Origin of the sequence: Blautia glucerasea (assembly GCF_013304385.1) — a bacterium.
GTDB classification, from domain to species: Bacteria; Bacillota; Clostridia; order Lachnospirales; family Lachnospiraceae; genus Blautia_A; species Blautia_A ammoniilytica.
Window position 1 is genome coordinate 1 of the sequence record NZ_JAAITU010000022.1, and the last position, 57,671, is coordinate 57,671.

60 protein-coding genes (1 of these 60 running past the window's edge) are annotated in these 57,671 nt (G+C 43.0%); 56 read left to right on the forward strand and 4 right to left on the reverse strand.

Translation table 11 applies throughout. The annotated features are described in order from the left end of the window. Positions 1-264: 264 nt before the first annotated feature. From G5B11_RS09825 to G5B11_RS09850, 6 genes are all read left to right on the forward strand, one after another. The gene (locus tag G5B11_RS09825) at positions 265-774 is read left to right on the forward strand and encodes a hypothetical protein (RefSeq protein ID WP_049889967.1); all 510 of its coding nucleotides are present in this window, start codon (positions 265-267) and stop codon (positions 772-774) included. A gap of 562 nt (positions 775-1,336) precedes the next feature. Continuing rightward, the gene (locus tag G5B11_RS09830) at positions 1,337-3,460 is read left to right on the forward strand and encodes a penicillin-binding transpeptidase domain-containing protein (protein ID WP_173727925.1); all 2,124 of its coding nucleotides are present in this window, start codon (positions 1,337-1,339) and stop codon (positions 3,458-3,460) included. Then, positions 3,408-4,649: a DUF6070 family protein gene (locus G5B11_RS09835; protein ID WP_009320924.1), complete on the forward strand. Its 1,242-nt coding sequence runs from the start codon at positions 3,408-3,410 to the stop codon at positions 4,647-4,649. The genes G5B11_RS09830 and G5B11_RS09835 overlap by 53 nt, the downstream gene beginning before the upstream one ends. Next, positions 4,649-5,923, forward strand: a complete 1,275-nt coding sequence (locus tag G5B11_RS09840; RefSeq protein WP_117514077.1) for a DUF6070 family protein — start codon at positions 4,649-4,651, stop codon at positions 5,921-5,923. The genes G5B11_RS09835 and G5B11_RS09840 overlap by 1 nt, the downstream gene beginning before the upstream one ends. A gap of 4 nt (positions 5,924-5,927) precedes the next feature. Continuing rightward, on the forward strand, positions 5,928-7,193 hold the full coding sequence (locus tag G5B11_RS09845; RefSeq protein WP_117762062.1) for a DUF6070 family protein: 1,266 nt from the start codon (positions 5,928-5,930) through the stop codon (positions 7,191-7,193). 56 nt (positions 7,194-7,249) lie between these two features. Beyond that, the gene (locus G5B11_RS09850) at positions 7,250-8,761 is read left to right on the forward strand and encodes a WD40/YVTN/BNR-like repeat-containing protein (protein ID WP_117514080.1); all 1,512 of its coding nucleotides are present in this window, start codon (positions 7,250-7,252) and stop codon (positions 8,759-8,761) included. Positions 8,762-8,804: 43 nt separating this feature from the next. On the opposite strand, the gene G5B11_RS09855 is transcribed toward G5B11_RS09850, so the two are convergent. The 3 genes from G5B11_RS09855 to G5B11_RS09865 form a co-directional block, all read right to left on the reverse strand. Next, positions 8,805-10,601, reverse strand: coding sequence for a BlaR1 family beta-lactam sensor/signal transducer (locus G5B11_RS09855; RefSeq protein WP_158420907.1), 1,797 nt, complete (start codon positions 10,599-10,601; stop codon positions 8,805-8,807). Between the two features lies 1 nt (position 10,602). Beyond that, a complete protein-coding gene (locus G5B11_RS09860) occupies positions 10,603-10,989 on the reverse strand; it encodes a BlaI/MecI/CopY family transcriptional regulator (protein WP_173727927.1) in 387 nt (128 codons plus the stop codon). 191 nt (positions 10,990-11,180) lie between these two features. Beyond that, entirely contained in the window at positions 11,181-11,528 is a 348-nt protein-coding gene (locus G5B11_RS09865) for a helix-turn-helix transcriptional regulator (RefSeq protein WP_004059104.1), read from the reverse strand. Positions 11,529-11,789: 261 nt separating this feature from the next. Here G5B11_RS09865 and G5B11_RS09870 point away from each other — a divergent pair, with 261 nt between their 5' ends. From G5B11_RS09870 to G5B11_RS09930, 13 genes are all read left to right on the forward strand, one after another. After that, on the forward strand, positions 11,790-12,671 hold the full coding sequence (locus tag G5B11_RS09870) for a DUF3825 domain-containing protein (protein WP_244092970.1): 882 nt from the start codon (positions 11,790-11,792) through the stop codon (positions 12,669-12,671). A 212-nt stretch (positions 12,672-12,883) separates the two neighbouring features. Next, positions 12,884-13,222, forward strand: coding sequence for an HTH domain-containing protein (locus G5B11_RS09875; RefSeq protein WP_330603115.1), 339 nt, complete (start codon positions 12,884-12,886; stop codon positions 13,220-13,222). 39 nt (positions 13,223-13,261) lie between these two features. Continuing rightward, positions 13,262-13,591, forward strand: a complete 330-nt coding sequence (locus G5B11_RS09880; protein ID WP_262582695.1) for a DUF7768 domain-containing protein — start codon at positions 13,262-13,264, stop codon at positions 13,589-13,591. Further along, positions 13,588-13,920 (forward strand): hypothetical protein, encoded by a 333-nt coding sequence (locus tag G5B11_RS09885; protein ID WP_021869633.1) that lies wholly within the window; start codon positions 13,588-13,590, stop codon positions 13,918-13,920. The genes G5B11_RS09880 and G5B11_RS09885 overlap by 4 nt, the downstream gene beginning before the upstream one ends. After that, entirely contained in the window at positions 13,920-15,050 is a 1,131-nt protein-coding gene (locus G5B11_RS09890; RefSeq protein ID WP_021869632.1) for a DUF2800 domain-containing protein, read from the forward strand. Before G5B11_RS09885 ends, G5B11_RS09890 begins: the two co-directional genes overlap by 1 nt. Next, positions 15,051-15,593, forward strand: coding sequence for a DUF2815 family protein (locus G5B11_RS09895; RefSeq protein WP_021869631.1), 543 nt, complete (start codon positions 15,051-15,053; stop codon positions 15,591-15,593). A 45-nt stretch (positions 15,594-15,638) separates the two neighbouring features. Further along, positions 15,639-15,902: an NUMOD4 domain-containing protein gene (locus G5B11_RS09900; protein ID WP_155176882.1), complete on the forward strand. Its 264-nt coding sequence runs from the start codon at positions 15,639-15,641 to the stop codon at positions 15,900-15,902. Next, positions 15,890-17,842: a DNA polymerase gene (locus tag G5B11_RS09905; protein ID WP_173727929.1), complete on the forward strand. Its 1,953-nt coding sequence runs from the start codon at positions 15,890-15,892 to the stop codon at positions 17,840-17,842. Before G5B11_RS09900 ends, G5B11_RS09905 begins: the two co-directional genes overlap by 13 nt. A 13-nt stretch (positions 17,843-17,855) precedes the next feature. After that, the gene (locus G5B11_RS09910) at positions 17,856-20,249 is read left to right on the forward strand and encodes a virulence-associated E family protein (RefSeq protein WP_021869628.1); all 2,394 of its coding nucleotides are present in this window, start codon (positions 17,856-17,858) and stop codon (positions 20,247-20,249) included. Positions 20,250-20,426: 177 nt separating this feature from the next. Then, positions 20,427-20,753 (forward strand): VRR-NUC domain-containing protein, encoded by a 327-nt coding sequence (locus G5B11_RS09915; RefSeq protein ID WP_021869627.1) that lies wholly within the window; start codon positions 20,427-20,429, stop codon positions 20,751-20,753. Then, positions 20,734-22,095, forward strand: coding sequence for an SNF2-related protein (locus G5B11_RS09920; RefSeq protein WP_021869626.1), 1,362 nt, complete (start codon positions 20,734-20,736; stop codon positions 22,093-22,095). Before G5B11_RS09915 ends, G5B11_RS09920 begins: the two co-directional genes overlap by 20 nt. After that, entirely contained in the window at positions 22,073-22,558 is a 486-nt protein-coding gene (locus tag G5B11_RS09925) for a hypothetical protein (protein WP_009320888.1), read from the forward strand. Before G5B11_RS09920 ends, G5B11_RS09925 begins: the two co-directional genes overlap by 23 nt. 4 nt (positions 22,559-22,562) lie before the next feature. Then, positions 22,563-22,925 carry a type II toxin-antitoxin system PemK/MazF family toxin gene (locus G5B11_RS09930; RefSeq protein WP_021869624.1) on the forward strand — a complete coding sequence of 121 codons (363 nt, stop codon included), beginning with the start codon at positions 22,563-22,565 and terminating at the stop codon, positions 22,923-22,925. A 52-nt stretch (positions 22,926-22,977) separates the two neighbouring features. Here the strand turns inward: G5B11_RS09930 and G5B11_RS09935 are convergent, their stop codons facing one another. Next, positions 22,978-23,277, reverse strand: a complete 300-nt coding sequence (locus G5B11_RS09935; protein ID WP_021869623.1) for a hypothetical protein — start codon at positions 23,275-23,277, stop codon at positions 22,978-22,980. Positions 23,278-23,585: 308 nt separating this feature from the next. Here G5B11_RS09935 and G5B11_RS09940 point away from each other — a divergent pair, with 308 nt between their 5' ends. The 37 genes from G5B11_RS09940 to qatD form a co-directional block, all read left to right on the forward strand. Then, positions 23,586-23,939, forward strand: a complete 354-nt coding sequence (locus tag G5B11_RS09940; protein ID WP_021869622.1) for an HNH endonuclease — start codon at positions 23,586-23,588, stop codon at positions 23,937-23,939. Positions 23,940-24,218: 279 nt separating this feature from the next. Continuing rightward, positions 24,219-24,680 (forward strand): hypothetical protein, encoded by a 462-nt coding sequence (locus G5B11_RS09945; RefSeq protein WP_021869621.1) that lies wholly within the window; start codon positions 24,219-24,221, stop codon positions 24,678-24,680. Further along, positions 24,646-25,911, forward strand: coding sequence for a site-specific DNA-methyltransferase (locus G5B11_RS09950; protein ID WP_173727931.1), 1,266 nt, complete (start codon positions 24,646-24,648; stop codon positions 25,909-25,911). Before G5B11_RS09945 ends, G5B11_RS09950 begins: the two co-directional genes overlap by 35 nt. Next, complete coding sequence (dcm, locus tag G5B11_RS09955) at positions 25,889-27,283, forward strand: DNA (cytosine-5-)-methyltransferase (protein ID WP_021869619.1); 1,395 nt, start codon at positions 25,889-25,891, stop codon at positions 27,281-27,283. The genes G5B11_RS09950 and dcm overlap by 23 nt, the downstream gene beginning before the upstream one ends. Positions 27,284-27,355: 72 nt before the next feature. Continuing rightward, positions 27,356-28,114 (forward strand): phage terminase small subunit P27 family, encoded by a 759-nt coding sequence (locus G5B11_RS09960; protein ID WP_173727933.1) that lies wholly within the window; start codon positions 27,356-27,358, stop codon positions 28,112-28,114. Between the two features lie 162 nt (positions 28,115-28,276). Beyond that, positions 28,277-29,218 carry an amidoligase family protein gene (locus G5B11_RS09965; RefSeq protein ID WP_009320868.1) on the forward strand — a complete coding sequence of 314 codons (942 nt, stop codon included), beginning with the start codon at positions 28,277-28,279 and terminating at the stop codon, positions 29,216-29,218. A gap of 83 nt (positions 29,219-29,301) precedes the next feature. Continuing rightward, on the forward strand, positions 29,302-29,805 hold the full coding sequence (locus G5B11_RS09970; RefSeq protein ID WP_173727935.1) for a gamma-glutamylcyclotransferase family protein: 504 nt from the start codon (positions 29,302-29,304) through the stop codon (positions 29,803-29,805). Further along, positions 29,798-29,992 carry a DUF4314 domain-containing protein gene (locus G5B11_RS09975; RefSeq protein WP_330603116.1) on the forward strand — a complete coding sequence of 65 codons (195 nt, stop codon included), beginning with the start codon at positions 29,798-29,800 and terminating at the stop codon, positions 29,990-29,992. Before G5B11_RS09970 ends, G5B11_RS09975 begins: the two co-directional genes overlap by 8 nt. A gap of 41 nt (positions 29,993-30,033) precedes the next feature. Beyond that, positions 30,034-30,213, forward strand: coding sequence for a hypothetical protein (locus G5B11_RS09980; RefSeq protein WP_021869616.1), 180 nt, complete (start codon positions 30,034-30,036; stop codon positions 30,211-30,213). After that, on the forward strand, positions 30,213-30,389 hold the full coding sequence (locus G5B11_RS09985; protein WP_021869615.1) for a DUF5049 domain-containing protein: 177 nt from the start codon (positions 30,213-30,215) through the stop codon (positions 30,387-30,389). The genes G5B11_RS09980 and G5B11_RS09985 overlap by 1 nt, the downstream gene beginning before the upstream one ends. Before the next feature lie 73 nt (positions 30,390-30,462). Next, a complete protein-coding gene (locus G5B11_RS09990; RefSeq protein ID WP_021869614.1) occupies positions 30,463-30,942 on the forward strand; it encodes a phage terminase small subunit P27 family in 480 nt (159 codons plus the stop codon). Continuing rightward, positions 30,942-32,489, forward strand: coding sequence for a terminase large subunit (locus G5B11_RS09995; RefSeq protein ID WP_021869613.1), 1,548 nt, complete (start codon positions 30,942-30,944; stop codon positions 32,487-32,489). The genes G5B11_RS09990 and G5B11_RS09995 overlap by 1 nt, the downstream gene beginning before the upstream one ends. A gap of 81 nt (positions 32,490-32,570) precedes the next feature. Then, positions 32,571-33,881 (forward strand): phage portal protein, encoded by a 1,311-nt coding sequence (locus G5B11_RS10000; RefSeq protein ID WP_173727937.1) that lies wholly within the window; start codon positions 32,571-32,573, stop codon positions 33,879-33,881. Next, a complete protein-coding gene (locus G5B11_RS10005; RefSeq protein ID WP_155176890.1) occupies positions 33,878-34,594 on the forward strand; it encodes a head maturation protease, ClpP-related in 717 nt (238 codons plus the stop codon). The genes G5B11_RS10000 and G5B11_RS10005 overlap by 4 nt, the downstream gene beginning before the upstream one ends. Positions 34,595-34,608: 14 nt before the next feature. Beyond that, on the forward strand, positions 34,609-35,805 hold the full coding sequence (locus G5B11_RS10010) for a phage major capsid protein (protein ID WP_021869610.1): 1,197 nt from the start codon (positions 34,609-34,611) through the stop codon (positions 35,803-35,805). A gap of 17 nt (positions 35,806-35,822) precedes the next feature. After that, positions 35,823-36,098 (forward strand): head-tail connector protein, encoded by a 276-nt coding sequence (locus G5B11_RS10015; RefSeq protein WP_021869609.1) that lies wholly within the window; start codon positions 35,823-35,825, stop codon positions 36,096-36,098. Beyond that, positions 36,098-36,424, forward strand: a complete 327-nt coding sequence (locus G5B11_RS10020; RefSeq protein WP_021869608.1) for a phage head closure protein — start codon at positions 36,098-36,100, stop codon at positions 36,422-36,424. Before G5B11_RS10015 ends, G5B11_RS10020 begins: the two co-directional genes overlap by 1 nt. After that, on the forward strand, positions 36,412-36,843 hold the full coding sequence (locus tag G5B11_RS10025) for a hK97 gp10 family phage protein (RefSeq protein WP_021869607.1): 432 nt from the start codon (positions 36,412-36,414) through the stop codon (positions 36,841-36,843). The genes G5B11_RS10020 and G5B11_RS10025 overlap by 13 nt, the downstream gene beginning before the upstream one ends. Beyond that, positions 36,840-37,193, forward strand: a complete 354-nt coding sequence (locus tag G5B11_RS10030; protein ID WP_021869606.1) for a hypothetical protein — start codon at positions 36,840-36,842, stop codon at positions 37,191-37,193. Before G5B11_RS10025 ends, G5B11_RS10030 begins: the two co-directional genes overlap by 4 nt. 16 nt (positions 37,194-37,209) lie before the next feature. Next, complete coding sequence (locus G5B11_RS10035) at positions 37,210-37,824, forward strand: major tail protein (protein ID WP_173727939.1); 615 nt, start codon at positions 37,210-37,212, stop codon at positions 37,822-37,824. A gap of 35 nt (positions 37,825-37,859) precedes the next feature. Beyond that, positions 37,860-38,273, forward strand: a complete 414-nt coding sequence (locus tag G5B11_RS10040; protein WP_021869604.1) for a hypothetical protein — start codon at positions 37,860-37,862, stop codon at positions 38,271-38,273. A gap of 14 nt (positions 38,274-38,287) precedes the next feature. Next, the gene (locus G5B11_RS10045; RefSeq protein ID WP_155208334.1) at positions 38,288-38,449 is read left to right on the forward strand and encodes a hypothetical protein; all 162 of its coding nucleotides are present in this window, start codon (positions 38,288-38,290) and stop codon (positions 38,447-38,449) included. 12 nt (positions 38,450-38,461) lie between these two features. Beyond that, positions 38,462-41,089: a phage tail tape measure protein gene (locus tag G5B11_RS10050; RefSeq protein WP_173727941.1), complete on the forward strand. Its 2,628-nt coding sequence runs from the start codon at positions 38,462-38,464 to the stop codon at positions 41,087-41,089. Positions 41,090-41,103: 14 nt separating this feature from the next. After that, positions 41,104-41,877, forward strand: coding sequence for a distal tail protein Dit (locus G5B11_RS10055; RefSeq protein ID WP_173727943.1), 774 nt, complete (start codon positions 41,104-41,106; stop codon positions 41,875-41,877). Beyond that, a complete protein-coding gene (locus G5B11_RS10060) occupies positions 41,877-44,420 on the forward strand; it encodes a phage tail spike protein (protein WP_158420909.1) in 2,544 nt (847 codons plus the stop codon). The genes G5B11_RS10055 and G5B11_RS10060 overlap by 1 nt, the downstream gene beginning before the upstream one ends. Positions 44,421-44,432: 12 nt before the next feature. After that, positions 44,433-44,633, forward strand: coding sequence for a hypothetical protein (locus tag G5B11_RS10065; protein ID WP_135990351.1), 201 nt, complete (start codon positions 44,433-44,435; stop codon positions 44,631-44,633). A 2-nt stretch (positions 44,634-44,635) separates the two neighbouring features. Further along, a complete protein-coding gene (locus G5B11_RS10070; protein ID WP_155176896.1) occupies positions 44,636-45,217 on the forward strand; it encodes a hypothetical protein in 582 nt (193 codons plus the stop codon). Further along, positions 45,214-47,682 carry a glycosyl hydrolase family 18 protein gene (locus G5B11_RS10075; protein ID WP_330382884.1) on the forward strand — a complete coding sequence of 823 codons (2,469 nt, stop codon included), beginning with the start codon at positions 45,214-45,216 and terminating at the stop codon, positions 47,680-47,682. The genes G5B11_RS10070 and G5B11_RS10075 overlap by 4 nt, the downstream gene beginning before the upstream one ends. 71 nt (positions 47,683-47,753) lie before the next feature. Continuing rightward, positions 47,754-48,173: a phage holin family protein gene (locus G5B11_RS10080; protein WP_155176898.1), complete on the forward strand. Its 420-nt coding sequence runs from the start codon at positions 47,754-47,756 to the stop codon at positions 48,171-48,173. Between the two features lies 1 nt (position 48,174). After that, on the forward strand, positions 48,175-49,662 hold the full coding sequence (locus G5B11_RS19100) for an N-acetylmuramoyl-L-alanine amidase (protein WP_244092971.1): 1,488 nt from the start codon (positions 48,175-48,177) through the stop codon (positions 49,660-49,662). A gap of 167 nt (positions 49,663-49,829) precedes the next feature. After that, positions 49,830-50,246, forward strand: coding sequence for a recombinase family protein (locus G5B11_RS10095; RefSeq protein WP_173727945.1), 417 nt, complete (start codon positions 49,830-49,832; stop codon positions 50,244-50,246). Further along, positions 50,237-51,517, forward strand: a complete 1,281-nt coding sequence (locus G5B11_RS10100; protein ID WP_158420910.1) for a recombinase family protein — start codon at positions 50,237-50,239, stop codon at positions 51,515-51,517. The genes G5B11_RS10095 and G5B11_RS10100 overlap by 10 nt, the downstream gene beginning before the upstream one ends. Continuing rightward, the gene (locus G5B11_RS10105) at positions 51,462-52,796 is read left to right on the forward strand and encodes a recombinase family protein (protein WP_087308392.1); all 1,335 of its coding nucleotides are present in this window, start codon (positions 51,462-51,464) and stop codon (positions 52,794-52,796) included. Before G5B11_RS10100 ends, G5B11_RS10105 begins: the two co-directional genes overlap by 56 nt. Before the next feature lie 201 nt (positions 52,797-52,997). Beyond that, a complete protein-coding gene (gene qatA, locus G5B11_RS10110) occupies positions 52,998-54,875 on the forward strand; it encodes a Qat anti-phage system ATPase QatA (RefSeq protein ID WP_087308393.1) in 1,878 nt (625 codons plus the stop codon). A 12-nt stretch (positions 54,876-54,887) separates the two neighbouring features. Then, positions 54,888-55,706, forward strand: a complete 819-nt coding sequence (qatB, locus tag G5B11_RS10115) for a Qat anti-phage system associated protein QatB (protein ID WP_140393162.1) — start codon at positions 54,888-54,890, stop codon at positions 55,704-55,706. Then, positions 55,703-57,064, forward strand: a complete 1,362-nt coding sequence (gene qatC / locus G5B11_RS10120; RefSeq protein WP_087308395.1) for a Qat anti-phage system QueC-like protein QatC — start codon at positions 55,703-55,705, stop codon at positions 57,062-57,064. Before qatB ends, qatC begins: the two co-directional genes overlap by 4 nt. Next, positions 57,054-57,671: the 5' portion of a Qat anti-phage system TatD family nuclease QatD gene (gene qatD / locus G5B11_RS10125; protein ID WP_173021885.1), read on the forward strand. 114 nt of this gene lie beyond the right edge of the window; 618 of the gene's 732 nt are visible here — the first part of the coding sequence; the start codon lies at positions 57,054-57,056; its stop codon lies off the right edge, out of view. The genes qatC and qatD overlap by 11 nt, the downstream gene beginning before the upstream one ends.

Below are 57,671 nucleotides of genomic sequence, written 5' to 3' on the forward strand. Positions count from 1 at the left end.
AAATGTAAAACGAATAGTAAGATTAGAAGAGCTGGCTATGGAGTAAGCCATAGCTTTTTTGTGCTTTTTCTAAAAAAAAATTGAAAAAATATAAAAGAAAAACTTCCACTTAAGAAAAAATGGAAGTTTTTCAGTGCCCTTATAAATCAAAGGATTTCGCCATTTTGGAAATAAAATAGATGTGTGCTTCTGTTTCCGTAGAGTGATGATATAATCGGAGATTTACCCCAGGGGATAGGCTTTGGAGAACGGGAAATATACATTTTGGCGAAAGAATACTTTTTCGCAAAAGCGGTTTTGTTAAAGGAGCGTATGATGAAGGAAATTGAACAGTTCGCAACCCAATTTCGAAGAGCGATTGACTTGGCTTTGGAAGCAGGGGAGTTTGATAACGACAGCATATATCGCAGATTTCCACGTGCTTGCTGCGGAGATACGAGTGATTTGTTAGCTCAGTATTTATTGGATAAAGGTATCAAAACAGATTATGTCTGTGGAACATATTGGGGTAAACCGGATGGAAACGGACAATCTCATGCATGGCTGATGGTAGACAAATATATTATTATAGATATCACAGGTGACCAATTTAGTGGCAAGTCTACTTTTCTTAATTATGACAAATCAGTTTATGTAGGTGAGGGAGATGATTTCCATAGGCTCTTTGAGGTTGAAGATAGAGATGTTCATGAGCATCGTGGGTTGAGTGCTTTGGGTGGTTTTTGTGGACCGAGGCTGTGGGATTTATATAGAAAAATTCTAAAATACATTTAGTCAACCACTTTTTATGGGGATAAAACCATTACCCCACTTTGAAAACCTATTGCATACTTTCGCTATGCAGCATAAAATAAATGTTCAGGGGATTATTGAAACCGTATGTCTGCTTTCAAAGAAACCTTGATTTTCTGCGGTTTGTGGGATATTAAGGAACGAAAATGGATATGTGTTTTGTAGCCTTATGAATGAACCATTTGAATATCGCAGCAGTGGGGTGTTTTGAAACTCTGCTGAATAATAGGCTTTTGCTAAAAGGTATCACTTTTGTGAAAATGTATGATACTTCCTGGCAGAAGCCTTTTTATATAAAGATAACTTGACTTCTAAATCTTACTGATGTAATATTTACACAAGTGCAGTAGGATTGCGGACGAAATTTTTTTGTTGCGAAATCTTACGCATGTAATAAAAGGAAGGAGGAATGCATAGTACGATATACCCAGCAAAGAGAAATTTTTTTACTTCAAAATCTTACGAGTGTAATATTTTGAAGATATAGCGTACATTGAAAATAGAATATGACCATATCAGCAAAGCAAAATGAATGGAGGTCAATATGAAGAAAGGAAAAAGCAGAAACAAGCGAAAGAAAACAAGAAGCAGGCTCCTATGGATTGCGATTGCTGTTATAGGAATAGCTGCGGTAATTTCTGCAGTATGTGTGGCAGGAATGTTGGCAACAAAGGAAAATGCCTGGAAGACACCGGAAGAACTTCTGGTGGAGTACATGGATCATATTCCAAAACAGGAGTATGAAGAAATGTATGCAATGCTACATATTGAGGCATCGGGAAATGTCAGTCAGGAGGATTTTGTAACTCGAAATTCAGCTATTTATGAAGGTATAGAAGTCCAGAATATAGCTGTCCAGATTATTGCATATGACGAGGAGCAAATGACGGTAACCTACCAGACTTCTTTCGATACAGTTGCAGGAACTATCAGCTTTGAGAATAAAGCACTTTTCCTAAAGGACGAAGAAGGATATCAGTTAGTTTGGGATGATTCCCTGATTTTTCCGAATCTGGCATCTACAGATAAAGTAAGAGTTTCCACTACACAGGCAGAACGAGGAGAAATTCTGGATAGGAACGGACGTGTCCTTGCAGGAAAAGGTACAGCATCTTCGGTTGGAATCGTTCCGGGCAAGTTGGAAAACAGAGAGGAAGCAATCGCACAGATTGCAGAACTAGTGGAAATCACACCGGAAGCGATAGAAAAGAAACTGTCTGCAAAGTGGGTAAAGGATGATTCTTTTGTTCCCATTAAAACAATTCCAAGAGTGGAAGAAATTGAGTTAATGTCTATCAGTCCAGATGAAGAAGTCCTAAAGGAGAAAGAAAGGCATGAAAAGTTGCTGGAGATTCCCGGAGTGATGATATCTGATGTTGAAGTGCGTGAATACCCATTAGGAGAAGTAGCGGCACATTTGGTCGGATATGTTCAAAGTGTTACTGCGGAAGATTTAGAGGAGCATGCAGGAGAAGGCTATACAGCCAATAGTGTAATCGGCAGAAGCGGAATGGAGAGCTTGTTCGAGAGTGAACTGAAAGGCCAGAACGGTTGCAGGATTTACATTGAAAACTCGGAAGGCAAAGAGAAGGAGGAACTTGCTTGTATCCTGGTACAGCATGGGCAGGACATCCAGCTTACGATAGATACTGATTTACAGGTTTCCTTGCATGAGCAGTTTAAGGAAGATAAAAGCTGCTCGGTAGCCATGAATCCTTATATCGGAGAAGTATTGGCTTTGGTCAGCACACCGGCCTATGACAATAACGATTTTATTATGGGATTGTCGAGTGAGCAGTGGACTGTACTTAACGAGGATGAGAATAAGCCAATGTATAATCGCTTCCGGCAAGTGTGGTGTCCGGGGTCTACATTCAAGCCAATTACCGCAGCGGTCGGCTTGGAATCAGGAGCAATCGATCCAATGGAAGATTACGGCAACGTAGGCTTAAGTTGGCAAAAGGATGCATCGTGGGGTTCCTATCATGTAACAACACTCCATGCATATGAACCAGTCATTTTAGAGAATGCCCTAATATATTCCGACAATATTTATTTCGCAAAGGCAGCATTAAAGATTGGCTCAGAAGAGATGGAGAGTTCTTTGACTGGACTTGGTTTTAATGAGGAACTGCCATTTGAGATTAAGATGGCAGAGTCGCAGTATTCTAATTCAGAGGGAATTGAAACAGAAATACAGTTAGCAGACAGCGGTTACGGTCAAGGGCAGGTTTTGGTGAATCCATTACATATGGCATGTATCTATTCTGCTTTCTGTAACGAGGGAAATGTTATAAAGCCGTATTTAGTATATCAGAAAGACGCAGTAGCTGAGTATTGGATTCCGGGAGCCTTTTCTAATGAGACAGCAAGCCGTGTATTGGAAGGAACAAAAAAGGTTGTGAATGATTCTAATGGAACTGGATATGCAGCCCATCGGGATGACATTCTTTTAGCAGGAAAAACAGGTACGGCAGAAATCAAGGCATCGAAGGATGATACTTCGGGTACGGAATTAGGATGGTTTGCAATTTTTACAGCAGAAGATACGGTAGAACGTCCTATATTGATTATTAGCATGGTAGAAGATGTGAAAGGAAGAGGAGGAAGCGGATATGTTGTTAAGAAAGACAACCTGGTTCTGGAAGAGTGGTTTGGCAGCAATTAGCTTTGTATTAATACTTAGTATTTCGGGGTGCAGTGATGCACCCCCGGAAGAAAATACAGTTTCGGAAACGGTAATAGATGTTCAGGCTATTCAGGAAGAATCAGAGGAGGATGCAGATGAAATTATAAGCGTCTGCATTGATCTTTATGAGAAAGCAGAAGAAGAAAATAAATTAGCGGATTTGGAAACAATCCGTAGTATTGTAAATCGTCTTGGAGAAAATGGTTATTCGGCAGTTGACAGCAGAAATCAAATTAACATGACGGAACCAGAGAAGGTAGTGGAATTCTGCGAAAAGGTGGATGCACAGGAGGAAGCAGAAATAACGATTCTTGAAATCAGTTATTTGGGCGGATTTGTAAAATACGATTTGCACACAAAAGGCGGAAATGTGGATGTGGTCAGAAGCTATTACAAGTATGAAAATGGAAATATGAAAAGAGAGGTTATAGGAAACTATCAAGCGGAGTATTGGAATTATACAGAAGAAGGTTACCTGATGTTTTCCGGTGTTTGGTTTTCAGAAGAATTATATGTTCTTACATTGAGTGGAGCAGAGGAACATACCGCATTACGGGTACAGCCATTGGATGAAACATATAGGGAGTTGAGTCGGAAATATCTCAACCCAATCAGCTTTGAACGGAATAATATGTTCATTGTGGATTGGAGTGAGGAGGATTTCGGGGATTTGAATTTCTATGATATGTATGACATTCTTTATCCAAAAGTGAATGGTCAATATGCTCCCTATGTTGCTGATGACAACTTATCAGTCAGTGCAGTTTATCAGATTCCAAAAGAAGAATTTGAAAGTGTTATTATGAAATATTTCAACATTGATAGTGAAACGCTACAATCAAAAACCATCTATGATTCGGAGAATTTGACTTATGAATATAAGCCGAGAGGCTTTGAAGAAGTAGAGTACCCCGAATATCCATATTCAGAGGTAGTAGGTTTTACAGAAAACAATGATGGGACAATTACACTTACAGCCAATGTAGTATTCCCTTATGCGGGTGATTCCAAGGTATATGCTCACGAGGTTGTGGTTCGCCCTTTAGAGAATGGACGGGTACAATATGTATCTAATCGAATTATACCATCCGAAGACAACTACAGAGAAACTTGGCATACGCCACGGTTGACGTTAGAAGAATGGGAAGAATTGTACGGAGGAGAATAATGGAGGATGTGAAATGGCTGCTTAGAAAATGTGGACTTCTAATTTTACTGCTGTTGATTTTCGTGATAGTTGGGGTAATCTGTTGGGGGAAAATGCATGAAGAAGAACAAAAGGTGGCAGAAGAAGTATGGGAGCCACCTGTAGAAATCGAAAATAGCGAAGCAGAAACAGAAGAAGCCGAGAATGCGGAAACTTCCACAGAGTCAGCATATTGGTTTATTCCGCAAGCCAGTGATTGTCTTATCTCAGATGAGGAAAAGGAACAATTGCAGAGTATGGTTTTGTCAGCGGCAGATTCGGTAGCAGAAATCTATAAGGATATTGTAATTGCAGATGCACCAAGTTATTCTTCCGGCATTAGCGAATTTACCAACGAGCAGAGGAAAACTGTGGTGGAGCAATTGGGCAGAAGCGGTCTGGTAAGTGTTGAAGAAGATACTGCCATGCAAAACCATGAAGCAGTCGAAACATTTTATGCAGATTACTTGGATGGACGGGACTCAATGGTTACGGTATTCGAAGTACATAGAGATGGACTGATTGGAGCAGTTACTTTTATTTACCGGAAAGGTGAGTTGCAGACTTATTATATAGGTGTTCGTTGGAAGGAAGGTGGAGTGCCTGAAATACAGGGAACTTCGGTAAGTAATGTGGCTGAAATCAAACTTACGGAAAAAGGGTATTTTATCTACGCATATGAATATGTGATTGCACATGCAAGTTTGAGACAGTATTGGAGAATAGAACCGCTTCCGGAAGACTGCCAGGAACTGACGGAGAAATACATATCAGGACTAAGTTATGTGAATTACAATGTGCTTGTCACAAACTGGAACAGTAGCAATGTAAAGGATATTTTGATGCCTTGCATGTATGAAGATATTTACCGAATTTCCACGGGTGAAAATCTGAAAACTGAGGATTGGAAGATTCCGGCAGAGGAATATGAAAGGATAATGACCACCTATTTTCCAGTATCGATAGAACAGTTAAGAGAGTATTGTGGGTATGATGAAGGGAGTAACAGCTATGAATATGAGATGATTTATGCCAGCCCATACCCACCTTTTGGAGAAGTAGTTGACTATACAAAAAATGCGGATGGAACGATTACACTTATCGTGGATGGAGTATGGCCGGATTATAATTCTGATCTCGCTTTTCGGAATACGGTTGTGGTCCAGCCATTTGAAGACGGAACTTTCAGGTATCTTTCCAATTCTATAGAACAAATTGAATTGGAACTGCCGCCAATAGCAAGAACGAAAGGATGATTTTATGGTATTAAGGAAAAAGAGCATTCTACTGATCATGGTATTTCTGATTGGGGGTTTCGTGTGTGCCTGTGGAAAAGAAGATAGTGTTGCGGGAGAATCTCTTGTGGAAGATACGGAAGAAGTATCTTCCACGGAGGAAACAAAAAATACTGAGGAAGAGGCTGCAGTACAATGGGAAAAGGGCTACGATCTTCCGGTAGATGAACAGGAAAGGGAAGAAGCTGAGACTGACTGTAAAAAGCTGATGGAACTTTATCTTGACATTTATGAAACAGCAGATAAAGGGATAGCATCTAATGTTGTTTTGGATGATCAAACGGTTCTTGAAATTCAGAAGAAGGTAAAGGACGCAGGATATCCAATTGCTACGATGGTAACGTATTCTAACATGGAGAATTATGAAAGTGTTGACAGTTTTCTGAAAGAATGTATGGAAGGGAAAAGAGGCTCTGTGGTGATTTATGAAATCCACAATGATGGTGGACTGGGCAGAATGAAATTCATTTTTGATGGAACGGATATGTATGTTGTGAGTACAAGAGGAATCTGGAATGCTGACAACAAGCCGGGAATTTCGTACATTTCTTATACGAGACTCAAAGAATGGAAATACACGGAAAAAGGATGGTTCTGCTATGAGCTGTGTGTGCCAGAGCCGCCAGAGGTTAGTGAAATTATGGATGGAAGCTGCCTGATCAGAATAAAACCTATGACAGAGGAACAGTGTGAAATGTCTGAACGTTGTGTTCGGGGGCTTGGATATCAGGGACAGAACCTTTTGTGTTCCAACTGGAATGTAGAAAATATGAGTGAGTTGGATTATAACGGAATGTTTGAATATCTGTATGGAATGAAATATGGAGAAAAGTTCAATTCTGAAGATTATCCAAATGGCATTCCTAAAGAAGAGTTCGAAAGTCTGATTATGGAGTATCTTCCCATAACAGCGGAGCAGATACGAGAGTACGCAGTATTTGATGAGGAAAACCAGACCTATCTTTGGGCGAGACTTGGGTGCTTCAATTATGCGCCTACCTTCTTTGGAACTTCTCTGCCGGAGGTTGTCGACATCAAAGAAAATCAAGATGGAACAGTCACATTAACAGTTGAGGCGGTCTGTGACATGGTCATTTGCGATGATGCAGTCATAACCCATGAACTTACGGTAAGGTTTGCAGAGGATGGCAGTTTTCAGTATTTGGGGAATGAAATCCTAAATGACGGAATTATGCATATACCAGATTACCAATACCGTATTAAAGAATGATTTGATAATACTGGTGTTTTATGGTATTTTTACAGATATGAAGAAAGGAGACTTACATGAAATATATTTATAAAATCACGGGAAAAGTAAGTTTAATACTATATATATTTATGTTGTATCAATTCTGGCATCTATGTCAATATGGTGGCTTGAGAAGGCATATACCGATGTTGGCGTTAGGTATAATAGGATTGGTTGGCACAGTGGTTCTCTGGCTGATTTCGAAAAGGCATAATCAAGAAGTTAATTCAGGAGATAATGGAAATAAGAAACTTTTCTATACGGAAATGATACTCCTTATAGCAGCAACTTTATTCTTTGGTGGACGTATCGTTTATTCTGCAGTTCCGTATCACGGGGCACTGTCTTGGAAACTTGATGAGTGGATGCGTAAAAAAGAAGTAGAACTGGAGCATAATAATCTTTTTGAGGATGGTGTAGAAGGGATTCTGATGGATTTGGATGAAGCATTGCAACTGCCGGAAGAACTCTATATTGCAAATAAATATCAGGTGTCATTTGATGAAAACGGAACGATTCAAAGGATTTATGCATTCATATATGGAAAAAATGAGGCTGGAGAGAAAAAAACGTATCTTATTGATTATGACGCAGACAGCAGTAATGATATGACTGTTTGGATAGATGGTAATGTGAATGGAGAATATAGTGACGATATGCGTTTGTCTCCAATGATTGAAATTTTGAACAATTCAGACTGGACGAGTCAGGTAGAGGCGTGGGCTGAAACATTTGAAGAGCAGCAGATTTATGAAATACTCTATATGGGGCGAAGATCTTTTAGTTCAGAGGAAGGCTTACAATATATTTCGGGAGATGCAGATGGTGATGGAACTGAAACAGGAACCGGCAATTTTACTCAGCTTAGAAGCGGTGGAGAAATCGTTGGGTTTGAGGTATCTTTGCATATTCCTGATTTAAATAGTGTCACACCTGTTCGATATATTATGGAGCCTGAGTACGTCAGTCAACAAGAATTGAAGCAGGAGAATACGATGCAGCAGGTGGAGGATGCTAAAGATACAGAAAGTTGGACTGTGGATCAAAGTGATGGAACTATGTATTTCTTTTTAGATGAAAATAATGGATGGCGTTTGGTGATAACGGATGCAGCTGCCGGAAGCAGATTTTATGTAATGGAAAAGACAATGGATGGTGGTTCTACTTGGGAATGCATAAATGATGATCCGTTCAGTGGACAATTGGGAGTTGCAGAAGGTTTAATATTTTATGATGAGAACTTTGGGGTTGCAGGAATTACAGGCGCATCCCAGTCCTATTCCCGCTTATATGTCACTCGCGATGGCGGAAGGACCTTTGAAGAAATGAAACTTCCAATGGATCTTGTTTCAGAATTACCACAAATCGCTATCGATTGCGGATTTACGGTGGAGGATTTTGATTACCTGAATATGCCTGAAAAAGAGGACGACACATTGACGATAACGGTTACCACAGATGCAGCGGAGAAAGATGGGATTGTATTTCAGTCAACTGATTATGGAGCGACATGGGAATACAAAGGGCTTGTTCAGATAGCGAATTAAGAAAAATCGGGTAAAAGTCAGAGATTGACCTTTACCCGATTCTTTATTTCCAGATATTCATGTCAGACAAGATAGACATGGTTATTTCAGTTGCGTTGCCTCCGGTAGCATCGCTGTCTGCACCAATGTTGGTAGCAAAAAAGTATGTATTATCTGCAGTTTCGATATAACCGATAAACCATCCGTTCACATCCTGGCCATCCACACGTCCGGTTCCGGTCTTTCCGTAGAATGTTCCGGCATCGGAAGAAGAAAGGCAGATGGAATCTTTTACTGCATTGATGTTTTCAGGAGCAAATCCAAAGTTGTTATTCTGCAGCTGGGTTAAAAGTTCGACTTGCTCTATTGGAGAAATTTTCAAGGAAGACTCCATCCAATAGGTGGAGAAATCACCACTTATATTTTCGTTTCCATATCCAATTTCCTGAATATAGTTGGAAATGTTAGCGGCTCCAAGCTGTTCGTCCACAGATTCAAAATACCAATTCACAGAGGAATTCATTGCTGACTGTAAGGTCTGGTCTGCATTCCATGCTTCAAATGGATAGGTTTCTCCATTCCATGCAATGAACGAATTTTCCGGTGTAATGATATCTTCTTCCAATCCGAACAGGGCATCGTATATCTTGTAGGTGGAGTTTGGTGCAACTCGCAGGGTGGCATGCTCCTTGTCGTGTATGCTCCATGCATCATTTTCCAAATCGTATAAAACAAAGCTGCCTTCGTATTCTCCGAAGTATGTGGAGAGGTCTACATAGGAAACATTCTCAGAAGAGGAATCCCATTGGTAGTGGCTTCCGTCTGCTGCGTATGTAGAAATAAAAGGTGCGAATCCAAGGAGAAGAACAGCAGTCAACATGAATGCAGTCATACCTTTTATTCTTTTCATAAATGTCGGCTTCTCATAAGAGGCAATGTTGATAATTCTTCGTTTCATCTGCTCCATGTTTCCACCAAGGCCGGCGGCAAACGGAAAAGGAGTAAGTGAAACCTTCTCTGCAAAGTTAATCAGTGTATTACCATAATCTTCGTAAGCATCCTCTTCAAGCATTTTCAAAACGGAAGTGTCACAGGCAACCTCTCTGTCATTACGCATTTCTTTCAGTGCATACCAGACAAGAGGATTGAACCAATATATTACCCCGGCAAGATTCATCAGATAACTGGCAACAGCATCTTTGTGCTTATAGTGCTGCAGTTCGTGCAACAGCATATACCGCATATCGGATTCGTTGTAATCAGAGATCAGATGAATCGGCAGATAAATACATGGTTTCAAAAGTCCCACAATAATCGGGGATTTCAAAAATGCAGTACTGTAAACAGGGATATTTCTGTGAATTCCCATTTCCTCCAAACATCGATGATATAGTCTGCGTACCTCCGGGTTCTGAAGGGGAAGTGCAGATTTCTCCAAATTGCGTAGGCGGAGTGAGGATTTGATTACTAATATAATCATTGCAAAAATGCCTACAGTCCATATCCCTAATAATATGTATCCAGCAATGGATGGTGTCTCGCTATTTACAGAAAGTGCGAAATCATTCATCCAGTCTGTATTTCCGGTCGGATGAATTCCCACAGCTTCCCCCATAGCGGTTGCGGTACCAGAAGCAGGAGAGCTTCTTAAGCTACCAAGCCACGAGAAGATTTGTGGAAATCCGATGAGACGGAACGGTATAAAGGGAACTGCCAGCAACCCAAGAAGCAGGAACCACAGATTATACTGCATCCGGCTGGACAGGTTGTTTTTGAATATCCGCTTGGCTATCAAAAGAATTCCGATGATACCGCTGATAAATACATTGCATATTAAAAAGCGTATCATAAAATTAGCCACGTTAATTTCCTCCTTTTTTTGACCTCTTGGAAAGAAGGGAACGGAGGGTGTCTATTTCTGTTTCAGACAGTCTGTCATTTTCTATATAGGCAGACAGCATGGCAGTGATATCCCCGTCATAGTATCGTTCCAGAAAAGAGTTGCTTTCCTGGCCGATGTATTTGCTTTCTTTCACGACTGGGGTATAAACAAACACTCGGCTCTGTTTTTCATAAGTTAGAACGCCTTTTGTTACGAGACGTTTGATTAAAGTCTGTATCGTCTTAGGACTCCAGCTTGTGGTCTGTAATAATTTATCTGTTATTTCATTGGTACTGATCGGCGCATGTTTCCATACGATTTTCATAACTTCAAATTCAGCTTCAGAAATCTGTGGTAAATCGTTCATTTTAAATCCCTCCTTAAATCTTACGGCTGTAATAAATATATTATAGACGTTATTTATGTGGTTGTCAATTTCAGAAAAAACATATTGACTTGAAATCTTACTTGTGTAATAATTGAAATATTACAAGAGTAAGATTTGGAGATGGCAACAAAAAGAAAAGAACCAGAATCACAACGGATTAGCTGGTTCCTTTACTCGTTTGAATTACCTCTTTTATGTATGAGTGCTAAGAGGTATTCAATTGCTGGAAGAATCTCGGCTGCCTCTTGCTCATCACATTCCTGTAGCATCAATAACAGTTTTTGTTTTTTCAACCCATCCGTAGCAGTGTCAGGGTGGAAAATCCGGTCTGCAGGAATGTGTAAATAAGCGATGATCTGGCACAATACTTCGAACTTGGGATTCCCACGGTCGTTTTCAATATTCAGTATTGTACGTTCATCACAACCTATTTGTTCAGCTAATGCTGCTTGAGATAGATGGGCTTCTTCTCTGGCAGCCCGAACTACCTTCGCAAGATTTTTTACATAGTCATGCATTACAATTCACCTCAGTGCTAGTTTACACTACAGGGTAAATATTATGAATTACAATAGAGTACAGGTATAAGATGAAACGAACTACACCATAAAAGGAGAAATCACATGGAAGCAAGGAAACAGCACAGAATACGATGTTTGTTGAAGTTACTGAAATTTGCTCATGGATAAAAACGCATTGATAGGTGTATCGCAATTCACGGAACGATAGAATTGCGATACACCTATTTTATATTTCAAGAGAAAACAAGAAGGAGGCTCATGATGAAAGAGATGGAAGCAAAGACAGAAAACAGATATGAGTACAGAAAACCACAGGAAAAGAGGAAACAGATGATAGCACCGGATTTATTTGAATTTGCATATGTACCGGATTGGTACGGACATTTAGCGGAACTGGAGAGATTGGCATTGCCGGAATCATGGAAGTTCCGAAAGCCGAGCCGGGAAACAAAGAATGCAGACACCCCCATTTTAGAACGTTACATACATACAATTTTTCGCAAGCAGGTTATTGACTTTAATTCAGAAAGTGATCCAAGAAAGGCAGACAGTATTTTTCATTTGGAAAACGAATGCGTCTGCTTCCATACTGGATTATACACACCTCAGTACAAGGGGATTTATGGTTATTTTGAAAGAAACAATTTTTCGGATTCTTTAAGAGATTGGTATTTTAGAGGTTTTTGTGATGAATTGTCTCCAAAGTTAAGATACATCGAGCCATTACCACAAAAGCCCGTCTATCATATGGCGCAGAGTGGCATTAACTTTAATCCAGAGTGGCCTATAAGAGTAAACGTAAATCACATATTGGGAGATGAAGAGAACCTGGAGCGTATTCCGGCTAAAATTCGGAAGGTGAAGAATTTGCCGCTATTGTTTGAAACAGCAGTAGAACTTGGAAGAAGGAAGTCGGTAATTGAACCGGGGCTTGTGGTCCCACAGGGATATCAGGGGAGAGTGCAGTATCTTCTTCCGGTTTATCTGACGAATATGCAGAAACCTGACCTTGCCATGACACTGACGGTTATGGATGGGTACTATTTGGGTAATACCTGTCTGACGTTGGAGATGGCATATTTGAATGCGAGAGTAGTTGCAAGGCCAATGGCTCCGTGGCTTACGGAACTCGTAAAATAGGAAAACAGTACATAGAAACATGGATTGAATGGAACACCCGACAAGATGCAATAGCTGAATTGCGCCTTGTCGGGTGTTTTTCGCTTAAAGGATGATGGACAGGCTTCCTCTCTGCTACTGAAAAAATCTCAAAAAGTTTTTTAAATAGGAAATGAACCTTCCTATTTAACTCTTATGATGATGCCACAAAGCAGAGGAAAGGAGGTGGGCAAGTGTTGAAAGCGAATGAACGTAGGCAGAAGATATTGGAAATTCTGTGTGTGCGCCGTCAGGAAACGATGGAAAATCTGGCACAGGAATTCAATGTTACAACTCGTACAATTCGGAATGATATTGAAGAATTGACACTTGCTCACCCGATTGAAACCGTGCGTGGCAGATATGGTGGAGGCGTCAGGGTTGCTGATGGCTATTATCTTGGACGTAAGTATTTAAAACCAGATCAGCAGGAACTGTTGAAGCGGCTTTCAGAAAATTTAACAGGCGAAGACCTCGCTACGATGAACAGCATCTTTTCCGAATTTGCTTTGACAAAAAGGGCAGAGAAATAAGTCCTGTCTGAAAGATGGAGGTGAAAAGATTTGGAAAGGGTGTTTATCTGCAGTCCGTTCCGGGGAGCGGAAGAGAAGAATGTGGAGCTTGCCAGAAAATATGCCAGATTTGCTTATGAAAAAGGCTGTCTTCCGGTAGTGCCTCATCTGTATTTTCCACAGTTCCTAAAGGAAAGTGATGTTCAGGAACGGATGGCAGGGATTCAGTTTGGACTTTCATTGTTGAAAGAGTGCCGGGAAGTATGGGTATTTGGAGAAATAATGAGTGAAGGCATGTGTATGGAGATTGCGGAAGCTGACCATGCAGGAATTCCCATCCGGTATTTCACAAAGCAAAACGGAGAATTTGTGGAAAGGAGCAGTTTATGAGCGAGGAATTGTTGAAAATTGCAGATGGTCTTTTGGCGGTTTCGGAAGGAGTCCGTGCCCTCGCAGGAAAGGCACATTCATGTAATTGTAGTAAAAATCAGGAAGAAGAACGAGGGCAGAAGGATGAAGAAAGCGGAAATGAGAAGAGTCAGGAGAAACAAGAGAATGCCGTTACCATTGAACAGGTCCGTGCGGTCATGGCATCCAAATCGCAGGATGGAAAAACGCAGCAGGTCAAAGCGCTGATTCAAAAGTATGGGGCAGATAAGCTATCCGGGGTACAGCCGGAGAAATATGCAGATTTGCTTCGTGATGCAAAGGCTCTTTAATGGGACAGCATGCGATATTATCCGCATCTGCCTCCAAACGATGGATGAACTGTACCCCATCTGCATTGTTGGAGAAGCAGTTTGCGGACGAGGAAAGTATCTACGCAGCGGAGGGAACTGCTGCCCATGCTCTTGCAGAGCATAAGCTGAAACGGTTTCTTAAGAAGCGTTCCAAACGTCCGGTATCTGATTATGACTGTGATGAGATGGAAGAATGCACAGATGATTATGTGTCCTTTGCAATGGAGCAGATTGAAAAGGCGAAACAGTCATGCAGTGATCCGGTAGTGATGATTGAGCAGAGACTGGACTTTTCCAGATGGGTGCCGGAAGGATTCGGTACCGGAGATTTGGTCATCGTAGCGGATGATACTTTATACATTGTGGATTTGAAGTACGGAAAAGGCATTGCTGTATCTGCAGAATGGAATCCACAGATGCTTTTATATTCTTTGGGAGCATTGGAACTGTTCGGTTCCCTTTATGACATTGAAAAGGTCAATATGACCATCCACCAGCCGAGACTGGAAAATGTCAGCACCTTTGAAATTACGGTTCATGACCTCATGGAATGGGCAGAGCAGGAGTTGATGCCGAAGGCAGAGATGGCAGCCAAAGGCGAAGGAGAGTTTGCAGTTGGAGATTGGTGTCGTTTCTGTAAAGCGAAAAATACCTGCCGTGCCAGAGCAGAAGAATATTTGAGATTGGCACAAATGGAGTTTAAGCCACCGGAACTTTTGTCAGAGGAAGAAATCGCAGAGGTTTTGAAGGTGGCGGATGAACTTGCCAAGTGGTCTGCAGATGTTTATGCCTATGCACAGGATGAAGCGATTACACACGGAAGGGTATGGAACGGATTCAAACTGGTAGAAGGCAGAAGTAACCGTAAATATGTCAACGAAGAGGAAGTGGCGGATGCTGCAAAAGCAGCCGGATATGAGGACATTTACAAGAAGTCTCTGATTGGTATCACGGAAATGGAGAAGCTGATGGGCAAAAAAGATTTTCAGAAGATACTGGGTAGTCTGGTGTATAAGCCGCAGGGCAAAATCACCTTGGTGCCGGAATCCGATAAGAGACCACCAATTCAAACAGAAACCGCTGAGGCGGATTTTAAGGAGGATGAATAAATGAGCAAGAATGAAACACCGACCAAAGTAATCGTACCGTGCAGATTTTCTTATCTGCATTGTTGGGAGCCGGAAGCAATCAATGGCGGCGAGCCGAAGTACAGCGTGTCTGCCATTATCCCGAAGTCAGATAAGGAAACCATTAAGAAGATTCAGGCAGCGGTGGAAGCTGCAAAGCAGGAATCTTTGTCAAAGTGGGGTGGCAAGATTCCACCGAATCTGAAGCTTCCTTTGCGTGATGGTGACATTGACCGACCGGAGGATGAGGCATATAAAGGCTGTTATTTCTTTAATGCCAACAGCAGACAGGCACCACAGGTGGTTGATAAGCAGGTACAGCCAATCCTGGATCAGACAGAAGTGTATTCCGGCTGTTACGGAAGAATCAGTGTAAACTTCTATGGCTACAACAGCAATGGCAACCGTGGTGTGGCAGCAGGACTTGGTAACATCCAGAAGTTGAAAGACGGAGAGGCACTCAGCAGCCGTACCAATGCAGAGGATGATTTTGAAGCAGTAGAGGATGAAGATTTCCTCGGCTAATGATAAGGGCGGTGTATGCCGCCCGTACATAGAGGAGTTGTTTTGATGAAAGAGACATGGACAGATATTCCCGGACTGGAAGGGAAATACAAGATCAGTAATATGGGGAGATACAAAAGGCTGTCCCGGTATATTCAGGGGAGAAGACTGCCGGAAGAGATTCTTCCTTTGAACCAGAGTCAGGTAAGGGAAGTTAAGGAAAGGCTTGGAAGAAAGGAACATGTGTATGATATTGCTGACAGCATGGGGATTTCCAGAAAGACCGTCAGCAAGATTAAATCGGGAAGGAGTTACGCATGGGCGAAGTAGGATATAAAACACTGGCAATTGACATAGAGACCTTTTCCGATGTGGACTTAATCAAATGCGGGGTATATGCCTATGCAGACAGTCCTGCATTTGAAATCCTGCTGTTTGCATACAGCTTTGATGATGAAGAAACAAAGATTATTGATTTGGCACAGGGCGAACAGCTGACGGAAGAAATAAAAAATGCCCTGTCTGATGTGGGAATTATTAAGACAGCGTTCAATGCTAATTTTGAGCGTACCTGTCTTTCAAAATATATGGGAGTCCGTTTATCTCCCGAATCGTGGGTTTGTACTGCAGTACAGTCGGCTATGCTTGCCCTTCCGCTTTCTTTGGAGGGTGTTGGGGCGGTTCTGGGGCTTTCTGAGCAAAAGCTGAAGGAAGGTAAGGACTTAATCCGCTATTTTTGTGTGCCTTGCAAACCGACCAAAACAAATGGTGGCAGGAGCAGGAACCTTCCATGCCATGCACCGGAAAAATGGGAACAGTTCAAGACGTACTGCATCCGTGACGTGGATGTGGAAAAAGGTATCCGGCAGAAACTGCATAAGTTTCCGATACCGGAATCTGAGATGGCATTTTACCGTTTGGATCAGGAAATTAATGACAGGGGAGTTTTAGTTGACAGGGAATTGGTAGAACAGTCGATTACCTGTGACCTGTTACATAAAGACATTGTGACGAACCGTGCCTATGAGGTAACGGGACTTGAAAATCCAAATTCTGTATCGCAGTTGAAAGGATGGCTTTCAGAACGTGGAGTGGAAATCGACAGCCTATCCAAAGGAGCAGTTGCGGAGTTGATTGAGGATGCGGATGGGGAAGTGCTGGAGGCTTTAAAACTCCGGCTTCTCATGGCGAAAACATCAGTAAAGAAGTATGAAGCGATTGAACGGTCAGTGTGTTCGGACGGAAGGGTACATGGACTGCTGCAGTTTTATGGGGCAAATCGTACCGGCCGGTGGGCAGGAAGACTGGTGCAGGTACAGAATCTTCCTCAGAATCATATCAGTGACTTGGAACTAGCACGTAGTCTTGTCAGAAGAGGGCAGTTCGAGGAATTGGAATTATTCTACGAATCCACACCAAATGTACTGTCTGAATTAATCCGTACTGCATTTATTCCAAAAGAGGGATGCAGGTTTATTGTTGCGGACTTTTCAGCTATTGAAGCGAGGGTGCTGGCATGGTTATCCGGGGAACAGTGGAGACTGGATGTATTTGCTACACACGGAAAAATATATGAGGCTTCGGCATCGGCCATGTTTGGTGTTCCGATGGAGGAAATTACAAAAGGATCTCCACTGCGACAAAAGGGAAAGATTGCGGAACTGGCTCTCGGATACGGAGGAGCAGTAGGGGCATTGACTTCAATGGGAGCCTTGGCAATGGGACTTAGTGAAGAGGAACTGCCGGGACTGGTATCTACATGGAGAAATGCAAATCCGCATATTACACAGTTTTGGTGGGATGTAGATGAAGCAGCCGTGAGGGCAGTCCGTGAAAGGAAAGAAACACAGGTCGGACTGATTCGTTTTCAGTATGCTTCCGGTATTTTGTTTGCCATGCTCCCGTCCGGAAGGAAACTTGCCTATGTGAAACCGAGAATGGGTGTCAACAAATATGGCAGGGATGGATTGACTTATGAAGGTGTGGGAGAAAACAAGAAATGGGAAAGGATGGATACTTACGGGCCAAAGCTGGTGGAGAATATCGTACAGGGTACTAGCCGGGATATTCTGGCAGAAGCCATGATGAGATTGAAGAAAGCGGGATTCTCCATTGTATTTCATGTACATGATGAAGCGGTGCTGGAAGTGCCGGAAGGAGAATCATCCGTGGAAGAGGTATGCAGGATTATGGCAGAGCAGCCTTCCTGGGTACACGGGCTTCCGCTTCGTGCTGATGGCTACGAGTGCCAATTTTATAAAAAGGATTAGGAGGGATTGCAGGATGAAACTGTATATTTCAACAGGAAATTCCCGAATGGAAAAGAAGTGGAATGGACAGGAGATGGAGTTTAGTGTGTTTTTGGAGCGTCTCTCTCATACTGTCCGTACCAGTGAAACGATGGAACAGTATCGGAAACTGAGCAAGGCAAAGCAGGATTCCATCAAGGATGTGGGTGGTTTTGTGCTTGGAAAGCTGAAGGGCGGTAGAAGAAAGAAAGCAAATGTATTATTCCGTTCTGGTCTGACATTGGATATGGACTATGCCACAGAGGATATTGCAGAGCAGATAGAGCTGTTTTTTGATTTTAGATGCCTAATCTACTCTACCCATAAACACACACCGGAGAAACCAAGACTTCGCTTAATCATCCCATTGTCAAGAACGGTATCGCCGGATGAATATGCAGCAGTGGCAAGAAAAGTGGCAGAGGATATTGGTATGGAGTTGTTTGATGATACAACCTACGAACCAAGCCGCCTCATGTATTGGCCTTCCACCTCTGCAGATGGAGAATTCTTTTTCCGTGATATTCCGGGAACATTTTTGAATCCGGATTCTGTATTGGAAAGATATGCAGATTGGAGGGATTCTTCTTCATGGCCTGTCAGCAGCAGACAAAAAGCAGTTGTCAGCAGGGAGATGAAGAAACAGGCTGATCCGTTGTCGAAGGAAGGAATCGTAGGTGCATTCTGCCGGACTTATTCGATAGAAGAGGCAATCCGTATATTTCTGCCGGATGTATATCAGGAAAGCATGATGCCGGAGCGATTTGATTATATTCCGGCAGATTCACAGGCAGGTGTGGTGATTTATGAAGGGAAGTTTGCGTATTCCCACCATGCCACTGATCCGGCTTGTGGGAAGCTGCTGAATGCGTTTGACATTGTCCGCATCCATAAGTTTGGGGAGCAGGATGATAAGGCTGAAGAAGGAACGGATGCAGGAAAGCTGCCATCCTTTAAGGCTATGAGTGACTTTGCGGTGTCGGATGAACAGGTAAAGAGGACACTGGCAAAGGAAAGGGAGAAGGCAGCAAGTGAGGAATTCGATACTGATACCGGGGAATGGCAGACCATGCTGGACTTGGATCGTCAGGGAAAAGTAAAAGACACACTTTCCAATATTGCAACGATTATTCGATTCGATGAGAATCTACAACCTATCGTATTTAATCAGCTGAAGAATGCACTGGATGTCATCGGGGAATTGCCGTGGGTACAGGTCAAAAAAGGATGGGGTGATGCAGATATTGCCTGTGCGAAGCTGTACTTTGAAAGGGTGTATGGGATTTGGTCACCTACCAAATTCAAAGATGCTCTGCTTGCAGTAGTGTCTTCCGAAAGACTTTATCATCCGGTCAAGGAGTATTTTTCCACGTTATCCTGGGATGGATGTAGCAGGATTGACAGTCTGCTGATTGACTATATGGGAGCAGAAAACACACCGTATGTCCGTGCAGTTACAAGAAAAACTCTGGTAGCGGCGGTAGCCCGTATTTATGAGCCGGGTATAAAGTTTGATTCCGTGTTGGTTTTAAACGGTCCGCAGGGGTGTGGTAAGTCTACGTTCTTTGCAAAACTGGGAAAAGAGTGGTATTCGGATTCCCTTACGATTTCTGATATGAAGGATGGAAAAACTGCTGCGGAGAAGCTTCAGGGGTATTGGCTTTTGGAATTGGGAGAGCTTGCGGGTATCAAAAAGGTAGATGTGGAAACCGTAAAATCTTTTGTTACCCGGACGGATGATAAATACAGGCAGTCATATGGAACAACGGTAGAGAGTCATCCGAGGGAATGTGTGATTGTGGGAAGTACAAACTCAGAAGGCGGCTTTCTGCGTGATGTTACCGGAAACAGACGCTTTTGGCCTGTGCATGTAACCGGAAAAGGGAAGCATCGTGGATGGGATTTAACTCCTGAGACGGTAGACCAGATTTGGGCAGAAGCGATTTCCATTTATAAAGATGGAGAAGAGTTGTATCTGAAAGGAAAGGAAGCTGCAGAGGCTTATGTGGCACAGCAGGAAGCAATGGAGTCTGATGAAAGAGAAGGCATTGTGGAGGATTACCTGGAGCGATTACTTCCGGCAGACTGGGACACAATGGATTTGTATCAGAGACGTTCTTATCTTGGTGGTGGAGAGTTTGAAGCAGAAGGAAGAACCGGAACGGTAGTCAGAGAGAGATTCTGTTTAATGGAAGTCTGGTGTGAATGCTTTGGGAAGGAGCGTCAGAATTTCCGAAAGACAGATTCTTATGAGTTAGAATCCATTATTCAAAAAATTGGTGGCTGGAAGAAGTATGAAGGGAATTCCTCCGGCAAAATGCGTATCCCCGGTTATGGTGTACAGAGGGTGTTTGTCAGAGTGAAAAAGGAAACCGCAGGAAACAAATGATGGGTTTCCGTGGGGGATTGGTAAGACGGTAGGCAACAGATGTTGGAAACAGCCATGAAGTCAGCAGGCAAAAGGGCTGTGTCGGTGCTGTTTCCAATGTTTCCACTTATATTTAATAAATGAAAATAAGTATAAGAGGACACGGATACACCCGTATATACGCATATGGGAGAATAGATGTTTTTGAAAGTGGAAACAGCAGAGGGAAACGGAGATGAGGTTTTGCGAGAATGTGTAATTGAAAAGGCTCTGGTAAAAGAGGCAAAGAGCAGGGGCGGCATGGCGGTAAAGTTCGTGTCTCCCGGTTTCGATGGGGTGCCTGACCGTCTCGTTCTGCTTCCTGGTGGGAAGTGTGCATTTGTGGAATTAAAGGCACCGGGAAAAAAGCTGCGACCGTTACAGGAAAAACGAAAACATCAGCTGGAAGCCTTGGGGTTTTCCGTATATGTGATAGATGGATTGGAACAGATCGGAGGTGTGCTGCATGGAATTCAGACCACATAAATATCAGGAATATGCCAGGGAGTTTATTATCGGGCATCCGGTATGTGCTTTGATTTTGGATATGGGACTTGGAAAGACAGTTATTACCCTTACTGCTTTGTGGGAACTGGCACTTGATTACTTTGAGGTAGGAAAGGTTCTGGTCATTGCACCATTCCGTGTGGCACGGGATACTTGGAAGGAAGAACTGGAAAAATGGGATCACTTGAAAGGACTGTCGGTGTCAGTGGTAGTCGGTTCTGAAAAAGAACGATTGGATGCTTTGGAAAAAAAGGCAAGCGTGTATGTAATCAACCGTGAAAATGTGGTGTGGCTTTGTGAGAAGCATCACTGGGATTTTGACATGATTGTGATTGATGAATTATCTTCTTTCAAATCTTATCAGGCGAAAAGGTTCAAAGCACTAAGACGATACCGGCCGAAGGCAATTCGTGTGGTTGGTCTGACCGGAACACCGGGAAATCTTATGGATTTATGGGCTGAGATTGGAATTCTTGATATGGGGCAGAGGCTTGGAAGATATATTGGAGCTTATCGTGACAGGTTCTTTCTGCCGGATAAGCGAAACAGGAATATCATTTATTCCTATAAACCGAGGGATGGTGCGGAAGAAGCAATCTACAATTTGATTTCTGATATCTGCATTTCCATGAAGGCCGAGGATTACCTTTCTATGCCGGAGTGCCTTTATCATCGGGTGGAGGTTCGGATGGATGAAAAAGAAGAGAAGCTGTACCGTCAGATGGAAAAGGATATGCTTCTGCCATTTGAAGATGGGGACGTGGATGCGGTCAATGCAGCTGCTCTTTCCGGGAAATTACTGCAGATGGCAAATGGAGCAGTCTATGATGAGAACCACAAAGTCCGCCATATCCACGATAAGAAACTGGATGCTTTGGAGGATTTAATCGAGGCAGCGAATGGAAAGCCTGTGTTAGTGGCTTACTGGTATCAGCATGATTTGGATAGAATTGTTGAACGGTTTAAAGCTGTTCCATTAAAAGCAGCAGGTGACATCCGCAAATGGAAAGAAGGAAAAATCCCGGTGGCAGCAATCCATCCGGCATCGGCAGGACATGGTCTGAACATACAGGACGGAGGCCACATTCTGATTTGGTTCGGACTTACCTGGTCTTTGGAACTGTATATGCAGTGCAATGCCAGACTGTGGAGACAGGGACAGAGGGAAACAGTAATGATTTACCATATCATCAACAAAGGAACATTGGACGAAGATGCCATGCGGTCATTGGAACAGAAGGACTGTGGGCAGTCGGCTATCATAGATGCAGTAAAGGCAAGGATTGGAGGTGTGAACGGTGCGAGCAGAAAGGATGATTAAGGAATATCCGAATTTGAAAAGGGAACTATCGGTGTTGGAATTTCAGTTAAGCCGATGTGAGGGAATTGATTATGACACCGTCATATCTTCCCTTACTTTCTCTAAGCCGGAAGGGGAAAGAGTACAGACAAGCGGTGTTTCGGATGTGACTGCAAGAGCAGCACTTGCATACCGTAAGGTGGCAGACAGGATGAGTGATGAATGGTTATCTTATCTTGCCGGACAGTACGGACAGATAAAAGAGGAACTGGATTTTTTTGAACATGCTGTACGTGGACTTTCCGGGAAATTACCGGAAATTGTATGGGATATGGCTGTGGAGCGTTTCACTTGGGAAGAACTGATGATGAAATATCATATCAGCCATACAATGGTGGCGAAATACCGGAAGAAAGCTATAAAGGAATTGGATGCGCTGTATGAGGAGAGGGACAGGCAGACGGAAAGTTTTATTTTGAGGTGAGGCAGTGAGACGAGGCGAGGTTTATTTTGTGGATTTTGGAAAAGACAAAACGACACATAAACAGTGTGGCATTCGGCCGGCAGTGATTGTGAGTAATAACCGGGGAAATGGTCATGGACCAACAGTAACGGTTGTTCCGCTTACAGGCAACATACATAAGAGACCTGAAATGCCAACCCATGTGCAGATACCGCTTTCAAGCTGTATTGGACTGAAAAGACCGAGCATGGCATTGGCTGAACAGGTCGATACTGTAGATAAGATAAAAGTAAAAGATAAAATCGGGGAAATACATGATAATCTTCTGATGGAGCAGATCACGGTTGCCCTTCAGATACAGATAGGGGTTTTTGAAGAATATAACTGATACCGGGTGGGATTGTGTGTCCCACCCTTAAATTATGCAACAGTTCGTTTCGTTAATCTTCATCTTTCATTTCTGGAATATGGCAGGAGCCAAGAAGCAGTTCTTTGCAGTCTGAAAAGCCGAGCATATAGGCAAGTTCTCCATAGCGTACCCAATTGGCACTGCGTTCATTGACATACTGGTCGATTAAACGCATCGTTTCTTCCGGCAGATTAAGAGATGCCAGTTTGGCAGCATATTCATCTGCTTTTTCTTTTGTCTGCATAAACGAAGTATCCTCTTTTGTAATCTTGTGCAATGCTTCTCCCATTCGGGTATCCATCAGTTGATAAAGTACGGATTTGTTATCCATGTAATCGCTCCTTTCACCATGAGGTCATATTAACTCTGAATTGGTAAGTTATCAACCATAAAGATAGCATTACCGAATATTTAAAAGTTACCCCCTTTTGCTGCTTTGGTGGTGTACTAAAGGTGTACTAAGTGTGTACCGTCCGGTGTACTGACATGGAGTATTTTTCGTGGTATATTGTAGGCGTGAAAGATTAGAGGTGGACTGAATCCTGTGTGGTTTGGTCTTTTTTTCTGTCTTTTACATTGGTATGGGTACGGGCTTTATCCTTTCACCGTACCCGGTACATAAGAAAGGAGCGTGGTGCTATGCCGAGGAAACCAAAGAAACCATGTAAGCATCCCGGCTGTCCGAAGCTGGTGGAGGGAATGTACTGTGAAGAACACGCTTTGCTGCATGGGCAGGAGCGAGGGGATTCAGCAGTGCGAGGGTATGACAGCAAGTGGAGAAAGGCAAGAGAAAGGTTTCTTAAATGCCATCCTCTTTGTGTTCAGTGTCAGAGGGAAGGAAGGCTTGTAAAAGCGACTGTGGTTGACCACATCAAACCGCATCGGGGTAATCCGATTTTGTTTTGGGATGAAAGGAACTGGCAGCCGCTTTGCAAGCACCACCATGATGTGAAGACAATGACCGAGGACAGGTATCAGGAATATAAATATTGATTGTGTATCATACACAAGGGTGGGGGTATCAAATCTCCACAATCCTGTGCAGGATTGACCGCCGCCCCCTCAAACGTGAATTTTCGCAGAATTAAGCAGGGGGGATAGTCTGGTGGTGTGATATTTTTCGCAGAATGTGTTTAAATGCAAGGGGAATCCGTCAGAGAGTTTCGATAAAAAGTATAGAAAAACCGTGTTTTTAATGGGTAAAAAGGCGCAAAAAGAGGTGCTTTTTTACCCATTTTTTATGCCCGTTTGAATGGAAGGATGTGAAAGGATATGACGGAGCAGCAGGCAAAGCAGATAAGGGAAATGAGGGAGCAGGGGATTGGTTACCGTTCCATTGCTCTTACAGTAGGGCTGTCCCGTGATATTGTGAGGAACTTCTGTAAAAGCAGAGGGCTTTCCGGTTATGGTTCGGCACTGACAAAAAACATACAGGAACAGGTCATGCTTGGGAAAGCGTGTCTGTACTGCGGTAAGGAAATGAAACAGCTGGATACCGGAAGACCAAAGAAGTTCTGCTCAGATAAATGCAGACGGGAATGGTGGAAAGGACACCCGGAACGAATCAACAGAAAAGAAAGTGCCATGTACCCTGCGGTGTGTGTGCGTTGCGGTAAAGAGTTCTTAAGCTACGGTAACAGGAAAAGGAAGTATTGCAGTCATGACTGCTACATTAAAGCAAGATTTTGGGAGGTAGAAGATGAAGACAGCGAAGCTATCAGTTCTGCCGATTAAGGACTTAAATCCGGCAGAGTACAATCCCCGTAAAAGATTAAAGCCGGGGGACAAGGAGTATGAAAAGATTAAGCATTCTATTGAAGAATTTGGATTTGCTGACCCTGTAGTGGTTAATTCCGATATGACAATTATCGGAGGTCACCAGAGGGTAACAGTAGCAGCTGCACTTGGTTATACGGAAGTACCGTGTGCGATTGTGGAAGTCAGCAAAACTCAGGAAAAGGCACTCAACATTGCGTTGAATAAGATTTCAGGCGAATGGAATCAGGAACTGTTGGCAGATTTGATTCAGGACTTGCAGGACTCGGATTTTGATGTCGGGTTTACAGGATTTGAACCGCCGGAGATTGAACAGCTTTTTTCAAAGGTACATGACAAAAAGGTAAAAGAAGATGATTTCAATGTAGAAGCAGAATTGAAAAAACCAACAGTGGCACAGACAGGTGATGTGTGGCTCCTGGGCAAACACCGTGTTATCTGTGGCGATTCTATTTTGCCGGAAACATACAACATCCTTATGGATGGAAGGAAAGCAAATCTGATTCTGACAGATCCACCGTACAATGTAGATGTGGAGGAGACTGCCGGAAAGATTAAGAATGACAATATGGCGGATGAAGATTTTTACAAATTCCTCTTTGCTGCCTTTGTGAATATGGAACAGAACATGGAGGACGATGCTTCTATCTATGTATTCCATGCGGATACCGAGGGATTGAATTTCAGAAAGGCGTTTGCGGATGCCGGGTTCAAATTATCGGGATGCTGTATTTGGAAAAAGAATGCACTGGTGCTTGGACGCAGTCCTTATCAGTGGCAGCATGAACCGTGTCTGTTCGGATGGAAGAAAGGCGGTAAGCATCAGTGGTATTCCGACAGGAAGCAGACCACCATTTGGGAATATGACCGTCCGAAGGCATCCAAAGACCATCCGACCATGAAGCCGATTGCTCTGATGGCATACCCGGTACAGAATTCTTCCATGATGGGATGTGTGGTTCTGGACCCGTTTCTTGGTTCCGGTTCGACACTTATGGCTTGTGAACAGACAGGGCGTATTTGCTATGGTGTGGAACTGGAAGAGAAATTTGTGGATGTCATCGTCAACCGCTATATGGAGATGAAAGGCTCTGCGGATGAAGTTTTTGTTATCAGAAATAATGTGAAAATTCCATATTGGGATTTAGGGAAGGAAGGTGAAGCCAATGCAACAGCTGACCTTCCTTGATTTATGTTCAGGCATAGGAGGTTTCAGACTTGGTCTGGAATCTGCCGGCCATAAGTGTATCGGTTATTGTGAATATGACAGATTTGCGAGGGCTTCCTATGAAGCAATGTACGACACGGAAGGAGAGTGGAAAGCAGATGATGTCACAAAACTTAAATCAGAAGATGTCCCCTATGCAGACATCTGGTGTTTCGGATTCCCATGCCAGGATATCTCCGTTGCAGGAAAACAGCGGGGACTTGTCGGAGAGCGAAGTGGGATATATTACAACATTATTGACCTCATCAAAGGCAAAGAAGAAAGTGATAAGCCCACATACCTTCTTGTTGAGAACGTTAAGAACCTGTTATCAATTAATTCAGGCTTCGACTTTGCCAGCGTTCTGTCTGAAATGGACGAAGCGGGGTATGACTGTCGGTGGCAGGTGCTTAATTCAAAAGACTTCGGAGTCCCCCAAAACAGGGAGCGTGTGTTCATTATCGCAAATCTTAGAAGCCGAGGTGGACGAGAAATATTACCTCTCTGCGGAGAAAACGCAGCAACTCTTAACCAACTTGTAGGTGGGATGCAGGGATACCGTGTATATGGCACGGATGGCATATCAGCTACCCTCGTTGGAAATGCTGGAGGTGTGGGCGCCAAGACAGGCTTGTATCTTATGGGTAATCTGAATCCGAGTGGTCACGGTCAGGGTGGAAATGTCTATCATGAAGACGGAATTGCACCAACGGTTACTGTAAACAAAGGCTGTGGCACGAGAATATTTATTGATCAGAGCAATCATGCTCCAAAGCTGACGGAAAATGCCAGATGCATAACTGCAAGGTATACTTCCGGGATGGTAAATCATACTGCAATGAATTCTGCAGTTATGGAAGTGCATCCGGTTCTGACACCAGAACGTATGGAGAAAAGGCAGAATGGCAGACGGATGAAAGAAGATGGAGAGCCGATGTTTACGCTTACCTCACAGGACAGACATGGTGTGTTTGTGTGTGAGAAAGTGCAGCAGAATGAGGAAACCATGCTTCGTGTCAGAAATGGTACAAAACAGGGGTATGACGAAGCACACGTTGGTGATGGTATCAGCCTTGCATATCCTGAGAGTGATACCAGAAGGGGAAGGGTTGGAAAAGGCTGTTCCCAGACATTAGATTGCTCCGGGCAAATGGGGACTCTTATGAAGTGCGGAAGAATCCGCAGGCTCACTCCGAGAGAGTGTTTCCGTCTGCAAGGTTTCCCGGATGTTTTATTTGATAAAGCAGCATCTGTTAATTCGGATGCACAGCTTTACAAACAGGCAGGGAATGCGGTGACCGCTACTGTGGCATTTGCGGTGGCAATGTCACTGCCGGAATCACGGGAAAATTAGTGAATAAATAACTTGCTATTTCCTCCATTCAGAGTGATATATGTAGTACCAAATTGAATGGAGGAAAAGCAAATGAAGGTAAAAACAACAGCAGAAAACAGAAAAGACGTTGTGAAAGCGATGGAGGAAATCCTTAATGTAAAAGCAAAATATCAGGGACCACCATCTTTTGGATACAAGGTCGGGGAGTATACAGTGGATCGTGATGGCAACGTGGAACACGAATCCGAGGAGGCAGCACTTACCATGCAGAATGAATTAGTAGCGAGAGGTTTTGCTGAAGGCGAAACAGACAGACTTAACATTGGGATTCCGATAGAGGGATTCACAGCAGAGGGTATTAAAAACCTCATTTACATGATTCACAGCAAACAGTACCTTTTGGAAAAAGCAGTTGGAAAAGAGGTATTCAGAATTTCCGATAAGCTGGTAGAGAGACTGGATGCGGAAGAAAACATACCGCTTGAGCAAGTGATACAGATTGCGGAAGAAGAAAGTATAGAGGGGCTTGCCTTTGGGGAGGACAGAATATTTTTCTGCGGATTTCTGCTGAACGAGGATGAAGCGAGAGCCTATGCTGAATTGGCAGCTTGTATGGCAAAGACGGCAAAGGAAGCAAAGCGAGTAAGTCCAAAGGCTACCATCGAAGAAAATGAAAAATATTACATGAGAGTCTGGCTTGTCAGAATTGGTCTTGGAGGTAAGGACGGAAAGGACACGAGGAAGGTATTTCTTTCCAGATTGAAAGGGCATACCGCATTCCGAACCGAGGAAGATAAGGAAAAATGGAAAGAACGAAACAGTAAGAAATCCACCGAACCTGCTGAATAGCAGAGGGGTGGATTTTGCCATAAAATACACAATTTCATATGGATATGAGCAGTAAATATTTGTGTACATTATGCCTCCGAATTAACTGGATAATATGTGCTTTTAGAGCGAATATGTACCTACCGAAAGGGAAAACAAACAGCCGAAAGGAAGGTACATAGAATGAACGAAAAAACAAGAATCCAAATTGAGGAAATGAAAAAACAGACCATTGGGGTTGAGGTGGAGATGTACAACATCACAAGGGAAAAGGCAGCGAGAACGATTGCAGAGTATTTTCATACCGAAGGAACGGTAAAGTACATTGGAGGAAGCTACAGCGCATGGGCATGCAAGGACAATAAGGGAAGAGAATGGAAAATCACAAGAGATTCAAGCATTCAGGCAGCTTCCGATGACGAGAAGGCAGAACTTGGAACACCGATTCTTACCTACGAGGACATTCCAGATTTGCAGGAGATTTTAAGACAGCTGAGACATAAGGGAGCAAAAAGCGACCCTGCCCATATGTGCGGAGTACACATTCACATCGGACTGAATGGCCACACTCCAAAGAGCCTCAGAAACCTTGCGAACATCATGGCAAGCCACGAAAGCCTTTTGATTTCCGCAATGAGACTTGACCGAAACCGAATCAACAGATACTGTAGAACGGTTGACCCTTCCTTCCTTGAAAGGCTGAACAGAAGAAAGCCAAAGACAATGGAACAGCTTGCAGACATTTGGTACGAAGGAGTATGGGGCAGCAGAAATCAGCATTACAACGATTCAAGATACAGAATGCTGAATTACCACGCTTGCTTCACACATAAAACCATCGAGTTCAGATGCTTCCAATTTGCCAACGCTGGCAACGGAAGAAAGGGCGGTTTACACGCAGGAGAACTTAAGAGTTACATACAGCTTTGCCTCGCACTCAGCCAGATGGCGAAAACGGTAGCGAGTGCCAGCCCGAAACAGCCACAGGTTGAAAATCCAAAATACGCAATGAGAACATGGCTTTTGAGACTCGGCTTCATCGGAGATGAATTTGCAACAGCAAGAGACATCCTTACCAAAAACCTTGAAGGGGATACAGCCTTCAGACACGGCAGAGCAGCTTGAAGGATTCAGCTTTGAGGCCACCGACCGCTTCGGCGGTCTTAAGGTGGTAGAAGGGAAGAACCCTTCAGAAAGGATGGACGAATATGAATAAATATTATTTAGCCTATGGCAGCAACCTGTCAATGGCACAAATGGCACAGAGATGTCCCGATGCAGTATATGTGGGGACAGCAGAACTTAAGGATTATCAGCTTCTTTTCAAAGGAAGCCAGTCAGGAAGTTATCTGACGGTTGAGCCAAAGAAGGGAAGTACGGTTCCGGTTTTGGTTTGGCGGATTAGTGAAAGGGATGAACATTACCTCGACCGCTACGAAGGTTGCCCATCATTTTATTACAAGAAAATGATGAGGGTGGAAATACAACCCTTTATTGGCGAGAAGGTAAACGGTGGAACGGAAGCAATTATTTATATCATGCATGAGGACAGACCGCTCGGATGCCCGACAAAGCATTATTATGATGTTTGCCTTGAGGGGTACTGCCGATTTGGATTTAAACAGACGGTTCTTGAACAGGCTCTTTACGACAGCGTTGGAAAAAGAGTCGGACAGCATTTACTGAAGGAGGTCGGATATTATTATGAGTAGCATGAGATTTCCAAGCAGAGAAGAAGTGGAGAAGGTGCGGAATGAGTATCCTAAAGGATGCCGTGTGGTTCTTGAGCGGATGGATGATATGCAAGCACCGCCAATTGGAACGGAAGGAACAGTAAGGGGTGTGGATGACACAGGTTCCATAATGGTTAAATGGGATAACGGAGCAGTCTTCATGTAGTTTATGGGGAAGACCGATGCAGAAAAATTTAGGAGGCAGATATGGAGCAGATAACAACCATTTGCTACGGGAAAAAGGATACATGGCAGTCAAGGGAGGAGGCACAAGCCTTCTTCCTGAAAGCGATGGCAGGTTCGGAAGGAAGCGAGCAGGAGAGATGTGCCACCATATATACACAGCTTTGTCTGGGAATGACTGAGTGCAGGGATGAGGTGGACTGATGACAGAAAAAATAAAAGAGCAGATACTTGCTGTCAGGGCTACGGGGCGGACCAATATGTTTGACACCAATATGGTTCAGGTAATTGCAAACGAGATGAAGTTTTATGAACTTGTGATTTTCATTGAGGAACACAAGGGAGATTATGCAAAATTCATACTAACAGGCGAGTGTTAATATAACCAATTTATACAGCAAAGGATTCCTACGGGAGTCCTTTTTTTGATGCCATGAAACGGAGGTGAGGACAGTGGCACAGAGAGGACGTAAGCCAAAGCCTACGGCAGTAAAGGTGTTGGAGGGCAATCCGGGCAAGAGAAGCCTTAATACGGCCGAACCGAAGCCTGAAAAGAAAGCACCACGCTGTCCGTCATGGCTTGAGGATGAAGCGAAAAAAGAATGGAAGAGGATGAGCAAGCAGCTGGAGCAGTTGGGGATTCTCACGGAGATTGATATGGCTGCCTTTGCCGGATACTGTCAGGCATATGCGAGGTGGAAAGAAGCAGAGGAATTTATCACGCAGCATGGAACGATTGTGAAGACTCCGAGTGGCTATTGGCAGCAGGTGCCACAGGTATCCATTGCACAGACCTATCTTAAGATTATGAATAAATTTTGTGAACAGTTCGGACTTACTCCTTCTGCGAGAAGCAGAATTGTTGCAGATACAGCTGAGGACAAAGAAAGTGATGAGATGGAACTTCTCTTGATTAAGGGAGGTGGCAGATAATGTATGATGTGACAAAAGCGGATCATGCGGTCAACTTTATCAATTGTCTGAAGCACACCAAAGGGAAATGGAGGGGAGTTCCGTTTGAACTTCTCTCCTGGCAGGATGAGATTATCCGCACATTATTTGGTACGGTTAAGGAAAATGGCTACAGGCAGTACAATACCTGCTACTGTGAGATTCCGAAGAAAAATGGAAAGTCGGAACTGGCGGCTGCCATTGCATTATATATGACCTGCGGTGACGGGGAATGGGGAGCAGAAGTGTATGGCTGTGCTTCCGACCGCCAACAGGCATCTATTGTATTTGATGTGGCTGTGGATATGGTGGATCAGTGTCCTGCTTTGAAAAAGAGAATTAAACCAGTGATGTCGGTTAAGAGGCTTGTGTATAAACCGACCAACAGCTTCTATCAGGTGTTATCAGCTGAAGCATATACCAAGCATGGTCTGAACGTACACGCTGTTATTTTTGATGAACTTCATGCACAGCCGAACAGAGAACTTTTTGACGTTATGACAAAAGGCTCCGGTGATGCCAGAACACAGCCTTTATATTTTCTGATTACTACAGCCGGAACAGACAGAAATTCGATTTGCTTTGAACAGCACCAAAAAGCTGTTGACATTATAGAGGGCAGAAAAATTGACCCGACATTCTATCCCGTGATTTATGGTGCATCCGATGAGGATGACTGGACGAGCGAAGCCACATGGTATAAAGCCAATCCTTCCCTTGGAGAAACCATCGATATTGAAAAGGTTCGAAATGCTTACATCAGTGCAAGGGAAAATGCTGCAGAAGAGAATATCTTCCGGCAGCTTCGATTAAACCAATGGGTAAAACAGTCTACCCGTTGGATGCAGATGGATAAATGGGATTCGTGTGCATTCCCCGTAAATGAGGAGGAACTTATCGGAAGAACCTGCTATGGCGGTTTAGACCTTTCGAGTACATCGGATATCACGGCATTTGTACTTGTGTTTCCACCAAGAAATGATGAAGAAAAATACATCATTTTACCATACTGCTGGATACCGGAAGATAACATGAGACTCCGTGTCAGAAGGGACCATGTTCCTTATGATGTGTGGGCAGCAGAAGGGAGTCTGGAAACCACGGAAGGAAATGTCATTCATTATGGTTTTATAGAGAAATTTATAGAGGAACTTGGTACGAAGTACCACATAAAAGAAATTGCATTTGACCGTTGGGGTGCAACGCAGATGGTGCAGGATTTGGAAGGTATGGGATTTACTGTTGTTCCTTTCGGGCAGGGGTATAAGGATATGAGTCCGCCAACGAAGGAACTTATGAAGCTGACACTTGAGGAGCGAATTGCCCACGGTGGGCATAAGGTTCTCCGTTGGATGATGGATAACGTGTATGTCAGACAAGACCCTGCCGGAAATATCAAAATGGATAAAGAAAAATCTACAGAGAAAATTGATGCTGCAGTCGCAACCGTCATGGCACTTGACCGTGCAATCCGTAATCAGGGAAGTGATGGCAGTGTGTACGATGCCAGAGGAATTCTGGTGTTTTAGGAGGATGACATGATTTTGGTCAGCATATTAGGCTTCTTTCTCATAAGGGAAGCAATCAATCAGGCATTGGAGGGATAGCAGATGGGAATAAAAAGTTTGTTTGGTTTCGGTCAGGCGAGGGATAAGCCTGTACGGAATTACAGCAATGGTGAGTATACATTCAATTTCGGACGAAGCACCAGCGGAAAGAGCGTCAATGAAATGACAGCCATGCAGACTACTGCAGTTTATGCATGTGTGAGGATTTTGTCAGAAGCAATCGCATCGCTTCCAATTCATGTATATCGATACAAAGACGGTGGGAAGGAAATGGTTTGTGACCACCCGCTTTATACGCTGCTCCATGATGAGCCAAACCCGGAGATGATTTCATTTGTGTTCAGAGAAACGCTGATGAGTCATCTTTTAATTTGGGGAAATGCATATGCACAGATCATACGAAATGGGAAAGGCGAGGTGCTTTCTCTGTATCCGCTACTTCCAAACAAGATGAGTGTGGAGAGGGACAGTAATGGAGTGCTGTATTATGTGTATTCCCGTTATACAGATGAGAATCCCAACATGAAAAAGATGGGAGATATCATCTTAAGGCAGGAGGATGTGCTTCATATTCCCGGACTTGGATTTGATGGTCTTATCGGTTACTCACCTATTGCAATGGCAAGGAATGCTGTCGGTATGACGATGGCATGTGAGGAATATGGTGCCAGTTTTTTTGCTAATGGTGCAAATCCCGGTGGTGTGTTGGAGCATCCGGGTGTGTTGAAAGACCCGGCAAAGGTAAGGGATTCTTGGAATGCAGTGTATCGTGGAACGACCAATGCCCACAAGATTGCCGTACTTGAGGAAGGGATGAAATACCAGCAGATAGGTATCCCACCGGAGGAGGCGCAGTTCCTGGAAACAAGAAAGTTTCAGATTAACGAAATTGCAAGGCTGTTTCGGATACCGCCACATATGGTCGGTGATTTGGAAAAGAGCAGTTTTTCTAATATTGAGCAGCAGTCCTTGGAATTTGTGAAATACACACTTGACCCGTGGGTAATCCGATGGGAACAGGCACTTAAAAAATCCCTTTTTCTGCCGGAAGAGAAAAAAGAGTTTTTTATAAAGTTGAATGTGGACGGTCTGCTCCGTGGAGATTATCAGAGCCGAATGAATGGTTACGCCATCGGCAGACAGAATGGTTGGCTGTCGACCAACGATATCCGTGAAATGGAAGATATGAATCCATTACCGGAAGAGGAAGGTGGCAATCTGTATCTTGTGAACGGTGCGATGACGAAGCTGAAGGATGCAGGAGCATTTGCCAAAGAGGGAACGAAAAGCACGTCAGAGGAAACCGAACCGCAGCAACCACCAGACAATAAAAACAGAGGAGGTCTACGATGAAACGAAAGTTTTGGAACTGGGTCAGAAATGAGGGGGAAAGAACCCTCTTTTTAAATGGAGAAATCTCAGATGAAACATGGTACGGGGATGAGGTTACCCCTAAGTTATTTAAAGACGAACTGTTATCCGGCGAAGGGGATATTACCGTATGGATAAACAGTCCGGGCGGTGATGTGTTTGCAGCTGCCCAAATCTACAACATGCTGATGGACTATAAAGGTCATGTGACTGTGAAGATTGACGGTCTTGCTGCTTCGGCAGCCTCCGTGATTGCAATGGCAGGAACAAAGGTGCTGATGAGTCCGGTGGCAATGATGATGATCCACAACCCGGCTACGATAGCCATTGGAGATACAGCAGAGATGAAAAAGGCAATTGAGATGCTTGATGAAGTCAAGGAATCCATTATGAATGCCTATGAAATCAAAACCGGATTGAACCGCACGAAAATCTCACATCTGATGGATGCAGAGTCCTGGTTCAATGCAAAGAAAGCTGTGGAACTTGGGTTTGCGGATGAAGTTCTCTTTGATAAGGGAAAAGAGGAAAATTCGGAAGAAAAGGAAGAAGAAAAGGAAGAGGAATTGGAAGCCATCCTGTTTTCAAGGTCGGCTGTTACCAATTCCTTTTTTAATAAGCTGATTCCCGGAAAGCCGGAGAAAAAGGTAAACATTAGCGAGCTTGAAAAGCGGCTCAGTCTGTTAAAGCCATAAGGAGGGCAATGAATATGAGTACAGTATTGGAATTAATGGAAAAGAGAAAGAAAGCATGGGAAACTGCCAAGGCATTTTTGGATTCCAGAAGGGGCAGTGATGGTCTGATTTCTGCAGAGGACAATGCGACTTACGAAAGAATGGAAGCGGATGTGGTGGCACTCGGTAAAGAAATCGAGAGATTGCAGAGACAGGCTGCCATTGATGCGGAACTGGCAAAGGCTACTTCCGAACCAATCAAGGATAAGCCGGGCATGAAGCCGGGGGATAAGGGGAGCGGACGTGCATCTGCTGAATACCAGACTGCATTCTGGAATGCGATGCGTAAGAAGAACTATTACGATGTCAATAATGCACTTTCCATCGGGGAAGATGCCGAGGGCGGTTATCTGGTGCCGGATGAGTTTGAAAGAAAATTGGTGGAAGGACTGGAAGAGGAGAGTTTCTTCCGTTCCCTTGCAACCGTAATCAGAACTTCCAGCGGTGACCGCAAGATTCCGATTGTTACGGGTAAGGGCGAAGCAGCATGGATTGACGAGAACGGACAGTTCCCTGAATCTGATGACAGCTTTGGTCAGACATCTATCGGAGCATATAAACTTGCTACCATGATTAAAGTATCGGATGAACTTTTAAATGATAGTATATTTGACGTTCAGGCATATATCGTGAAAGAGTTTGCAAGACGTATCTCCACAAAGGAAGAGGAAGCATTCTTTGTTGGTGACGGTGCCGGAAAACCTGTCGGTATTTTCAATGCCACCGGAGGTGGAGAAGTTGGTGTAACAACTACGACTGCCAACATCACATTTGATGATGTCATGGATCTGTTCTATTCATTAAAGGCTCCTTACCGTAAGAAGGCTAAATGGATTTTGAATGATTCCACAGTTAAGGCACTACGTAAGTTAAAGGATTCCAACGGTAATTATATCTGGCAGCCTTCTGTGTCTGTAGGTGTACCGGATATGATTTTGAACCGTCCTTATTACACTTCCACATTTGCACCGGAAGTGGCAGCAGGAGCCACACCTCTTGCATTCGGTGATTTTTCTTATTACTGGATTGCAGACCGTGAGGGCAGAAGCTTCAAACGTCTGAATGAACTTTATGCAACCACAGGACAGGTCGGTTTCCTTGCAAGCCAGAGAGTGGATGGAAAGCTGATTCTTCCTGAAGCTGTGAAACTGCTTAGTATGAAGTCTGCGTAAGATAGGGGGATGAGGGTATGCTTGTGACCGTGGATGAAGCGAAATTATATCTGCGTTTGGATGGCACGGAAGAGGATGCCCTCATTCAGACGCTTTTGGAGACAGCAGAAAGTCTGTGCCAGGATATTGTAAGAACAGATTTTGATGAAATGGAAGAAGTGCCGGAGATTGTGAAAGTTGGAATTCGTTATGCTGTGACCTATTTATATGAAAACAGGGAAAAGGCAGACTTTGATGAGTTGACTAGGATGCTTAAATTTCTGCTGTACAGTGTGCGGAAGGAGGAATTCTGATGCAGGTCGGAAGGATGAGATACCGCATAGAAATACAGGATTATAAAAGTACACAGGATGCAGACGGGTTTGAAACAAGGGAGTGGATGACAGTCCATACGGTATGGGCAGACATCGCTCCCGTTTCCGGTAAAGAGTATATGGCTTCCAACAGAGAGACTGCAGAAATCACAAATAAAATATACATCCGATTTCGTTCAGGAATTAAATCTACCATGAGAATAAAACACGGGGACAGAATTTTTGAAATTGAGTCCGTGCTTGGAGATAAGCGGAGCGGAATGCTTACCATTATGGCGAGGGAGGTGGCGCGATGGCAAAGATGACATTCAAACTGCCGGAAGAAACCATACGAAAGATGGAAGCACTGGGCAGCTATTATGATGCAGTCACAAGTGCGGTATTGGAAGAAGGGGTAAAGCCATTGTACGATGCTGCGAAACAGAGTCTTTCTTCCGTTATTGGTCAGGCGACAAAAGAACCATCGGAATCAACAGGTGATTTGCTTGAGTCTCTGTCTGTTACGAAACCTTACCAGTCTGCAGATGGGAATTGGAACATAAAGGTGGGCTGTATCGGTTATGACAGAAAAGGAGTACCCAACCCACTGAAAGCTGCTGTTTTGGAACATGGTCGTTCTAATCAGCCAGCCAAGCCGTGGGCGAAGCCGGCCGGCAGAAAGGCGAAGAAGGAATGCATCAAAAAGATGCAGGAAGCATTGGATTCGGAGGTGGAGAAATTATGAGTCTGAACAGCCGAATCATAAAGGCATTAGAACCTATGAAACTGAAAGTGACAGTTTCGGAGTATCCGGTTAATGATGAGGAAGGAAAACCTCAACAACCGGATACTTTTTTGGTAATCATACCCGGAACGGATGATTTCCCTGTATGTGCAGATGACCGACCAATCGTGGAGACAGAGGAAGTTGAACTGGCACTTTACTGTAAAGGAAATTATCTGAAGATGAGGGATGAGATTACTACAAGGCTCCTGGATGCAGACATTACGATTACATCCAGAAAATATATGGAGTTTGAAAAAGAAACAAAATACCACCATTACATTTTTGAAGTAATGGGAATAAGCGAATAGGAAGGAGGATTTGCCAATGGCAACCATCGGTCTTGATAAATTATTTTATGCGCCTATTACAGAGGATGAAAACGAGGAGGAAACCTATGGTACTCCGGTGCAGCTTGCAAAAGCGATTTCTGTGGAGTTGTCTGTAGAACTTGCAGAAGCAGTGCTGTATGCGGATGATGGAATTGCACAGATCATCAAGGAATTCAATTCTGGCACACTGACACTTGGTGTGGATGACATCGGACTTTCCGCAGCATCAGAACTGACAGGTGCAGAGATTGACAGCAATGGTGTACTGGTTTCCACATCGGAAGACGACGGTAAGCCTGTAGCAGTCGGCTTCAGAGCAAAGAAGGCAAACGGAAAATACCGTTATTTCTGGTTATACCGTGTGAAGTTTGCGGTTCCGGCTACCAATTTGGAAACAAAGGGAGAATCCATAAACTTCCAGACACCAAGCATTGAAGGAACGGTAATGCGCAGAAATAAGGTGGACGGAAAGGGCAGACATCCGTGGAAAGCGGAGGTCAGTGAGGATGATTCCGGTGTAAATACAACAACTATCGGAAGCTGGTATAAAGAGGTTTACGAGCCTGCTTATACAACTAAAGCGTCAAATGTATCGGAAGAGGATGCATAGAAACCGGGTAACCGGGATTTGAAAGGAGAAGCAGTATGTACAGTATAGAAGATAGAAGTCAGGTTATTACAATCGGTGGTGTGGAACACAAGCTGATTCTTACCACCAAAGCAACAAAGGATATTACCAAGCGGTATGGCGGTTTGGAGAAACTCGGTGACAAGCTGTTAAAGAATGCAACGATGGAGGAATCGTTGGGAGAGGTTATTTGGCTGATTGCATTGTTGGCAAATCAGGAAATCCTCATCCATAATTTACAGCACAGGGATGAACCGAAACCGCTTCTTACAGAAGATGAAATAGAACTTCTTACCAATCCGTATGAACTGGCAGAATATAAGGATGCAATCATGGCAGCAATGTTAAAAGGCACGAAGCGTCATGTGGAATCCATGCCGGAGAAAAATGAAAAGGGAAACGCACAGACCGGGCAGAGCCACCAGAAGTGAGCTTTGCCCGGTTCGTGTATATCGGAGTAACACAGTTACGGAAACCGGAAGAGGAAGTGCTTTTGACACCGCTTGGCGAACTTATGGATCAATGGGAACTTCACAAACAGTTTCTTGGAATTGCAAAGCCTAAGAGGGAGGTTTTCATTGAGGATATCATACCGGAAGGCATCTAAGGAGGTGTTTGGATGGCTGAGAGTTTCGGTGTCAAGATGGGAGTTGAGGGCGAGAAGGAGTTTAAAAATGCCCTAAAGGAAATCAACTCCGCTTTTAAGGTGCTTGGTTCAGAAATGAACCTTGTCACATCGCAATTTGATAAAAACGATAAATCCATCCAGTCCTTAAGTGCAAGAAACGGTGTGCTGACGAAGGAGATAGAAGCACAGAAAAATAAGGTGCAGACTTTACAGGCGGCACTTGAAAATGCTTCCTCTTCTTTTGGGGAAGCGGATAGCCGAACCAGAAGCTGGCAGATACAGCTGAACAATGCACAGGCTGATTTGAATAAAATGGAGTCTGAATTGAAAGCTAATGAGGATGCCATTGACAGACTGGGACAGGAGATGGAGGAAGCAGAAGAACAGACGGATGATTTTGCAGAATCACTCTCAGACAGCGGAGATGTGGCAGAGGATTCATCCGGTAAGTTCGAAAAGGTCGGTTCTGTTGTCGCAGGAGTCGGTACGGCTATCGCAGCAGCGGCAGCTGCCATTGGTGCTGCCGTTGTGGCAGCAGGCGTGGAACTGGTAAAACTGGGTGATGAATATAATAAGGCTGTCAATCAGATATCCGCATCCACAGGAGCAACAGGCACGGAATTAGAGGAACTTGGTGCAATCGCACAGAAGGTCTATACCAATAATTTCGGTGACAGCCTTGAGGATGTAGCAGAGGGATTATCCATTGTACAGAAAACAACCGGACTTGTGGGGGATGAGTTACAGAAAGCCACAGAGTCCGGTTTTGCTTTGCGTGATACCTTCGGATATGATCTGCAGGAATCGGCTCGTGCTGCCAATGCACTGATGAAGAACTTTGGTGTGACAGCAGAGGAAGCATATAACATCATTGCAGTCGGCGCACAGAATGGTGCAGACCAAAACGGGGATTTACTCGATACCTTAAATGAATATTCCGCACAGTATTCCGCATTGGGATTGTCAGCGGATCAGTTTGTTACCGGACTTATCAATGGTGCAGAAGCAGGTGTTTTCTCCATTGATAAAGTCGGTGATGCCGTTAAGGAATTTAACTTAAGGGCAAAGGACGGAAGCAATACAACTATAGAAGCATTTCAGGCACTTGGGATGAATGCAGATGAAATGACGAAACGGTTTGCTGCCGGAGGAGAGAGTGCCGAGGAGGCCTTCTTCGAAGTTGTGAATACCTTAAATAATATGGATGACCCGATAGCAAAGAACACGGCTGCGGTTAAACTGTTCGGTACACAGTTTGAAGATTTACAGGCAAATGTACTTCCCGTGCTTGCCGGGATGAAAGATGGGGCGGCTGCAAGCTATGATGCCCTGTCACAAATTAATGAAATAAAATATGCGGATTTGGATTCTGCATTGGAGGGAACGAAACGCTCCATTGAGGGTGTGTTCCTACCAACGGTAAGCCAGATGTCCGCAGGAATAACAGATGTATTTTCCACACTGGGAAATGCAATCAATGAAGCAAACGGAGATTTCAGTCAGATAAGTGTGGCAATTGGAACAGCCATAGGAGATGTGGCAGCCATTATCACAGAGCAGATGCCGATGTTCCTTGAGTTGGGACTTAATATCGTGACCTCTATCGGAGGTGCGATTCTGGAAAATCTGCCGATTTTGATTGAATCTGCGACAAATATTGTGCTGACTATTCTGAATTCACTGATAGCCGCCCTTCCTCAGATAACCGAGGGCGCTTTGCAGTTGGTGCTTACACTGGTCAACGGAATTTTAGCGAATTTGCCACAGTTGGTCGATGCTGCGATTCAGATGATTGTCACACTGGCAACCGGAATAGGAGAGGCACTGCCACAGTTGATTCCGACCATAGTCGATGCGGTGATTTTAATATGCACTACTTTGCTGAACAACATGGATAAAATTCTGGATGCCGCTTTTTCCATCATTACCGGATTAGCCCAGGGACTTCTGAATGCACTGCCGAAATTGGTGGCTGCTTTGCCTCAGATTATTTCGTCCATCATCAATTTCATAACCACAAATCTGCCTAAGATTATTGAGATGGGTGTTAAATTGGTGGTTCAGCTGGCGGTTGGATTGGTTAAGGCGATACCACAGCTGGTGGCAAGTTTACCTCAAATCGTGACAGCCATTATTTCCGGTATTGGAAAAGCTGCGACCTCTATTGTGAGTGTCGGAAAGAATATCGTGACCGGACTTTGGAGTGGTGTTTCTTCCATGATTTCGTGGGTAAAGAACAAGATTTCCAGTTTTGTTGGGGATATCGTTGGCGGTATCAAGAGCCTGCTCGGTATCCATTCACCATCCCGTGTGTTTGCTGGAATTGGTGACAACATGGCCAAAGGTCTTGGCGAGGGCTTCACAGATGAAATGGATAAGGTGTCAAAGGATATTAACAATGCCATTCCTACAGACTTTGATGTAGATGCAAGGGTGGGAGCGAATACACAGACTTCCGGTTCGGGAAGTGGCGGAACGGTGATTACTTATACCGGCCCGCTTGTGAGTGTAGCACAGATGGTAGTACGAAGTGAGGATGATATTCGAAAGGTATCACAGGGACTGTATAACCTGATGCAGTCGGGAACGAGGGCACAGGGAATTATACCAATCACCTAAGAAGGAGGAGAAGCATGGGATTTTCATTTCAGGGAATTCATTCGAAGGAAAAAAAGCTGAAAGCAAGAATTACGGGATATCCCATGCTTCCGGCTTTTAGAAATAATACGGAAAGCATACCGGGAAGGTCAGGGATACTGGATTTTGGAATGGAGTATTCTGAGCGTATCATTCCGGTGGAATGTTCCGTGTTCCCGGAGCAGGATTTTTCTGCTCTGGTACATAGAATAGATGAAATTAATGGGTGGCTGAATCCGTATAGAGGGGTTCAGCCATTGATTTTTGATGAATATCCGGACAGATATTTTATGGCGAGACTGAATACGGAAATCAGCATGGAAAGAGTATCACGGACAGCAGGTACGTTTTCTTTGGAGTTTATCTGTCCTGATCCATTCGGTTATGCCGTAGAGGATGAGGTGTTTTCTATCGCAGCAGAGGGCAAGACCACTGTAAACAGACAAAAGGGAAATCTTATATCTGAACCGATTTTTGAAATAAAAGCGATTATGGACAGCACCTCTTCTTATGTGGATATCGAAGTAAATGGGGAGTTGGTTCGTGTAAAAGGAAAACTTGCGGAAGGAGAAACCTTTGTACTTGATACGGCAAAGCTGACGGCTAAAGTTGTGGATTCCAATACCGGGGTAACATTGCGGAACGCTCTTTCACAGCTTGATGAGTTGGTGTTCCCGGAACTGAATCCGGGCGGTAATGAGGTTCTGGTTTCTGTAAGTGGTGCAACCTTTACGGAACTTACGATACAGGGAAGGAGCAGGTGGGTGTAATGGGATTAAAACTGCTTGTAAATGCAACCGAAGATTTCACAGGCGAATTTCGGAAAACAGCCAATACACAGGCACAGTGGAAAATGAATGATTCACCGAGTGGTGATGATACAACGCTACACGATTCGTCCGGTCATGCGAGAAATTTTACCATCAATGGATGGTCGGGAACAACAGCATCTACCCGTGCCGGAAAACTTGGGAAATTTTTTCGGTTCAATACCGTAAATCCAGCAACGGAAAAAACACATCTAAGGGCAACGAATACAGGGGATTTCTTCACAGAATTGGGAAAGAGAATCGTGGCAGGAGGGTGGATATACCCAACTACTTATTCGGTAGGGACAACATTTGTACCTATTTTCAGTACCAGAAGCGGTCCGGGAAATCCTCTGTTTTATCTTTCCCTTCGTTCAGGAAGATTGCGAAATATGCTTTATGATGCTTCTGGTACGCTGATTTATGACGTTATCGAGCCAGACCCGATGGGGGTGGTGCTGCAAAACAATGGTGCGTATTTTATTGGAACGGTCATTGATTTGGAGGCAAAGACTGTACAAAGCCTTGTTTGTGACAGAAGCACAGGGGATGTGTTTAAGACAGCAATTCGTTCTTTTACCGGGGAACTGAATCCTTCCTGTACTGCAGATATCGTCATGGGAATGTATGCAGACAGTTACTACTTTGCCGGAGGATTTGATGATTGGTTTTATGAAACGGATTCTAATCTGACAATTGATGATTTGGAAGCACACTTTCTTTCCGGTCTGTTAGCAAATGGTGCAGATGTGGACTCGTCTGTGGATGCCATATCAAATCCGGGCAGTGTGACCTTAAAGCAGACGGACGGTGTATATGCAGAAAGCGGTGTCCTTTATACAAGGATTTTAGACCTTGGGGAAGGTGGTCTTGCCGGAGAGGGAAAGATACAGCTTGTCGGTACGGTGGATGCAGGGATTACATCCATTTCGGAAGTCAAAACAAGAACATCTGACTCTTTGGAAGATGTATCTTTTTCAGATTGGGAAGCGGTTGGAACGGATGGAGTGATACAATCTCCAAATTTAAGATACATTCAGATACAGATGACGCTTTCTACAACAGATACGTCTATGACACCGGAACTGAGTGCAATTCAGATATACGAGACACCAAAGGCCCCCTATTCTAAATTGGGATATGCAAGGCCGGTGGTGTTAAGTGATGGTGGAATCAGGGAAGCAGTATTAGAAAATGCCTATGACATTATTGTTACGAGTGAATTGAACGGTTCTGACTATTTGGAATTTTCTATTCCATTCAAAGATGGGAAGCGATCATATCTCGATAATGAAAAGAAACTGCAGATTACTAAGGATATTTACCGTATCCGAACAGTCACGGATGATAAGGGTGAGGACGGAAAGACGGTAACGAGCATTTATGCGGAAGCTGCGTTTTATGACCTTGCATATTCTGAAAAGAAAAGTGAACAGACATATGAAGCGGAAACCGCAGAAAAGCCGATGGCTTATGCACTGCAGGGAACCGGATGGAGTGTTGGAAAAATAACGGTATCAACGAAACGTTCCTGGCAGTCCACGGATAAAAATGCCCTTTCCATGCTTCGTACCATTCAGTCCATTTATGGTGGTGATTTGGAGTTTGACAATGTAAATAAACAGGTCAGCCTTCTGACACAATCTGGAAGTAACAGTGGTGCTGTGTTTGCCTATCGTAAAAATATGAAATCCATACAGCGGGTGGTGGATACCAGAAGTCTTGTGACAAGACTCTATGCTTATGGTGCAGATGGTATGACCTTTGCAAGTATCAATAATGGAAAGGAATATGTGGAGAATACGGAGTATTCTTCAGAAATCAGGGTATCAACGCTTGATTGTTCCTCTTTTACCAATCCATATCAGATGCTTGAATATACCGAAATGCGACTGGCAGATTATTCTAAGCCGAGTATTTCTTATGTCATACAGGTAATGGATCTGTCTGTACTGACTGGGTGGGAGCATGAGAGTTTCGGTATCGGAGATGTGGTAACCGTGGATGATAAGGATTTGGGAATCCGAATCAGCACGAGAATTATTCGTATGGATTATAACGTGCAAGAGCCGTGGAAGACAGTCATTGAGCTTTCCACCAAGTTAAAAGAACTGGGTGATTCATCTGCTTCGTGGGAGAAGGCAGCAGATACTCTTTCCTCATCGGATTTGCTGGACAGACAGGAGATGAAGGATTTGGTGGTAAACAACCATCTGCTGAATTCCAGAGCAGATGATGGATTCAGCTATTGGCAGAATTCAGGTTTTGAGGTGGATGGAGAAAACGGTGCTTCCGGCAATGCAAGTTTTAAGTGTGTGGGAGCGTTGAATACCACAAAAACACTGTCACAGGAAGTATATCCGGCTACCAGAAGCAGCTACACAGTATCGGCAAGCATAGTAACTGAAAATCTGAAAAAGGGAGCGAATGGAAGGGTTGGCATTGAACTTATCATTGAATATGAGGATGGTTCGGAAGAAACAAGATTTGTAGAGTTGTATTAGGAGGAATGCACCATGTATTTTACGAGGTCGGCAGGAGCGGTCAGTGTTACCGGAATAGAAAAAGTGAAAAAACTGACGGTAAGGGTAGTGGTGCAGGACTGTACAGGAACCGTGCGTTTTACGGATGTTATGCTGCAGGGCGGTTCGGTAGCAACCGCATGGGTTTCCCATGTGTCAGAACAGAGGTACACCTTTGATGCACAGGAGGTGTGAGGATGGAGTTTATTCGATTTGCCGGAACAATCAATACACATGAAGAAAAGAAGGTGGCAAAGGCTACCGTAAATGTAATTTTAGAGAATTGTACCGGAACCTTTTATATAACAGATATCATGTTTCAGGAAGGTAAATGGCTGACCGGGTATGTGGTAAATAATCTGGAACTTTTGCAGAAAAAACGTGTGGATGGGGAGATAACACCTGTCCGCTTTTTTAATGGGATTGTCCGTTCCGGTGTTACAGCAGTGATTACCAATGACGGAGAAGTATCAGCCGGGCTGAATTATCACATCATTCCAAAAGATACGATGGCAGCAGGAGACATGAGTGTGGCTCATAATTACGGAAGTCACAAGCTGACTCTGCAGAGTGGTTTTTTGGAAGATGATGTTGTTGAAATTAATGCTGATGCAAGGGTGGCAACAAGGAATGGAAGCAGGATTAGGGCTGATGGATTTTATTCTTATTCGGCAGCAGGGGATAGTAAACATCAGATTAAAGTAAAGGACAGGAAGTCAGCACTTGTACGCATGTCTTTTCAGGAGATGGCATACGGGATTGGAGGAAAACGGATGTGAGAAGGGCAAGTAACCGAAATGTCATGGCATGGACATTCATGGGAAATACGAGAATGCATCAGGTGTTAAGAGAAAAAGGAAATAAGCTGTCTCATGTTGGTGTTTTTACCTTTGAGGTTTCAGCAGATGGAACAATCAGCGAGACGGGAACTGCGGTCAGTACCATCCTTCCTTATGTAAAGAAGTGGCCACATATTAAATGGCTTCTGACCATTATGAATCATGGTACTGCATCTATTTTTACAGCACTCAGAGAGAATACGAATGGCGCACAGGATACGTTCCTTTCAGAAATCGTGAGAATTATTGACAAATATCCGTGGTGTTCCGGGATAGATATTGATTTGGAACGTGGAGGGGAGTTGGCGAACCGAACAAAGGCAAATGCGCTGTTCTCACGGATTTACTCTACTGTAAAAGCAAAGGGAGCAAACCTTCATGTAAATATCTGCCTTCCGGGTATGACCAGTGTTGGCGGTTCGGTTGGCGGCGAGAATTGGTGCGTGTATGCCGATTTGGATGCATACTGCGACACAGCAGCAATCATGAGTTATGGTATGAGTTGGGCGGGTTCAGCACCGGGACCGGTATCTCCGAGAAGCTGGCTTGAAGGCATCTACAGTTATGCTGCCAATGCAATGAACCCGGACAAAATCATGATGGGACTTCCTGGATATGGATGGAGATGGCAGATATACGATACTACGGAGAATCTTGGCACGACTTATAGGGGAACAAGCCTTACCTATTATGCTGCGAAATATTGGATGGAGGGCTTATATAATCATACAGGGGATGCCCCACCGCAACCATTTATACCGTTCTTTTCTTATTGGGATTGGACGGATATGGTCCCTTGGGGACTGCTTCAGGTGTATGACTTCATGGAAGGATGGGATACGAGCAGGGAAATAGCAGAGCCGACAAAGCAAGAAACCTATAGTGGCAGAAAATATCTTACAACCTATCTGAAACAGCAGGAGGTATCCTTTGGAACAATCAGCGTTGACAGAGATGGTGTGCCGGATTCTTATTCTGGCAATGCAGTCATTGGGGAAGGATATGCGTCTGTTTTGGATGAAGAAGCGGTGCTGAAATACACATTTGAAGTACCAACAGCCGGAACATATGATGTGGCAGTTGAGATAGTCTATCCAAGATGGGATAAGAATAGCATCGGAATCAGTCTTGATGGGGACAGTCAGATGCTGTCGGAATCAAGGATGTATTTCTTATATTGGAGAAAAAAATTCTGGAGGATATTAAAAAGTGGAGTCAGCTTGTCAGCAGGAAAGCACACCATTACTGTGTCCGGTGGAGTGCCTGGGGTGGTTTTTTATGGCTTTCGGGTATGTTCGGATTTTTCACAGAAAGCGACTGCCGGGGAAGTGTACTATGGATTGAAGCCAAGAAAATTCATGGATGTGAACGGAGAAATGGTACAACCCGATAGGGCATTTAAGGTTACTGCAGAGGTACTTCGCAGAAAGCCGGAAAGTGCGCTTGTATGGTATGAAGATTTCTGTGATTATTCAGAAATCCCTACCAACTATTTTACAGTGCTTGACGGTTCGTGGAAGATTTGGAAGGATGAAAGTTCTGACCGTGTCCGTAAGTATTCGCAGCTGGAAGGCAGTGGAAAACTAGCACTGGATTACACCGGATTTTCTGAAATCCATGTGAGGGCGAGATTTGCCTTTAAATCATCGGGAGGTGGTAAGGCAGGAGTGTTTCTTGGAAGCATTTTCTGCTGTATAAATTACGATACCCAGTGTGTGGAATTGTATCAGGGAAGTAAGAAACTTGGCAGCTATGCATCTTCTTTCAGTAAGACCTCAAATGCAGATTTACGGAGTAATCCAAGCCTATATACCGTGGAAATGAGAATCCGTGGAAATAAGGTAAGAGTATATTCCGGTGCTGCCTACACACTAAGGTTTACAGCAACCATTACTGCAGAAACTGGATATGTGGGATTCATGGCGGAGAAGGGAGTGGTGTGTGACCTCTTGCGACTGGGTGATGCATGGTATTATGAACCTTATGAGTGTTTTGATATTACCTTCCCGGATGGAAAGCAGACTACTTTTGGAAGATGTACTCGTACCGGAATTTCATGGGATAATGAATTTGAATTGTTCCGTGTCAATTCTGATGTGGAGGAAATCAGCACAAGAAGCCAGGATATTTCTATGGATTACGACTTTTTCCATTCCCATGAAATGTCACTGGAATGTGGCAACGATTATGAAATGAAGGTAGTACCACATGATTTGAATGTCTGGCTTTCGAGGATGTATCTTGGAGATGCGGATGGTTTTTCTATTATGTATTACTCCGATGTGGACAGTATTGTCTATTGGGCAAATGAAGCAGCATACACCTATGGCGTGTCAGGGATTGCAATATGGAGTCTTGGTCAGGAAGATATGAGGTTATGGGACAGTATGCCAGATCAGATATAGTTTTGGAATCAAACAGCCTTTTGCGGGCTGTTTTTTTCATACCAAAAAACAAAGAAAGGCAGGTAACAGTTATGAGACAGGCAGTAACAACAGTGCAGTATGTATTTGCAGGAATAGGAGGCTTTATGGGTTGGTTTCTTGGAGGATTGGATGGTTTTCTGTATGCACTCCTTATGTTTGTGGTCATCGATTATGTCACCGGGCTTATGGCAGCATTCGTACAGAAAAAGGTATCCAGCGAGGTTGGTTTTAAAGGCATCTGCAAAAAGGTGGCAATCTTCTGTCTGGTAGGTATCGGCCATGTGCTTGATACGCAGGTCATCCAGAACGGAAGTGTACTCCGCACCGCAGTCATTTTCTTTTACTTATCCAATGAGGGAATTTCCATTATTGAGAATGTTGCCCTTATCGGACTTCCGGTTCCAAAGAAGCTGAAAGAGGTATTGGAGCAGCTGCACGAAGAAGCTGATGAGAAAAAGGAGGATGAGTAATATGGCAATAAAGGTATGTCTGGACGCAGGGCATTACGGTAAATACAACCGCAGCCCTGCGGTTTCGTCTTATTATGAGTCGGACATGACTTGGAAACTTCATAATTATCTTAAGAAGGAGTTGGAGGCATTTGGTATCGGTGTGGTAACCACAAGGACAAATCAGAATACGGACAGAGCATTGTATGAAAGAGGTGCGGCTTCCAAGGGCTGCAACCTCTTTATTTCTGTCCATTCCAATGCTGTAGGCAATGGTGTAAACGAAAATGTGGATTATCCGGTGGCATATGTCCTTTTAAATGGAAGCAGCACGGATATTGGTCTAAAGCTGGCAAAGGTTGTGGAGGCAGTGATGGGAACTGCACAGAGTGGAAGAACCGCAACACGTCAGGGTACAAACGGAGAATACTATGGAGTGCTTCGTGGAGCAAATGCGGTAGGAACACCGGGTATTATTCTGGAGCATTCATTCCATACCAATACAAGAGCAACAAAATGGCTTTCCAGTGACAGTAATCTGCAGAAGCTCGCCAAAGCGGAAGCAGAATGTATTGCTTCCTATTATGGAGTAACGAAAAAGGAAGAAACTGCTCTTACAAAGATTATGGGTAACGCAGTGGCAACGGTGGAGCAGATGACAGCTTATATTAAAGAAAAGAATCCAGATGTTGCACAGTCGGTTGTTGATATGATTCCGCTTTATCTTTTGGAAGGAAAGGCAGAGGGTGTCCGTGGTGATATTGCCTTTGCACAGTCCTGTCTGGAAACAGGTAATTTTGGATTCTCCGGTTCTGCAGTTACACTCGACCAGAATAATTTCTGCGGCATGGGAGTGACTTCAAATGGAATGAAAGGAAATCCCTTTGATACACCACAGCTTGGTATCAGGGCGCAGGTTCAGCATTTGAAAGCCTATGCTTCCACAGTGGATTTAAAGAGTGAATGTGTTGATCCACGCTTTAAGTATGTCACAAGAGGCTGTGCGGAATATGTGGAGTGGCTTGGACAGAAAGAAAATCCAGACGGAAAGGGGTGGGCAGCAGGAGCCGGATATGGTGCAAAGATTATTACAATCTTAAATACAATGATTGGAATTAAGAGCGAGACAACAGAACCGGAGGAAGTCTGGTATCGTGTGCGTAAGACATGGACAGATGCCGCCACACAGAAGGGTGCATTTCACAGTTTGGAAAATGCCAAGAGGTGTGCGGATGAAAATGAGGGATATTCCGTATTTGATGAATCAGGTAAAGTGATTTATTCCAATGATACATTTACACCGTATCTTGTGAGAGTATCCATCGAAGATTTGAACATCCGCAAGGGTCCGGGAACAGACTACGATAAAACAGGTAAGTACACCGGAAAAGGTGCTTTCACTATTGTGGAAGAAGCAGAAGGCAAGGGTGCGAGCCTTTGGGGGCTTCTGAAATCTTATCAGAAAAATCGTGACGGATGGATTTCACTGGATTATACCGAGAGGGTTTAGAAGCAAGCCGGACAGAGACAACAGGTTTCTGTCCGGCTGCTTTTTTCGGCTCCTGACAAGTTTGGACAGAGTGAAAAAAGAGTGGGTGGAAACCGTAGAATTGCTTGACTTTACAGGGATTTAGAGTGATTTATATACTACCAAAAACGAAAGGAGTACTTATTTATATGATGATTGCAGGAACGATAAATAGAGTAGCTTTTTACTGCAGAGTCAACCATCGTGACAGAGACTATGAAAAATATCTGGACGATGTAATGAGACGGTTGGAAGAAGAATATGGAAAACAGAAATGGGATTTGCAGATATTCTTTGAGGAAGCTTCAGGAGCCGACCCGAACAGAAAAGAATTTAATCGTCTGAAAGCGGAAATCGCAGCAAAGAAGATAGATGTGGTGGTTACCATGAGGGCTGCCACGATTGCCCGTAACTGGGGACAGTTTATGGAGTTCATGCTGATTTGCAGTAAGAAAAATGTGGAAGTGGTGTGTATTGACAAGGTAGAGGATGCGCAGGCCATTTTCCGAAGAATTCAAGAGTTTAAGAAAAGGTTTTTTGAAGGAAGTGATGTAACGTGCGAGTAAAAGTGATTAACAAACGACCAGCTTCGGTCTTACAAAAGAAAAGGGTTTGTGCTTATGCCAGAGTTTCCACAGACAGCAGAAGACAGGAAGACTCTCTTGAAAACCAGATGGAAACTTATGAGAGAATGATTACCGGAAATCCGGAATATGAATTTATCGGAGTATTTGCTGATCAGGGCATATCCGGTTATTGTGAGAACCGCCCACAGTTCCAGAGAATGATGGAAAAGGCAAGGGCAGGAGAGATTGACTTAATTATTACAAAATCCATATCGAGGTTTGCTAGAAATACCGTCACCGTTCTAAAGTTCGCAAGGGAACTGAAGGAACTGGGTGTCGGTATTTTTTTTGAAGAACAGAACATTAACACTCTATCAGGGGACGGTGAGATGATGCTTGCCGTCCTCGCTTCTTTTGCACAGGAAGAAAGCAGAAGCATGAGTGAAAACAATAAATGGTCCATTCGGAAGAAGTTTGAGAGAGGAGAAGTGATGATTACCACATCCCGCTTCCTCGGTTATGACAAAAACGAATATGGAGATTTGATTGTGAACAGAAAGGAAGCGGAAATTGTCAGTCTGACTTTTGACCTTTATCTGCTGAATGTCGGCTCGTCAAGGATTGGGGAGCTGCTTGATTACCTGGGCGTGAAAACAGTGACGGGAACAACATGGGAGAGCGGGACCATCAATGGGATGCTTTGCAATGAAAAGTACAAAGGGGATTTTCATCTGCAGAAGTATTACACCCCTGAAAACAAAAGAAACCATACAAGGAAAAACAACGGAGAAGTGCAGAGTTATTACATTTCGGAAAATCACGAACCAATTGTATCGCCGGAGGTATGGGAAAAGGTGCAGGAAGTCAGGGAACAGAGAAAGCGTGACAGGAATATCGGGCAGGACAGCACAATGAAGTTCCAAAACCGCTATCCCTTAAGCGGAATGCTGATTTGCCCTTACTGCGGAAAAACACTCCGGCGCAGACAGGTTTACAAGAAGAAAATCCAATGGCTTTGCAGTACCTACATTGAAAAAGGAGTCAAGGCATGTAAAGGGATAAGGATTGATGATGCCGAATTGCAAGGTTTGAACATTACGGAACAGACAGTGATTGAGGAGGTGGTTAAAAATGGCAAGAAACATTACTGTTATACCAGCAAGGCAGATTTTGACTGCGGAATCAGGAACAGCACAGTCAGTGCAGAAATTGAAGATGGCAGCGTACTGCCGAGTGTCAACCGACCAAGAAGAACAGTTATTAAGCTATGAGAATCAGGTCAATTATTACACAAATTATATTAGCGAAAATCCTCTTTATGAATATGCAGGGACTTATGCGGATGAAGGAATTTCGGGAACCAATACCAAAAAGAGGGATGAATTCAACCGCATGATTGCTGATTGCAGGGCGGGGAAAATAGACATGATTATTACCAAGTCCATTTCCCGATTCGCAAGAAATACGCTGGACTGCTTGAACTATGTGCGAGAATTGAAAGATTTAGGGATAGGGATTATTTTTGAAAAGGAAAATATCAATACCCTCGATGCAAAGGGCGAAGTGCTGCTGACCATTCTTTCCTCACTGGCACAGGATGAGAGCCGGTCCATTTCAGAGAACTGCACATGGGGAATCCGTAGAAGGTTTGAAACAGGAAAACACAAAATGAGTACAAAGCGTTTTCTTGGCTACGATACGGATGAAACGGGGAAGCTGGTAATCAACAGGACACAGGAGCCGATTGTAATTCGGTTGTATCAGGAATTCCTGGACGGAAAAACAACCGATTACATCAAGAGGATTTTTGAACGAGAAGGCGTGAAAAATTGGGATGGCGGTACGAAGTGGCAGTCCACAACCTTAATGAGTATGTTGGAAAATGAAAAATACAAGGGTGATGCCTTGCTGCAGAAAAGTTATACGGTGGATTTCCTCACCAAGAAACGGACGCAGAACAAAGGGGAAATTCAGATGTTTTATGTGGAGGATGACCATGATGCCATCATTTCAAAGCGGATATGGGAATGTGTACAGCTTGAAATAAAACGCAGGAAAAAGTATCTGGAGGAGCATGGGACAAACTCCTATTCCCACCGGCCGGAAAGCAATCCATTTGCATCCAAGATAATTTGCGGAGACTGCAATAAGGTTTTTGCACGGAAAGGCTGGCGGAGCAGCACGGGTGTTGACCGTAAGGTATGGCAATGCAGTGAACGGTACAAGGTCAAAGGAGTCATGGGATGTGTCAATCGCCATGTGGAGGAAGAAACGCTGATAAAGGCTTATCTGATGGCTTGGAACGCATTGGTGGAGAACCGAGAGGATTTCATGGAGCAGTGGACAGAACAGCTGCAGAGCGAGAACCTATTGGAAGGTTATCGGGCAGAGAAGTTCATAGAATACACCGATGGAGCAGAACCTCTGACAGAGATGGATACGGACTTCATGCTGAAAACACTGGACCACATCAAGGTTTTTGAGGATGGAACATTGTTGGTGGTGTTCCTGGACGGAACGGAGATTGAATGTAAAAATGAAGAAGAGTAAGAAAAGATGCCGATTGGGAGTTGCGATTCCTGATCGGCTTTTTTTCTTGTTCTTTTGAAGATGGTAAAATAAATGGGAATATGGTAAAATAATGTAGAAATTAAGGTGTTGAGTATTTTTAATATATATAATTATACAAACCGTTACTTGCTACAGTTATTAGTGAGGATATGAATTGAAATTAATGAAGGGGTTGAAGATATGATTTTATCTGATAATGAAACCAAAGTTGATTTACTTAATAATGAAGCAATAGCAAAGACAATAGTTTCTCTTATTAAGGATAGTAAAGAACAACCGATTTCTATCGGTATTCATGGGGACTGGGGTGCTGGTAAATCCAGCATTCTTGAAATGGTAGAAAATGAAGTGAAACTGGCTTCTTCAGTGTCAGGAAAGAAGTATTCTTGTATCCGATTTAACGGTTGGAAACACCAGGGATTTGAAGACTCAAAAGTAGCTTTGATGAGTTCTATTATTTCAGAGCTTGAGAAGAAAGAGAAACTTGGCGTTAAGTCTGGGGAAATATTAAAAAAACTGTGGAAAAATATAAATTGGATGACTGTTGCTAAGACTGCGGGTAAAACCGCTTTAGGAATTGCGACAGGTACAGCACCGCTTACGTTATTATCTTCAACAATGGATATTTTAAAATCAACCGTAACTACAGAAGAGGGAATTGCTGGAGCAATTGAATCTATTGGAGGTTATTTAAGTGACGCAAAAATCACAGAGGACATATCAAGTAATAAAGAATTTTCAGAGTTTCAGGAAAATTTTGCCGAACTGCTAGAAGATGCAGCTATTGAGAAACTTATTGTTTTAATTGATGATCTTGACAGATGTTTACCTGATGTGGCGATTAATACGTTAGAGGCTGTAAGACTGTTTATGTTTACGGAAAAAACAGCATTTGTAATTGCAGCAGACGAGGGAATGATTCGCTATGCGGTTAAAAAACATTTTCCCGATGCAACAGATGAAAATAAGTTTAATGCAGGTGAGGCCTTTGCAAATAAGTATTTGGAAAAGTTGATTCAAGTTCCGTTTAGAATTCCAGCATTAGGTGAGGTAGAAGCGTGTATATACATAATGCTTCTTATGGTGGGTTCTGTTTTGCCAGATGAAAATGAAAACTATAAAAAGCTGAGAGAAGAGGGATTATCTAGAATCAGAAAGCCTTGGAATGTAGAAAGTCTTACGGTTGATGACGTGAAAGAAATTCTTGGAAATGATTATGAAAAGTCATCGAAGGAAGTATTAATTGCCACTCAAATATGCCATTTATTAGCACAAAATACAGATGGAAATCCTAGAAAGATAAAAAGGTTTGTAAATATGCTCTTGTTACGTTATGAGATTGCTAAGAATCGTGGCTTTGGAGACGAACTGGAACTTGCGATTTTGGCAAAGATGATGTTGGCAGAATACTATGAACCAGATTTTTATAAGGCATTACCTAATCATTTGGATTCTGAAGGGAAATGGGATGAAGTTCCTGAAATACTAGCTGATATAAAAACTATGGTCGAAGATAAGAAAACAGTAGAAGCAAAAGAGCGATGGTATGATTTAAACAAGATTTGGAAGTGGATTACTACAGAACCAGAAATTACAGATAAGGACTTAAGACCGTATTATTATGCATGTAAAGAAAAAATGGATTATTTTTCAGGTAAAACTTCTAAAAATGATCTATCAGAAATAGTTGAGCTACTTTTTAGAGATGAAATGATTATTGTAGGTCGTGTTGAAGATTTGAAAAATTTGACAAATCAAGAATCAGATCAAGTGTTCGGAATTGTTGCTCAAAAAATTATGGAAAAAGGGCAATTTGATATGAAACCAAAAGGGATTGATGGTTTGATTGTATTGGTACAGAATAAGCCGGAACTCCGTAAAAGTTTAGTTGATTTTATAGATGCTATTCCTGTAGATAAGGCTGGAGTGTGGATTATACATGGCTGGGATAAAGCAATTCCAAAAGATTGTGATGAAAGAAAAGGAGTAAATCAATATTTTGATAAATTGAAAAGCAGTGGGACGGCAATTGTTAAAGCAGCTTTAAAGAAGATGTGAGGTAATTAATAAATGGGAACATCAACACATAATGGAGGACAAAAAGGTGGAACACCTTTGGTACCGTCATGGTTAGAGCAACCAGATGTAAATCCACAAAATGAAAATGGACTTGGTCCCGATGGTAGTCAAATTCCACCAGTGGGTGATGTGGATCGCTTTAGAACACCACGAGGAGAGTTCACGAGGTATATAAATTCAGGAGGACGGGATAGCAGTTTAGGCCGTAAAAGTGTCTCTAATTACATAAGAAATTCTTTGGGTGGTAGTTCAAATGCGACACAGAGAATGGGAGCTGCTAGAAGCAGTTCTGCAAGATTATTAAATGTTGCAGGTGTATTTGCTTCAGGTGGTGCAAGGGCTGTTGAACAGTATCTTTCTATAGAGAATCTCTCACATAAGACAGCTAGTGACGCATTTATAGCTATTACAGACTTTATCTGTCCAGATGGGGGACCACAAGATGAAGGCATTGCGAGGTCGGCTTATATTTCCGCAATCGAAGAATCACCAGAAATAGCTACAATTAAATTTGAGGATTTGACTTCAGAGCAGATTATGGTGATTGTGGAACGCACCATGGCAAATGCGATATTTAATAGAATCACGAATGATATTGGTAACAAGATTATATTGTTGCCGCAAGAACGAGCTATATCAGACAGATTAATTGTTCAAATGAAGGATTTTGTTAAGGGTTCTGTATCGGATGCTGTTATCAATTTAGATATCAAGGCTGGAAATATTCGACAAGGTGATTCTTTAAGAATAGTGGACCGGGTGTATAAGGCAGCGTTTGAAATTATGGTAAGTGCAGGTGAAAATGAATGAGTCGATATAAATTAAGAGCAAATTATGATATTGAAAATATAGATTCGCAGAAAATGGATGGCACAGTTATTGTTGATGTCCCTATGCTTTCTAATGGCGAACTAAACTATGGATTAAGCCACATTAAGAAAAAATTATATGAAGAAAATGTGTATCCCTCTGAAATTGGATTTGATATCATGTCGCTTGCAACAATGGTTTATATGGCTGATACGCGAATTGAGAGAGTGGTGCATGGACAGGACTCTTGGACGAGAGAAATTGAACTAGAAATACCGGTATCAAATGTAGAGATATGGGACTCACAGATTCGTACGGTTGAACGTATGTTAAAATTTCTTACAGGAGATTTATGGAAAATTACGTTGTCGAGTAGAGCATGGCAGTTTAATAATTTGGAGGAAGTAAGAGAAAAATCAAATAAATATGATGAAGTATCATTATTCTCTGGTGGAATGGATAGTCTTATAAGTACCATTAATTTGATGGAGAATAAGAAAAATACCTTGTTAATAAGTCATGCTGGAGAAGGACTTACTAAAAATGCTCAAAAAAATATTGTGAATAAATTTGACTTGTTATATCCAGATGTTTTACATACATGGTTAGATTTGTGGATGGTGTTTCCACGTGATTATATTCCGGCAGGTGGTAATGATAACAATACAAGGAGTAGATCATTCCTATTTATCGGTTATGCCCTTTTTGCAATGACTGGCATGGATAATATCAATGAACTGTTAGTTCCGGAAAATGGTCTGATTGCTTTGAATGTACCATTGGATGAAACAAGAGTAGGTTCATTTAGTACAAGAACAACGCATCCATTTTATCTTTCTTTGTGGAATGAATTATTAGTGGGATTAGGGTTAAATCTATCAGTAAAAAATCCTTATTGGAATAAAACAAAGGGAGAAATGGCAGGGGAATGTAAAAACAAGGATGTTCTTTATGAGACGATGAAATTATCATTCTCATGTTCTTCACCAGGAAAAGCAAGATGGAAACAACTCAGTCAACAACATTGTGGTTATTGTGTTCCTTGTTTAATTAGAAGAGCTGCAATGCATAAAGCGTTTGGGGATGATGGAACAGTGTATACCGAAACGTCTATTTATGAAATGCAGAATAAAAATGCAGAAGGAATGGGAATTCAATTGCGCTCTTTCCAGTATGCAATAGATAAAATAAAACAGGATAGAAATCGTGCTTTATTTTATATACATAAGCCAGGTCCATTACCGCAGGATGATGAGTATTTGAGAGAATTAGCTGATACATATATACGAGGATTATTAGAAGTAGATGCTTTTATACAGGATAATTTAGCACAAGAGGATGAGAATAATGATTTATGATGCACATTGTCATTTAGATTTAATGGATAATATGCTAGAGTTTATAAATGAAATACAGAATTCTGATATGAATTTATTTGCGGTTGGAACTACACCGAAGGCATATAGTAGAGAAATACAATTTTGCAAGAATGCTAGAAATATTCATGTTGGTTTAGGGATGCATCCGCAATTAGTATCTAGTGGCTATGATGATATGCAGTTATTTAAATCTCTCATTGAAAAAAGCCATTATATTGGTGAGGTGGGATTGGATTTTAGTAAAGGATATATTCAGACCAAAGAATTACAAATAAATATTTTTAGTGAGATTGTTAAGTTATGTGAACAATACAGTGAAAAAGTGATTTCTATTCATTCACTTAAATCGACAAGTACGGTAATTGAAATTTTAAGAACATACAAAAGACAAAAGAGTAATAAATATATATTTCATTGGTTTACAGGTTCTATGCCACAATTAGAAAAAGCGATTGAATTGGGATGCTACTTTTCAATAAATCCGGGAATGTTGAAAACAAAATCGGGAATGGAAGTGATAAAAGCTATACCAATTGATCATGTGTTGTTAGAGACGGATGCACCATTTGCACTCAAAGTTCAACAC

Coding starts and splice junctions, on each gene's coding strand:
- G5B11_RS09830 (WP_173727925.1), top strand. CDS start 1,337: ATGAAGAAAGGAAAAAGCAGAAACAAGCGAAAGAAAACAAGAAGCAGG.
- G5B11_RS09835 (WP_009320924.1), top strand. CDS start 3,408: ATGTTGTTAAGAAAGACAACCTGGTTCTGGAAGAGTGGTTTGGCAGCA.
- G5B11_RS09840 (WP_117514077.1), top strand. CDS start 4,649: ATGGAGGATGTGAAATGGCTGCTTAGAAAATGTGGACTTCTAATTTTA.
- G5B11_RS09845 (WP_117762062.1), top strand. CDS start 5,928: ATGGTATTAAGGAAAAAGAGCATTCTACTGATCATGGTATTTCTGATT.
- G5B11_RS09850 (WP_117514080.1), top strand. CDS start 7,250: ATGAAATATATTTATAAAATCACGGGAAAAGTAAGTTTAATACTATAT.
- G5B11_RS09860 (WP_173727927.1), bottom strand. CDS start 10,989: ATGAACGATTTACCACAGATTTCTGAAGCTGAATTTGAAGTTATGAAA.
- G5B11_RS09865 (WP_004059104.1), bottom strand. CDS start 11,528: ATGCATGACTATGTAAAAAATCTTGCGAAGGTAGTTCGGGCTGCCAGA.
- G5B11_RS09870 (WP_244092970.1), top strand. CDS start 11,790: ATGATGAAAGAGATGGAAGCAAAGACAGAAAACAGATATGAGTACAGA.
- G5B11_RS09885 (WP_021869633.1), top strand. CDS start 13,588: ATGAGCGAGGAATTGTTGAAAATTGCAGATGGTCTTTTGGCGGTTTCG.
- G5B11_RS09890 (WP_021869632.1), top strand. CDS start 13,920: ATGGGACAGCATGCGATATTATCCGCATCTGCCTCCAAACGATGGATG.
- G5B11_RS09895 (WP_021869631.1), top strand. CDS start 15,051: ATGAGCAAGAATGAAACACCGACCAAAGTAATCGTACCGTGCAGATTT.
- G5B11_RS09900 (WP_155176882.1), top strand. CDS start 15,639: ATGAAAGAGACATGGACAGATATTCCCGGACTGGAAGGGAAATACAAG.
- G5B11_RS09905 (WP_173727929.1), top strand. CDS start 15,890: ATGGGCGAAGTAGGATATAAAACACTGGCAATTGACATAGAGACCTTT.
- G5B11_RS09910 (WP_021869628.1), top strand. CDS start 17,856: ATGAAACTGTATATTTCAACAGGAAATTCCCGAATGGAAAAGAAGTGG.
- G5B11_RS09915 (WP_021869627.1), top strand. CDS start 20,427: ATGTTTTTGAAAGTGGAAACAGCAGAGGGAAACGGAGATGAGGTTTTG.
- G5B11_RS09920 (WP_021869626.1), top strand. CDS start 20,734: ATGGAATTCAGACCACATAAATATCAGGAATATGCCAGGGAGTTTATT.
- G5B11_RS09935 (WP_021869623.1), bottom strand. CDS start 23,277: ATGGATAACAAATCCGTACTTTATCAACTGATGGATACCCGAATGGGA.
- G5B11_RS09940 (WP_021869622.1), top strand. CDS start 23,586: ATGCCGAGGAAACCAAAGAAACCATGTAAGCATCCCGGCTGTCCGAAG.
- G5B11_RS09945 (WP_021869621.1), top strand. CDS start 24,219: ATGACGGAGCAGCAGGCAAAGCAGATAAGGGAAATGAGGGAGCAGGGG.
- G5B11_RS09950 (WP_173727931.1), top strand. CDS start 24,646: ATGAAGACAGCGAAGCTATCAGTTCTGCCGATTAAGGACTTAAATCCG.
- dcm (WP_021869619.1), top strand. CDS start 25,889: ATGCAACAGCTGACCTTCCTTGATTTATGTTCAGGCATAGGAGGTTTC.
- G5B11_RS09960 (WP_173727933.1), top strand. CDS start 27,356: ATGAAGGTAAAAACAACAGCAGAAAACAGAAAAGACGTTGTGAAAGCG.
- G5B11_RS09965 (WP_009320868.1), top strand. CDS start 28,277: ATGAACGAAAAAACAAGAATCCAAATTGAGGAAATGAAAAAACAGACC.
- G5B11_RS09970 (WP_173727935.1), top strand. CDS start 29,302: ATGAATAAATATTATTTAGCCTATGGCAGCAACCTGTCAATGGCACAA.
- G5B11_RS09975 (WP_330603116.1), top strand. CDS start 29,798: ATGAGTAGCATGAGATTTCCAAGCAGAGAAGAAGTGGAGAAGGTGCGG.
- G5B11_RS09980 (WP_021869616.1), top strand. CDS start 30,034: ATGGAGCAGATAACAACCATTTGCTACGGGAAAAAGGATACATGGCAG.
- G5B11_RS09985 (WP_021869615.1), top strand. CDS start 30,213: ATGACAGAAAAAATAAAAGAGCAGATACTTGCTGTCAGGGCTACGGGG.
- G5B11_RS09995 (WP_021869613.1), top strand. CDS start 30,942: ATGTATGATGTGACAAAAGCGGATCATGCGGTCAACTTTATCAATTGT.
- G5B11_RS10000 (WP_173727937.1), top strand. CDS start 32,571: ATGGGAATAAAAAGTTTGTTTGGTTTCGGTCAGGCGAGGGATAAGCCT.
- G5B11_RS10005 (WP_155176890.1), top strand. CDS start 33,878: ATGAAACGAAAGTTTTGGAACTGGGTCAGAAATGAGGGGGAAAGAACC.
- G5B11_RS10010 (WP_021869610.1), top strand. CDS start 34,609: ATGAGTACAGTATTGGAATTAATGGAAAAGAGAAAGAAAGCATGGGAA.
- G5B11_RS10015 (WP_021869609.1), top strand. CDS start 35,823: ATGCTTGTGACCGTGGATGAAGCGAAATTATATCTGCGTTTGGATGGC.
- G5B11_RS10020 (WP_021869608.1), top strand. CDS start 36,098: ATGCAGGTCGGAAGGATGAGATACCGCATAGAAATACAGGATTATAAA.
- G5B11_RS10025 (WP_021869607.1), top strand. CDS start 36,412: ATGGCAAAGATGACATTCAAACTGCCGGAAGAAACCATACGAAAGATG.
- G5B11_RS10030 (WP_021869606.1), top strand. CDS start 36,840: ATGAGTCTGAACAGCCGAATCATAAAGGCATTAGAACCTATGAAACTG.
- G5B11_RS10035 (WP_173727939.1), top strand. CDS start 37,210: ATGGCAACCATCGGTCTTGATAAATTATTTTATGCGCCTATTACAGAG.
- G5B11_RS10040 (WP_021869604.1), top strand. CDS start 37,860: ATGTACAGTATAGAAGATAGAAGTCAGGTTATTACAATCGGTGGTGTG.
- G5B11_RS10050 (WP_173727941.1), top strand. CDS start 38,462: ATGGCTGAGAGTTTCGGTGTCAAGATGGGAGTTGAGGGCGAGAAGGAG.
- G5B11_RS10055 (WP_173727943.1), top strand. CDS start 41,104: ATGGGATTTTCATTTCAGGGAATTCATTCGAAGGAAAAAAAGCTGAAA.
- G5B11_RS10060 (WP_158420909.1), top strand. CDS start 41,877: ATGGGATTAAAACTGCTTGTAAATGCAACCGAAGATTTCACAGGCGAA.
- G5B11_RS10065 (WP_135990351.1), top strand. CDS start 44,433: ATGTATTTTACGAGGTCGGCAGGAGCGGTCAGTGTTACCGGAATAGAA.
- G5B11_RS10070 (WP_155176896.1), top strand. CDS start 44,636: ATGGAGTTTATTCGATTTGCCGGAACAATCAATACACATGAAGAAAAG.
- G5B11_RS10080 (WP_155176898.1), top strand. CDS start 47,754: ATGAGACAGGCAGTAACAACAGTGCAGTATGTATTTGCAGGAATAGGA.
- G5B11_RS19100 (WP_244092971.1), top strand. CDS start 48,175: ATGGCAATAAAGGTATGTCTGGACGCAGGGCATTACGGTAAATACAAC.
- G5B11_RS10095 (WP_173727945.1), top strand. CDS start 49,830: ATGATGATTGCAGGAACGATAAATAGAGTAGCTTTTTACTGCAGAGTC.
- G5B11_RS10105 (WP_087308392.1), top strand. CDS start 51,462: ATGGCAGCGTACTGCCGAGTGTCAACCGACCAAGAAGAACAGTTATTA.
- qatA (WP_087308393.1), top strand. CDS start 52,998: ATGATTTTATCTGATAATGAAACCAAAGTTGATTTACTTAATAATGAA.
- qatB (WP_140393162.1), top strand. CDS start 54,888: ATGGGAACATCAACACATAATGGAGGACAAAAAGGTGGAACACCTTTG.
- qatC (WP_087308395.1), top strand. CDS start 55,703: ATGAGTCGATATAAATTAAGAGCAAATTATGATATTGAAAATATAGAT.